Here is a 49,377-nt window from a genome sequence, read left to right on the forward strand (position 1 = left end):
ATCAGGGCACGGATTTAAATAGTGTTTTAAATATCGTTTCTTTAACTGATTTAGTGGCAATTGTGCCAAAATGGCTTGTTGAAAACTCAGCAAATAAACTTCAATTACGAACAGCCGCTTTGCCATGGGCAGAAAATACGCGCCCTTGCTATTTGACGTGGCATGAATCAACGGCTCGGGATAAAGGGCATCAATGGATGAAGTCACAATTTTGCCAACTAATCACTGAATTACCTATGTAGCACTGGCTTAATTATCCGCTGAAATCGCGGCAGTTGCACGGTTTATGATTAACTCATCATGGTAAAACTCTATGATGAGTTATGTTACCTGACTAACATTTGCAAAATATTTACATAATATCTCTTTTCACGACACTCTTTCACCTATACACTCAAATCATTCAGCTAACACTTGTAAGCTGAAATAATTAACTGGTGAAGCGCTTCGTGGGTTTACCGAGCGGCTTCAGTTAACAAATGTACTATAGGAAAAACATTTTGATTACTGAAAATCTATATCCATACCATATGGTCAATCGCTTGCACAGCCGGTTTAATGCCGCTGATTCAGCGACTCGGATAGCTTTCAGTCAATGGCATAATGGGCAACAGAGTGATCTAACATGGAAAGAGGTTGAACAGCACTCTTTTGCCATTGCTCGCCGCCTTTTGGCACTCAATGTTGAAGTACAAGAAAATATTGGGTTATTTGCGCATAACAGTATGAATTGGGCTTTGGTGGATCTTGCGGTCTTACAGTTAAAAGCCGTTACTGTACCTTTATATGCGACCAGCAGTGTTGAACAAGCTGCTTATATTATTAATGATGCAAATATTCGTATTCTATTTGTTGGTGAGCAAGAGCAATACCAAGTTGCATGCCAACTAAAATCACGCTGTCCTCAATTAACCACTATCGTGGTGCTGAATGAGGATGTTGAATTAGTCGATGGAGAACTGGTTTCTGTTCACCTATCAAATTTTATCGCGCAAGCAGAGCCTGAATACCAAGACGAGCTAAATCAACGTATTGCGGCTCACCATCTGAGTGATCTTTTCACCATCATCTATACATCGGGTACGACAGGGGAGCCTAAAGGGGTCATGTTGGATTATTACAATATGGCGGCGCAGCTCTATCTTCATGACCAGCGTTTGAAGTTAAACATCGATGATGTTTCATTAAGTTTTCTACCGTTATCACATGTTTTTGAGCGCGCTTGGAGCTTCTATGTCATGCATACAGGTGCTCGCAATGTTTATCTCACTGATACTAATGCGGTTAGGGATGCATTGACACAAGTTAAACCTACCGTGATGTGTGCGGTGCCTCGTTTTTATGAAAAAGTGTATAGCGCTGTACAAAGTAAGGTTACTAAAGCACCACTTATGCGTCGTTTGTTATTTAAATGGGCAATCGCACAAGGCAATAAAAGGGTTAAAGCGCTGGCACAAGGTAAGCAGCTAAATGCGCTGAATCAGTCATTGTTTAATTTAGCCGACAAGTTAGTGTTAACAAAGCTACGCCAACTGTTAGGTGGACGTATTCGCTTTATGCCTGCCGCCGGTGCTCGTTTAGATGATGATGTTATCGCCTTTTTTCTCGCAGTAGGCGTGAACATCAAATATGGTTATGGGATGACAGAAACTTGTGCGACGGTGTCATGTTGGGAAGAGGGGGAATACCCATTAGGCTCTATCGGCACACCGTTGTCATCGGTTGAGGTACGTATTGGCGATAATAATGAGATTCAGGTAAAAGGGCCTGTGGTCATGAAAGGCTATTATCATCGCCAAAAAGAGACAGAAGATGCATTTACCCCTGACGGCTGGTTAAAAACTGGGGATGCAGGTGAAATCGATGCTCAAGGTAATTTGTATATTACCGACCGCTTAAAAGATTTAATGAAAACCTCAAATGGGAAATATATTGCACCACAAATGATCGAAGGGGTGTTAGGCCAAGACCGGTTTATCGAGCATATTGCCGTTATCGCGGATGCGCGTAAATTCGTTTCGGCGCTGATCGTACCTTGTTATGATTCATTAGAAGAATATGCGCGTTCGATCAATTTAAAATATCGTGATCGATTAGAGCTATTAAAAGATTCGAATATTGTGGCTCTGTTTGAAAATCGCTTAAAAGAGCTACAGAAAAATATCGAAAATTTCCATCAGGTTAAGCGTTTTACGTTACTCCCGGCTAATTTTTCCATGGAAAAAGGGGAGCTCACACCAACCTTAAAGCTGCGTAGAAAAATTATTTCAGAGCGTTATCACTCTGAAATTGAATCAATGTACCGCGAATAATTCCTCAATAGAGCCGGATAACACATAGCATGATATCCGGCTTCTCTTTGTACTCTTTTTCATCGCTTTATAGTGATATTTTCCACCATTCTTCCTTTTCTTGGTTAATTCAACCAATAATCTGAGTAGATAAAGATAATATTCAAAGTTGTCATGTTTGCTTAATAAATGGTGTTTGCGTCACCTTAGACACAACGATATGTTAATAGCAGTCATAACTACGGCAGAAATGACAATACATAGTAGAGGACTGTCATACCTCTGTTAACTTGTAAAAATAGTCTGGGGGCAAACTCATGGAGATGTTGTCGGGAGCAGAAATGGTCGTCAAGTCTTTGATTGACCAAGGTGTAAAGCATGTATTTGGGTATCCAGGTGGTGCTGTTTTAGATATCTATGATGCACTTCATACGGTAGGCGGTATTGATCACATCCTCGTTCGCCATGAACAAGCCGCGGTTCATATGGCGGATGGTTATGCACGCTCAACAGGAGAAGTCGGGGTGATTTTAGTGACCTCGGGTCCTGGTGCGACAAATGCAATTACAGGGATTGCGACGGCATACATGGACTCTGTTCCTTTGGTTGTTTTATCAGGACAAGTAGCAAGCTCCTTGATTGGGAATGATGCATTCCAAGAGTGTGATATGGTGGGAATATCTCGCCCAATTGTAAAACACAGCTTTTTAATTAAAAAAGCCGAAGACATACCTGAAACCATTAAGAAAGCCTTCTATATCGCTGCAAGTGGTCGTCCAGGTCCTGTGGTTATCGACTTACCTAAAGATACGGTTAATCCTGCAAACAAATACCCTTACCGCTATCCTGAAGCGGTTTCTTTACGCTCTTATAACCCAATCCTTCAAGGGCACAAAGGGCAGATTAAAAAAGCGTTAACAAAATTGATTGCGGCGCAGAAACCTGTTTTCTATATCGGTGGAGGGGCAATCAACGCAAATTGTTCGGCTGAAATCATCGCATTAGCAGAAAAACTGCAACTGCCTGTTGTATCAACACTCATGGGGCTAGGGGCATTTCCAGAAACCCATCACCAGTCAGTTGGGATGCTTGGTATGCACGGTACATATGAAGCCAATAAGGTGATGCATAATTCTGATGTTATTTTTGCTGTTGGTGTGCGTTTTGATGATAGGACAACGAATAATCTTGAAAAATATTGTCCGAATGCAACAGTGATCCAAATTGATGTCGACCCAACCTCTATTTCTAAAACCGTTAATACAGATATTCCGATCGTAGGGGATGCTAAGCTGACACTTCAGCAAATGTTGAGTCAGCTCGATCAAGTTTCCACCAAACAAAATAGCCAAGCATTAAAAACATGGTGGAAAGAGATTGAAACTTGGCGAGAGAGAAAATGCCTCCGTTATGAAACCAATAGCCAAAAAGTGAAACCTCAGCAGGCGATTGAAACCATTTACCGCCTGACAAATGGTGAGGCGTATGTCACTTCTGATGTTGGGCAGCATCAAATGTTTGCCGCACTGTATTACCCATTTGATAAGCCTCGCCATTGGATTAATTCAGGGGGCTTAGGCACTATGGGCTTTGGTTTACCTGCCGCTTTGGGGGTTAAATTAGCACATCCACAATCTACGGTTATCTGTGTTACTGGCGATGGCAGTATTCAAATGAATATCCAAGAACTGTCGACCGCAATGCAATATGGTTTACCGGTGGTTGTGTTGAATCTCAATAATGGGTTTTTGGGGATGGTTAAGCAGTGGCAAGATATGATTTATCAAGGCCGCCATTCTCAATCTTATATGCAATCGCTTCCTGATTTCGTCAAACTTGCAGAAGCTTATGGTCATGTAGGTATTTCGATTCATTCCCCCGATGAACTCGAAGAGAAATTAAAACAAGCACTGGTAGAAGTGAATGAAAACCAACGCTTAGTTTTTGTGGATATTAACGTTGATGAAACTGAACATGTTTACCCAATGCAGATACGTGGTGGTGCAATGGATGAAATGTGGCTGAGTAAAACAGAGAGGACCTGATCATGCGTCGTATTTTATCCGTCTTACTAGAAAATGAATCGGGGGCACTTTCCCGTGTTATTGGGCTGTTTTCTCAACGTGGTTATAATATCGAAAGTTTAACGGTTGCACCTACCGATGACCCAACACTGTCACGTATGACCATTCAAACAAAAGGTGATGCAAAGGTGCTTGAGCAGATTGAAAAGCAACTGCATAAGTTAGTCGATGTCTTACGTGTAAGTGAACTGACGGCTTCAGCACATGTTGAACGTGAGATCATGCTAGTTAAACTGCAAGCATCGGGTTATGGCCGCGATGAAATTAAACGTTGCTCCGATATTTTCCGCGGTCAAATCGTTGATGTAACGCCTACGCTGTATACCGTTCAGCTAGCGGGAACAAGCGATAAACTGGACGCATTCATTGAAGCAGTCCGTGGCGTTGCTGAAATTGTTGAAGTTGCACGCTCAGGTATTGTTGGTGTTTCACGTGGCGATAAAATTATGCGGTGAAAAATTTATCGGCTGAAGGTAGAATACCATTGCATAGAGCCCCGATTGATTCGGGGCTTTAACCGTTGGCGGCTATTTTAGCTTGGCTACGGTTATCAGGGATTGTAAAAAATAAATAGTAAAATCAATATGTTGGTTTTATCTGATAACACAAAGAGGTTAACGTGAAACTGGATGAAATAGCCCGTTTAGCGGGGGTATCTCGCACAACGGCTAGTTATGTGATCAACGGCAAGGCCAAGCAGTATCGAGTCAGCGATAAAACTGTAGAAAAAGTGATGGCTGTTGTCAGAGAGCACAATTACCATCCAAATGCTGTAGCAGCAGGGCTACGTGCAGGGAGAACACGTTCGATTGGGCTAGTGATCCCCGATCTCGAAAACACAAGTTATACTCGCATTGCTAATTATCTTGAGCGTCAAGCACGTCAGCGTGGCTACCAACTGTTGATTGCCTGTTCAGAAGATCAGCCCGATAACGAAATTCGTTGCGTTGAGCACCTTCTACAACGCCAAGTTGATGCGATTATTGTTTCAACGGCGCTGCCACCGGAACATCCTTTTTATCAGCGTTGGGCCAACCGTTCTTTGCCGATTATTGCGTTAGATAGGGCGCTAGAACAAGAGCACTTTATTAGCGTTGTCGGGGATGACCAAGAAGATGCATTGATGCTCTCTACGGAGTTGAGGCAATTTTCCGCGGAGTCAGTCTTGTATCTTGGCGCTCTGCCAGAATTATCGGTGAGCTACCTTCGTGAACAAGGTTTTAGAAAAGGCTGGCAAGGTGATGCTCGTGAGGTCAAGTATCTCTATGCAAATAGCTATGAGCGGGCGTCAGCGGCGGAGGTCTTTGCTGACTGGTTAGATAAAGGCAATCAGATGCCTGATGCACTCTTTACAACCTCATTTTCGCTGTTACAGGGGGTGTTAGATGTTGCATTGAAGCGTGATGGTCGTCTACCTGAGCATATGGTAATTGCAACGTTTGGTGACAGTGAGTTGCTGGACTTTTTAGGTTGCCCTGTTTTATCACTTGCACAACGTCACAGAGATATTGCTGAGCGTATTTTAGAACTGGTGTTGGCAAGTTTAGATGAAAAACAAAAACCGGATGCAGGGATTACTCGTATTCGTCGTGATCTGTGCCGACGTGGTAGCCTCGGGCGCAAACAGTAGAATATCATTTAAATAATAAAAACCAGACAAAAAGTCAGGTTGAATATTAAGTGATATCGATCACGTTTATAAGTATTATGTTAGCCCCAAAGTAAATGGGGCTTTTTATTTCATGCTAAAAATAAGTAAATATTTAACTTTAGGACTATTCTTAACGAGGTAAATCTAATTTATCATTGTAAAGAAAATAAAATAAAAAAATTTGATTTAAGAAATAATTTTTAAATCAAAGAAAGCACGTAAAATTTTATTTATTGTAAAATACTGGCTATTAAAACAGTATTTTAATTATATGAAATATATGGTTTTTATTTTTCTGTGAGGCTGTTATCGATAATATTTACCTTTATTAAACATTCACGGTTATTTTGAAAGTAAAGAATCGGTTAACGATATACTGATTAAAAATGAGACATATAAAGGAAATATCATCATTTGAGTGTTTTTTCATCAGTAAAATAGAGTTTACGTAATATTTGCTCTTTTGTTGAAAATAAATGAATTATATCAATCCGTTATTCCTCATTTTATCTCCGAAGTAGATTTTACCCACTCTTATCTTTTCTGAATTGTTCTGTAAATAAAGCAAAAGCTAGGCGCGTCTGGCTTGACAACGTTTTCCTACCATTCGTAAACTTTATAAGTGGAGAATTGTGGGGTAAAGTGGGTAAATAGGAAATAAAGAGGTTTTACTGGGTATGTTTCGTGGGGCAACACTGGTAAATCTCGACAGCAAAGGGCGGCTTACCGTGCCTACCCGATATCGGGGAATGTTGAGCGAGGAATCTAAGGGGCAGATGGTTTGTACTATCGACCTCCACCAGCCATGCCTGCTGCTTTACACTTTACCTGAGTGGGAAATCATCGAAGAAAAGCTCTCTCGCCTATCAACCATGAATCCAGCAGAAAGACGTGTCCAACGACTTTTGTTGGGACATGCCAGTGAATGTCAAATGGATAGCTCAGGGCGTCTTTTGTTAGCCAGCACGCTACGTCAACATGCAGGGCTAACAAAAGAGGTCATGCTAGTAGGCCAAATAAATAAATTTGAACTTTGGGATGAACAGACTTGGTATCAGCAAGTGGAAGAGGATATTGCCGCTGAACGACAAACCCAAGAACCACTGTCAACCCGTTTACAGGATTTGTCACTATAAACATGACACAGCAACAATTTAAACATGTAACAGTACTGCTTGATGAAGCAGTAAATGGCCTAAATATTAAACCAAACGGTATTTATATTGATGGAACTTTTGGGCGTGGTGGGCATTCAAGGCTGATTTTAAGCCAGCTAAACGAGCAAGGGCGTCTGATTGCTATCGATCGTGATCCAGAGGCGATTAAAGCAGCGCAAGAAATTGATGACCCTCGCTTTATGATCAAGCATGGCCCATTTTCTGCAATTGCAGAGTATGTAGAAGAAGAAGGGCTAGTTGGCAAAATTGATGGCGTATTACTGGACTTAGGGGTGTCATCCCCCCAACTGGATGATCCTGAGCGTGGTTTTTCATTTATGCGTGATGGGCCGTTGGATATGCGTATGGATCCAACGAAAGGGCAGTCAGCCCAACAATGGCTAATGAATGCACAAGCTGATGACATCGCATGGGTTTTGAAAACTTTTGGAGAGGAACGTTTTGCAAAACGCATTGCGAAAGCCATCGTTGAGCGTAACCACAATCCAGAAGAAACACCTTTAACGAGAACTCGTGAGTTGGCTGAATTGATCGCTAAAGTCAGCCCTATCAAAGAGCGTCATAAGCACCCTGCAACGCGAAGTTTTCAAGCAATACGTATTTACATTAACAGTGAGTTGGAAGAAATAGAGCAGGCGCTTGAAGGTGCTGTCTCTGTATTAGCACCGGAAGGACGTCTTTCGGTGATCAGTTTCCATTCATTGGAAGATAGGCTAGTGAAGCGGTTTATTCGTCAAAATAGCAAAGGGCCTAGTGTTCCTGCTGGCATCCCTCTTACGGAAGCTCAAATACGGGAACTGGGTGTCGCTAAGCTGCGTGAAGTGGGCAAAATGAAGCCTTCAGACGCTGAAATTGACGAAAACCCAAGGGCACGTAGTTCTGTACTGCGTTTTGCACAGAGGACACTGTAATTATGGTTCCAGAAAGGCATAGTCTTGGGAAAGTGATTGGTCGTGACCTTTTTCGTCATGGGATAATTCCTTTGATTTTGCTAGTGGCCATCATTATTAGCGCTATTTTTGTGGTCACAACTGCCCATGAAACGCGTTTGCTAACGGCAGAAAAAGACAAGCTATATGAAGAGAAAGATGCGCTGGATATTGAATGGCGTAACTTGATCTTGGAAGAAAACGCATTGGGAAGTCATAGCCGAGTTGAACGTTTATCGGTGGAAAAGTTGCAGATGGTTCATGTTGAACCTTCTCAAGAAAATATCATTGTCTCTAAGCAGTAGATAAGGTTACGAATGAAAGCACCTAAGTCAGCTAGGAATAAAAAACAGTCTGAAAATACCAGCTTTGTTAGCTGGCGTTTTGCCTTGTTGTGCGGCGGTATTCTACTGGCTTTAGTCGGGCTTTTAGTGCGTGTAGCTTATCTACAAATCATTTCGCCTGAAAAGTTAGTTAAAGAAGGGGATATGCGCTCCCTACGTGTTCAAGAGGTCTCTACAGCACGTGGCATGATAAGCGATAGGGAAGGGCGGCAACTGGCTGTTAGTGTGCCTGTTAATGCGATTTGGGCTGACCCAAAAGTGGTATTTGAAAAAGGTGGGGTGAACAATGATGAACATTGGAAAGCGCTCGCTGATGCATTGGAGATCCCACTTGAGCAGATCACCGCTAAAATTTCTGCCAATCCAAAAGGGCGCTTTGTGTACCTCGCTCGTCAAGTCAACCCTTCTATTGGCGAATACATCACGAAACTAAAATTACCCGGTATCTATTTACGCAAAGAGTCACGCCGTTACTACCCCTCAGGGCCTGTTGCAGCGCACTTAATTGGTGTGACAAATATTGATGGCGAAGGGATAGAAGGCGTCGAGAAGAGCTTTGAGCGCTGGTTAAAAGGGGAGCCAGGTGAGCGTATTGTTCGTAAAGACCGTAATGGGCGTGTGATTGAAACGGTTTCTTCCGTTGATAGCCAAGCGGCTCATAACTTAGTGCTAAGTATTGATGAACGCATTCAATCTATCGTTTATCGAGAATTAACGAAAGGTGTTCAGGAAAACAAAGCTGAATCAGGTGTTGCCATTTTAGTGGATGTGCACACGGGGGAGATTTTAGCGATGGCGAATAGCCCATCCTATAACCCGAACAATTTGGCAGGAACCCCCATGGATGCTATGCGTAACCGTGCGATCACCGATATTTTTGAACCAGGTTCAACGGTCAAGCCGCTCGTCGTTATGAGTGCATTAAATAACCGTATTGTCAAAGAAAATACCGTATTGAATACCTATCCATATCGAGTTAATGGTCATGAAATCAAAGACGTAGCTCGTTATCCTGAATTATCAATTACAGGTATTTTACAGAAGTCGAGTAACGTGGGTGTTTCAAAACTGGCGTTAGCGATGCCTGCCACAGAGCTGGTGGATGTGTATAGCCGCTTTGGGTTTGGCAAGCCGACTAATCTGGGGTTAGTCGGGGAAAGTAGTGGCATCTTTCCAAGTAAAAAAACACGGTGGTCTGATTTAGAAAGGGCCACCTTTTCTTTCGGGTATGGGCAAATGGTAACACCGTTACAGTTAGCCCGTGCCTATGCAACAATCGGTAGTTTCGGGATTTATCGCCCGCTATCGATTACTAAAGTTGACCCTCCTGTGCCGGGAACACGCGTTTTTCCTGAGCATATAATGCGCACCGTTGTGCACATGATGGAAAGTGTTGCCTTGCCGGGTGGTGGGGGAACAAGAGCCTCAATAAAAGGCTATCGTATCGCGATAAAAACAGGTACTGCGAAAAAAGTAGGGCCGGAAGGGCGCTACATTAATCAATATATTGCTTATACCGCAGGCGTCGCGCCTGCAAGTAACCCACGCTATGCCCTTGTCGTTCTTATCAATGAGCCTAAAGCGGGTAAATATTATGGTGGTGCAGTATCGGCACCCGTGTTTGGTTCAATTATGGGCGGTGTTTTACGCATGATGAACGTTGAACCTGATGCACTACAAACAGACGATAAAAACGACACAGTTCTTAACAGAAAAGAGGTTAAAAGTGGCAGATCGTAATCTTTGTGATCTTCTTTCGCCATTTGGCGTTAGCACAGCAAATGTCTCGTTACGTGAGATGACATTAGACAGTCGTAAGGCGGCTGCCGGTGATCTGTTTATCGCAATTAAAGGCCATCAATCAGATGGTCGACACTATATTTCTCAAGCGATCGCCCAAGGGGTCGCCGCGGTGGTTGCAGAAGCGCATGGTGAAGCCGCTGAAGGTGAAATTCGTTATATCCACGGCGTTCCCGTTGTTTACCTAAATGATCTGAATAGTCGCCTATCAGCATTAGCGGGGGCATTTTATCAACATCCTGCTGAAAAAATGAAATTGGTTGGGGTGACAGGCACTAATGGTAAAACGACGACAACTCAACTGATCGCGCAGTGGGCACAAGGATTAGGTGAAACCAGTGCTGTCATGGGGACCGTAGGGAATGGTTTACTTGGGCAAGTTGCGCCGAGTGAAAACACCACAGGTTCCGCTGTGGATATTCAAGTTGAGTTGACTCAGTTATTGAAGCAGAAGGCTACATTAACCGCGATGGAAGTCTCCTCTCACGGCCTTGTGCAAGGTCGCGTAGCTGCCTTACCTTTCGATGCCGCAGTATTTACAAATTTAAGCCGTGACCATTTAGATTACCATGGTGATATGGAAAGTTATGAAACGGCGAAATGGTTACTGTTTTCGACACATCAAACCAAAGCGCAAATTATTAATGCTGATGATGATGTGGGTCTAAAATGGTTACAGCGTTTACCGCAAGCTTGCGCCGTTTCTATGGAACAACGAATTCCTGAGCAATGGCAAGGGCCATGGTTACAAGCAACAGCGGTTGAATATCATGATCGCGGAGCAACCATTCAATTTACCTCATCATGGGGCAACGGAACGTTAGAAAGCCCATTGATGGGCGCATTTAACGTCAGCAACTTATTGTTAGCTATGGCAACACTGCTGACGATGGATTATTCGTTAGAACAGCTATTAGAGGCATCATCATCTCTTTCACCAGTATGTGGTCGAATGGAAGTGTTTAGTGCGCCAAACAAACCAACCGTGGTTGTTGATTATGCGCACACACCGGATGCACTCGAAAAAGCGTTGGCGGCAGCACGCTTACATTGTAAAGGCCAATTATGGTGTGTCTTTGGTTGCGGGGGAGACCGTGATAAAGGCAAGCGACCTTTGATGGGCGCAGCGGCAGAAGAGTGGGCGGATAAAGTCGTTATTACTGATGATAACCCGCGCAGTGAAGAGCCGTTAGATATTATCAATGACATTATGGCGGGGATCCTCGATTCAAGTCGAGTTCTTGCGATCCCAGGGCGTGCGGAAGCGGTTACCAGCTCAATCATGCAGGCAAATGCGGATGATGTGATTGTGATCGCAGGTAAAGGCCATGAAGATTATCAAATTATCGGTCATCGCCGTTTAGATTATTCAGATCGCCTAACCGTTGCAAGGCTATTGGGGGTGTTAGCATGATCCCCTTAACGTTAGCTCAACTGGCGGCCGTGACGGCTGGGCGTTTATTTAATGCTGAAGGTATTGATGCCGCTACACTGACATTAAGTGAAGTGAGTACAGATAGCCGCCAAATTGGTCAAGACTGCTTATTTATCGCCTTAAAAGGTGAGCGTTTTGATGCCCATGACTTTGCCCCTTCTGTGGTTGAAAATGGCGCCGTTGCATTACTGGTTGAGCGTGAGCTTGATGTTGATTGCCCACAGGTTATTGTGGCGAACACTCGTCTTTCTATGGGGCAACTTGCTGCATGGGTGCGCAAGCAAAGCCAAGCGAAAGTAGTCGGTTTAACAGGCTCCTCGGGGAAAACCTCTGTTAAAGAGATGACCGCATCCATTTTATCTCAGCGTGGCAAAACCCTGTATACAGCGGGTAACTTAAATAATGATATTGGTGTGCCATTAACGCTATTTCGGCTAACTCACGAATATGATTATGCCGTAATTGAAATGGGGGCGAATCATCCAAATGAAATCGCCTATACCACGAATATCGTGAAGCCTGAGAGTGCACTGGTGAATAATTTATTTGCAGCACATCTTGCCGGCTTTGGTTCACCTGAAGGTGTGGCTCGCGCAAAAGGGGAAATTTACCAAGGTCTACCTGACGAAGGTACCGCGATTGTTAACCTTGATAGTTATTCGCCACATTGGCAATTTCAACCGCGGCAAACCGTGTGGTATTACTCGCTGAAGCCACAAGACAAAGCGGATTTCTATCCATCGGATATTGAAGTTAAACAACTTTCAACAAACTTTACGTTGCATACGCCAGTTGGGCAAATTGCAATCACATTGCCTTTACCGGGGATGCATAACATTGCCAATGTCCTTGCGGCAAGTGCGCTTGCCATTTCAGTTGGCGCAACGCTGGAAGATATTCGCAATGGGTTAGCGACGACGAAAGCAGTGCCGGGGCGTTTATATCCGGTACAACTGAGTCCAACAAAAGTGGTATTGGATGACACTTATAACGCGAATGATGGCTCAATGATTGCAGCAATTAATGTTTTAGCTAAAATGCCCGGCTATCGTATTTTGATTGCAGGTGATATGGGCGAGCTTGGCGATTACGCACAAGATTGTCATCAACGCGTTGGCATTGCGGCAAAAGATGCAGGTCTGGATAAAGTACTGAGTGTGGGTACGCTGAGCGAAATGATCAGTCAATTCAGTGAATGTGGTGAGCACTTTGCATTCAAAAAAGATTTATTAACCCGACTGATTCCGCTAGTCCAGCAGAATGAAGTTGTTTCTATTTTAGTTAAAGGTTCACGTAGCTCCGCGATGGAAGATGTCGTGAATGCATTAAAGGAGTGCTTTGCATGTTAGTCTGGCTTGCCGAAATATTGGTGCATCATTTTTCTGTTTTTAACGTCTTTTCTTATCTGACGTTCAGAGCCATTGTCGGTTTGCTAACGGCACTCGCTATCGCGTTATGGATGGGGCCACGTTTAATTACCTATTTACAAAAAATGCAGATTGGTCAAGTCGTTCGCGATGTAGGGCCTGAGTCTCACTTTAGTAAACGTGGCACACCTACAATGGGCGGCATACTGATTCTATTTTCAATCAGTATATCGGTGTTGTTGTGGGCGCGTTTAGATAATCCCTATGTTTGGTGTGTCCTGTTGGTATTGGTGGGGTATGGCCTTGTAGGCTTCGCTGATGACTACTTAAAAGTGGTTAGAAAAAATAGCCGAGGCTTAATTGCTCGCTGGAAATATTTTTGGCAATCCGTCATTGCGCTCATTGTTGCTTTTTCAATGTATGCAGTCGGTAACGAGACGCCAGCGACACAATTAGTCGTACCTTTCTTTAAAGATGTGATGCCTCAACTGGGAATGCTTTATATTCTGCTGGCTTACTTTGTGATTGTTGGAACCAGTAATGCCGTTAACTTAACTGACGGTCTTGATGGTTTAGCAATTATGCCAACAGTATTCGTTGCGGCAGGGTTTGCTTTGGTCGCGTGGGCGACAGGTAACGTTAACTTTGCGAGTTACTTGCATATTCCATTCTTGCCACACGCTGGTGAACTAGTGATCGTCTGTACGGCTATTGTTGGTGCGGGATTAGGTTTCCTATGGTTTAACACTTACCCAGCACAAGTCTTTATGGGGGATGTAGGTTCTTTAGCACTCGGAGGCGCTCTAGGTACTATCGCAGTTCTACTACGCCAAGAGTTTTTGTTAGTCATTATGGGTGGCGTGTTTGTTGTAGAAACATTATCAGTCATCTTACAAGTGGGTTCTTTCAAATTACGTGGTCAACGTATATTCCGTATGGCACCAATTCATCATCATTATGAGTTGAAAGGGTGGCCGGAACCACGCGTAATTGTGCGTTTTTGGATTATTTCCTTAATGCTAGTCCTGATTGGGCTAGCAACATTGAAGGTACGTTAAACATGGCTCGTATTCAGGGTAAACAGTATCAAGGTAAAAAAGTGGTGATTATCGGGTTAGGCCTAACAGGCCTATCCTGTGTGCACTTTTTCTTATCACAAGGTGTCATTCCACGTGTGATAGATACTCGTTCTGCCCCACCTGGCGTAGAGCAATTACCTAACAATGTCGAATATCACCATGGCAGTATAAATAACTCATGGTTACAAGAAGCTGATTTGATTGTCGCAAGTCCGGGTATTGCTCTAGCGACACCTGAGTTGCAACAGGCGGCTAATAAAGGCATTGAGATTGTTGGCGATATTGAGCTGTTTTGTCGTGAGGCTGATGCACCAATCATTGCCATTACTGGCTCTAACGGTAAAAGCACGGTGACTTCTTTAGTCGGGGAAATGGCAAAAGCCGCAGGTATCTCTGTTGGTGTGGGTGGTAATATTGGTATTCCTGCATTATCCCTACTTAACCAAGGTCACCAGCTTTATGTGCTTGAGTTATCAAGCTTCCAATTAGAAACCACATCCAGTTTACAAGCCTTAGCGGCAACCGTACTGAATGTGACAGAAGACCATATGGATCGCTATCCATTAGGGTTAGCGCAGTATCGCGACGCTAAATTACGTATTTATCATAATGCGGCGAATTGCATTGTGAACGCGCAAGACCCACTGACGTTACCACGAGATAGACGTCATGAAGCGTGTATCAGCTTTGGGGTCGATAGTGGTGATTATTATTTTGATACACAGCAGCGTTTATTAGTTGCGAAAGGGCAAGCCATCATTGATGTTGCTGATATGCATTTGACTGGGCAACACAATTACACGAATGCGCTGGCAGCGCTTGCACTGGCAGATATTGCAGGCATAGAGCGTAAGGCTTGCTTGGATGTACTGAAAAATTACGCTGGATTAATGCACCGTTTCCAACTGGTGTTATTGAACAACGGAGTACGTTGGATTAACGACTCTAAAGCGACCAATGTGGGTAGCACGGAAGCCGCACTAAATGGCTTAAAAGTGGATGGAACACTGCATCTGCTATTAGGTGGTGATGGTAAAGCTGCCGATTTTTCACCCTTAAAGCCATATCTTGCCCAAGATAATGTGCGTGTGTACTGCTTTGGTCGTGACGGTAAAGCTCTAGCCCAATTGGAGCCTGAAAAATCTGTGCTGACGGAAACGATGGAGCAGAGCATGCGTTATTTGGCTCCACATTTAAAATCAGGCGATATGGTTTTACTGTCTCCAGCTTGTGCAAGTATCGACCAATTTAAAAACTTTGAGCAGCGAGGGATGATTTTTGCTCAGTTAGCGAAGGAGTTAGGCTGATGACTATACCAGGTGCTGTGCGTATAAAAAACTGGGTGCTTGGTGAAAAGGGTGGCGTTATTGCTGGCTCAACACTCTATGACCGCACCTTGGTATGGCTGGCACTTGGCCTCGCTGCAATCGGTTTTATTATGGTGACATCGGCATCCATGCCGGTGGGGCAAAGACTGACAGAAGATCCTTTTTATTTTGCCAAGCGTGATGCCGTTTATTTAGCCATTGCCTTTGTTTTAGTGTTAGGCGTGATGCGGATCTCAATGGCAGTTTGGGAAAAATACAGCTTTGTATTGTTAATGGTCTCCCTGCTGTTATTAGCGGTAGTACTGGTTGCAGGGAGCTCTGTCAACGGGGCATCGCGCTGGATTGATATCGGTATTGTTAAAATTCAGCCGGCTGAGTTATCTAAATTGGCTCTATTTTGCTATGTATCCAGTTACTTAGTAAGAAAGTCAGAGGAAGTGAGAACACGCTTCCTTGGTTTTGTAAAACCAATGTGTATCTTGATTGTGATGTCATCATTATTGCTACTACAGCCTGACTTGGGAACCGTTATCGTACTAGTCGTCACCACCCTAGGGTTGCTCTTCCTTGCCGGAGCAAGATTGGCCCCCTTTATTATTGGGATTGCGGCGTGTGTTGTCGGGGTATTAGCACTGATTTGGTTTGAGCCTTACCGTTTGCGCCGAGTGACATCATTTTTGAATCCATGGGAAGACCCGTTTGGTAGCGGTTATCAGCTTACCCAATCATTAATGGCATTTGGTCGAGGTGAGTTAGTTGGGCAAGGGTTAGGGAACTCAGTCCAAAAACTGGAATATTTACCAGAAGCGCATACGGACTTTATTTTTTCGGTTTTAGCTGAGGAGCTTGGCTATATTGGCGTTGTGTTGGTGTTATTGATGGTTTTTATGCTGGCATTTCGCGCAATGATGATAGGCCGTCGAGCTTTATTAGCTAACCAATTATTTGCTGGCTATTTAGCGTGTTCGATAGGTATTTGGTTTACCTTCCAAGCATTAGTTAATGTTGGGGCTGCTGCCGGTATGTTACCGACGAAGGGGTTAACATTACCATTGATCAGCTATGGTGGCTCAAGCCTATTAATTATGTCTGCTGCTATTGCCGTGTTATTACGTGTCGATTTTGAAACACGTCTGCAAAAAGCGCAGGCGTTTGTAAGGAGTGTTAAATGAGTCAAGCAAAAAGGTTATTAGTCATGGCTGGTGGTACTGGGGGGCATGTATTCCCAGGTTTAGCTGTGGCCCATTATTTGCAGGCTCAAGGCTGGGAAATCCGTTGGTTAGGCACAGCCGATCGCATGGAAGCAACGTTAGTACCGCAACATGGTATTGAGATTGAATTTATACGGATATCAGGGCTTAGAGGTAAAGGCGCGTTAGCATTGGCTGCTGCGCCTTGGCGGATCTTTAAAGCGATACGCCAAGCAAAAGCCATTATCAAACAATATCAACCTGACGCTGTACTCGGTATGGGCGGATATGTTTCAGGGCCTGGTGGGATTGCGGCTTGGTTATCAGGTGTACCTGTGGTGCTACATGAACAAAATGGGATTGCAGGTTTAACGAATAAATGGTTGTCAAAAATTGCAAAACGAGTACTTCAAGCGTTCCCCGGTGCTTTTGCGGATGCGCCAATTGTTGGCAATCCAGTACGAAAAGATGTCTTAGCGCTGCCACTGCCCGAGGAGCGATTATCGGATCGCGACGGTAAAATACGCGTACTGGTTGTAGGTGGTAGTCAAGGCGCGCGTATTTTGAACCAAGTAATGCCAGAGGTTGCTGAAAAAGTAGGCAAACAGTTAAATATCTGGCATCAAGCGGGAAAAGGCAGTAAGGAAACTACAGAAGCGTTGTATAATGAACGGCTAAAAAATTCAGTTAATTCCGAGTATAAAGTTACGGAATTTATTGATGATATGGCTCAGGCGTATGCATGGGCGGATATTGTGGTTTGCCGTTCTGGAGCGTTAACGGTCAGTGAAATTGCCGCAGCAGGGTTACCTGCGATTTTTGTGCCATTTCAGCATAAAGATCGTCAACAGTATTGGAATGCGCTTCCGCTAGAAAAGGCGGGAGCGGCAAAAATCCTTGAGCAACCACAATTTACTGCGGATAACGTTGCTAGCCTATTGGCGCAGTGGGATAGGCAAGCATTATTATCGATGGCGAAAAAGGCACGTTCTTGTGCTATCACCGACGCGACAGAGCGTGTAGCGGCAGTAATCAGTGAAGTGGCTAAATAGTTATCACCATCGATAACATGGCATAGATATAGAATTAACTAAAAGCGAAGACATACAGTGAATACACAACAGTTGGCGAAATTAAGAACATCAGTGCCAGAAATGAGAAGAGTCAGGCACATCCATTTTGTCGGTATCGGTGGTGCTGGCATGGGTGGTATCGCCGAAGTGTTGGCAAATGAAGGTTACCAAATTAGTGGTTCTGATTTAGCGCCAAATGCCGTTACTCAGCAACTCACGGCTTTAGGTGCAACTATTTATTTTAATCACCGTCCTGAGAATGTTGAAGATGCGAGCGTAGTCGTTGTTTCGACTGCAATTTCAGCGGACAACCCTGAAATCCAAGCGGCGCATGAATTACGTATTCCTGTTATCCGCCGCGCTGAAATGTTGGCGGAATTAATGCGTTATCGTCATGGTATTGCAGTGGCAGGCACACACGGTAAAACCACGACAACAGCGATGATTTCAGGGATCTATGCGCAAGCGGGCTTAGATCCTACATTTGTTAACGGCGGTCTAGTGAAATCCGCGGGGACTCATGCCCGTTTAGGTAGTAGCCGTTATTTAATCGCAGAAGCTGATGAAAGTGACGCCTCTTTCTTACATTTGCAGCCTTTAGTTGCGGTGGTTACTAACATTGAAGCGGACCATATGGATACTTACCAAGGTAACTTTGAAACCTTGAAAGATACGTTCATCAACTTCCTGCATAACTTACCATTTTATGGTCGTGCGGTGATGTGTATTGATGATCCTGTGATCCGTTCATTATTACCGCGAGTCAGTCGTTATGTGACGACGTATGGCTTTAGTGAAGATGCCGATGTACGCATCGTCAAATATGAGCAAAAAGGTAATCAAGGCTTCTTTACTATTGCCCGTGAAAATATGCCGGAACTGACCGTAGTGCTGAATGCACCGGGGCGACATAACGCTCTGAATGCAACAGCGGCTGTCGCCGTGGCGACGGAAGAAGGCATTGATGATCAGCATATCTTGTCTGCACTGGTTGAGTTCCAAGGTACAGGGCGCCGTTTTGATTTTCTCGGAAACTATTCATTACGTCATGTGAATGGTAAAGAAGGCGAAGTGATGTTGGTGGATGATTATGGTCACCATCCAACAGAGGTTGACGCGACAATAAAAGCGGCAAGAGCCGGATGGCCAGACAAACGAATTGTGATGGTGTTTCAGCCACACCGTTATTCACGTACTCGTGACCTATATGATGACTTTGCCCATGTCCTCAGCCAAGTAGATGTATTGCTGATGCTAGAGGTTTATCCTGCGGGAGAGAAGCCTGTGCCGGGGGCGGATAGTCGTTCATTATGTCGGACGATACGCGGTCGTGGTCAGCTTGATCCAATTTATGTGGCAGAGCCTGAACAAGTTGCACAAATTTTAGCTCAAGCACTTGAAGATAATGACTTAATTTTAGTTCAAGGTGCTGGGAATATTGGTAAAATAGCGCGTAATCTTGCTGAAACAAAATTACAGCCACCCATGGTAGAGGAGTGATTCATGGCCGAGAAAGTCGCGGTGTTATTTGGCGGAACATCTGCTGAACGTGAAGTTTCTCTTCAATCAGGCAATGCGGTGCTTGCTGGTTTACGTCAGGCTGGAATTGATGCGCATCCTATTGATACAAAAGATTTTCCAGTGGTCACTCTCAAGGATGCTGGGTTTGATAAAGTGTTTATCGCCCTTCATGGCCGAGGGGGGGAAGACGGTACAATTCAGGGGATGCTGGAGTTTTTAGGTTTGCCGTACACAGGTAGTGGCGTGATGGCCTCCGCCTTGAGTATGGATAAATTAAGAACAAAGCAACTTTGGGAAGGAGCAGGGCTAGCAGTATCGCCTTATGTTTCGTTGAGTAAATTTGAGTTTAGTTCACTTAAAACTGAAAAAATTGAAGAATTAGTCGCATATCTAGGATTACCACTTATTGTCAAACCGAGCCTTGAAGGGTCAAGTGTAGGGATGAGCAAAGTTGATAATCTAGGTGATTTATCAGCGGCGTTGGCACTAGCGTTTCGTTTCGATGAAACCGTATTGATTGAGAAATGGTTAAGTGGTCCAGAATATACGGTCGCAGTGCTTGGTGAACAAACATTACCATCAATTCGTATTCAGCCTCCTGGGGTGTTTTACGATTATGAGGCGAAATATCTTTCTGATGAAACGCAATATTTTTGCCCAAGTGGCTTAGATGCAGGATCAGAAGCGCAGTTATCACAACTTGCGATGCGTGCTTATCAGGCGGTTGGGTGTCGCGGTTGGGGGCGAGTTGATGTGATGCAAGATAGTGACGGTCAATTCTACTTGCTAGAGGTGAATACCTCACCAGGAATGACAAGTCACAGTTTAGTGCCAATGGCAGCGCGCCAAGCAGGTATGGATTTTTCGCAGTTGGTAGTACGTATTTTGGAATTGGCTAACTGATATGTCACAGGCAGCATTGAATGTTCGGCATCATAAGCATAATGATGACAACAACGAGTCAGGGTCAGGCCCAAGTAATGGTGCTTTTCTCGGCGGGTTGATTTTCTTTCTAATGGTTGTGGGAACAATCATTTGGAGTGGCTGGACCGTCATGAACTGGATGAAAGATGCAGATAGGCTGCCAATGTCAAAGTTAGTATTAACCGGAGAGCGCCACTATACCAGCAATGATGATGTGAGGAAGGCGATATTATCTCTAGGGCAACCTGGTACTTTTATGACAGTTGATGTCAATGCCATCCAAAATCAGATAAGTGCGATGCCTTGGATCCGTCAGGTGACGGTTCGCAAACAGTGGCCTGATGAGTTAAAGATACATCTGGTAGAATACGTACCTTACGCACGTTGGAATGACCAAAATATGGTTGATCAGGAGGGGCGAGTATTTAGCCTCCCTGCGAGTGAAAGCAGCAAGGGCAATTATGTGATGCTCTATGGCCCCCAAGGTAGCCAAAAAGAAGTTATAAAAGAGTACGTTGAATTTAAAAGAATATTGTCAGAACACAATTTAAAATTGAAATCAGTATCTATGACGGCACGCCATGCTTGGCAACTTATCTTAGATAATGATGTCCGAGTAGAGCTCGGGAAAAAAGAAGTTTTTCAGCGGTTAAATCGTTTCCTTGAACTTTATCCGCTTTTGCAGCAAGCCACAGATAAACGTGTCGACTATGTTGACCTTCGTTATACCAGTGGTGCTGCGGTGGGGTGGGCTCCGCTCCTAGTGGATGCACCACTGGAGTTACAATAATTAATATTGCTAATAACTCAGACTAGGCAGAAGCAAATGATCAAAACGACGGACAGAAAATTAGTTGTAGGCCTTGAAATTGGAACTTCCAAGGTGTCGGCCCTTGTCGGCGAAATTCTGCCCGATGGTATGGTGAATATTATCGGGGTGGGAAGTTGTCCATCTCGTGGAATGGACAAAGGTGGCGTTAATGACTTGGAATCAGTCGTTAAATGCGTGCAAAGGGCGATTGATCAGGCTGAGTTGATGGCGGATTGCCAAATTTCTTCAGTTTATCTTGCGTTATCAGGTAAGCATGTTAGCTGCCAAAACGAAATCGGCATGGTGCCCGTTTCGGAAGAGGAAGTGACACAAGAAGACGTTGACAGTGTTGTTCATACCGCAAAATCAGTTAGGGTTCGTGATGAGCATCGAATTCTTCATGTCATACCACAAGAATTCGCGATTGATTACCAAGAAGGTATTAAGAACCCTGTTGGTTTGTCAGGTGTACGTATGCAAGCCAAGGTACATTTGATTACTTGTCATAACGACATGGCAAAAAATATTGTAAAAGCGGTTGAGCGTTGTGGATTAAAAGTCGACCAGCTGATTTTTGCAGGTCTTGCAGCGAGCTATTCAGTATTGACCGAAGATGAACGCGAACTTGGCGTTTGTGTTGTCGATATTGGCGGCGGAACCATGGATATGGCGGTATACACCGGTGGGGCACTACGTCATACCAAAGTTATCCCTTATGCAGGTAATGTCGTTACCAGTGATATCGCTTATGCCTTCGGTACTCCACCGAGTGATGCGGAGGCAATCAAAGTTCGTCATGGCTGCGCTGTCGGTTCGATAGTGAGCAAAGATGAAACTGTTGAAGTCCCTAGCGTGGGAGGGCGTCCTCCAAGAAGTCTACAACGTCAGACTTTAGCGGAGGTCATTGAACCACGTTACACAGAGCTGTTAAACCTTGTAAATGAAGAAATTTTAAATTTACAGGAACAGTTACGCCAACAAGGTGTCAAACACCATTTGGCAGCGGGTATCGTGCTAACGGGAGGGGCGGCACAAATCGACGGCCTCGTCGAATGTGCTCAAAAAGTCTTCCATACACAAGTTAGGGTCGGTATTCCGCTCAATATTACAGGCTTAACGGATTATGCTCAGGAGCCATACTATTCAACCGCGGTTGGGCTTCTGCATTACGGTAAAGAGAGCCATCTTGGCGATGATACCGAAACGGAAAAACGTGCTTCAGTTAAAGGGTGGTTTAGTAAAATCACAGGCTGGCTGAGAAAAGAATTTTAATTTTTATTCAGAAGCATATTATTAGCTTCGAAGTAAAGCACAAAACGGAGAGACATTATGTTTGAACCAATGGAGCTAACCAACGATGCGGTGATTAAAGTCATCGGCGTTGGTGGCGGCGGCGGTAACGCCGTTGAACACATGGTGCGTGAACGTATTGAAGGCGTGGAATTCTTCGCCGTCAATACTGATGCACAGGCACTGCGTAAAACTGCAGTCGGACAAACAATCCAGATCGGTACTGGTATCACTAAAGGCCTTGGCGCGGGTGCAAACCCAGAAGTTGGTCGCAATGCCGCTGAAGAAGATCGTGAAGCTTTACGTAATGCACTTGAAGGTGCTGACATGGTCTTTATTGCAGCTGGTATGGGTGGTGGTACAGGTACAGGTGCTGCCCCAGTTGTGGCTGAGGTTGCCAAAGAGCTGGGCATCTTAACAGTTGCTGTTGTGACTAAGCCATTCAACTTTGAAGGCAAAAAGCGCATGGCATTTGCGGAATCAGGTATCACTGAGCTATCTAAGCATGTTGACTCATTGATTACGATTCCAAATGATAAATTATTAAAAGTCTTGGGTCGTGGTATCTCTTTACTTGATGCATTTGGCGCAGCTAACGATGTACTGAAAGGCGCTGTTCAAGGTATTGCGGAACTGATCACACGCCCAGGTCTGATGAACGTGGACTTTGCTGACGTACGTACTGTGATGTCAGAGATGGGCTACGCAATGATGGGGTCCGGTGTGGCTCGTGGTGAAGATCGTGCTGAAGAAGCGGCTGAAATGGCAATTTCAAGTCCACTGTTGGAAGATATCGATCTGTCTGGCGCACGTGGTGTTCTTGTCAACATTACCGCTGGTTTCGACCTGCGTTTGGATGAGTTTGAAACGGTGGGTAATACCATCCGCGCATTCGCATCTGATAATGCAACCGTCGTAATTGGTACATCACTTGACCCTGAGATGAATGATGAATTGCGCGTGACTGTCGTGGCTACCGGTATCGGTATGGACAAACGCCCTGAAATCACTCTGGTGAATAACAAGATGTCACAGCAAGCGTCTATGGAGCAGCGTTATCAGCAAATGCAAAATAGCATGTCTTCTCTGACAGAGGAAAAACCAGTTGCTGCGAAAGCGGTGAATGACCAAAATACGCAAGCGAATAAAGAACCTGATTACTTAGATATTCCGGCATTTTTGCGTAAACAGGCCGATTAATTTTAATTAATATTGGATTCTCCGCTTTTTGTGCTAAACTTTCCCGCTGGTTATCTAGTAAGATAATCAGCAGGACGGATAACATTGCGAGAAAAATACGATGATCAAACAAAGGACACTTAAACGTATAGTTGAAGCGACTGGTGTTGGTTTACATACCGGCAAAAAAGTCACGCTTACTCTGCGTCCAGCGGCGGCAAACACCGGGGTCATCTACCGTCGTACTGACCTAAATCCTCCGGTTGATTTTCCGGCTGATGCTAAGTCTGTCCGCGATACCATGTTATGTACTTGCTTAGTCAACGAAGACAACGTGCGTATTTCGACCGTAGAGCATCTGAATGCTGCTTTGGCAGGATTAGGTATCGATAACATTGTTATTGAAGTCAATGCGCCTGAAATCCCGATCATGGATGGCAGTGCAGCACCGTTCGTTTTCTTATTACTAGATGCTGGTATTGAAGAATTGAACAGTGCGAAAAAATTCTTACGTATAAAAGAGAAAGTACGTGTAGAAGATGGTGATAAATGGGCAGAATTTGCACCATACAATGGTTTTAGCCTAGATTTTACCATTGACTTTAATCACCCAGCGATTGATAGCAGCACTCAACGTTATAAGCTGGATTTTTCAGCAGAAGCGTTTGTGCGCCAAATTAGTCGTGCGCGTACATTTGGTTTTATGCGTGATATTGAATATCTGCAATCCCAAGGCTTATGCTTAGGTGGTAGCTTCGATTGCGCTATCGTTGTTGATGACTATCGTGTACTCAACGAAGATGGCCTACGTTTTGAAGATGAATTCGTTCGTCACAAAACTCTCGACGCTATTGGTGACCTATTCATGTGTGGACATAATATTATTGGTGCATTTACTGCATACAAGTCAGGCCACGCATTGAATAACAAACTTCTACAAGCAGTATTAGCAAAAGAATCTGCTTGGGATCTGGTCACATTTGAAGATGAAGCTGAATTGCCGGTGGCATTCAAAGCACCTTCAACTGTTTACGCCTAATCACACTGATAATAGTCAGTGTTGAGTAAGCAGTGATATTACTACCACATATATAATGATGTGTTAGTCTTTTCTGTTGGTTGTACTGGTACTCTCTCCGGCCAGTGCAGCCAGCCGCTCTAATCTCTCTTTTAATCTCTTCGGGCTATTCTCCGCTAAATGCAAAAGTTGTTTTGCCGTTTCTGTACTGATCTTACGTTTATTCGCAACCTGAGCAGTTTTAGCTGTTTGATTATTCAGTGAGCTATTTTCAGCCTTTTTTCGCATGAGAACGGGATTGATTCTGATGTCTATAGAAGATAAAGATGGTAGAATAGAGTTTCGTAATGCAGAAAGTAGCTGAAGTTTTTCGTAATTCAGTCGCGTCATCCAACTTGCGTTAGCAACTTCGATAACCAAAATGCAATTACGGTAGTTTGCTACGCGGCACATGGGCTTTAATTCGCTTGGCAGCAGTGCTTTAACGGCTTTGTTTAGTTTATTAATCGCGATAGCATTACGTTGAATGGTGAGCAAGGGGCTGCGCGTTTTGGCGAGCGACTCCTCAAGAACATCGAACAAAGCTTGTGGGTGGCTATCTCTCATTGTTAGCTCCGTCTAAATAGGTAGGTTTAGTATCTAAGTATACTCTAAATTACCAAGGCTGTAGCAAGGTGCTGTTGGGTGTTTGAGAAAATCGCGCCAACAAGGGCCACAATCATAGAGATTGGTGAGTTATAGCAAGCGGGTATGGTTGGCATGCTGTTAAGCAATCATGAATAAGAATGGTATATTAGAAATATAATATAAGACTTTGATGGGCATTTTAAATCTTTGGCGACAATTTGGTATAAAATACTTTTGGCCGCACCTTTTACTAGGGGTTGTGGCTACGAGCATTGGCATGCCTGGGATTTTAAATGCGTTATCTGATGCTCAGCAAACGCAGTTCAACTCCTCTTCAATTAATCGCCAAAACCAAGCGGTTAATGCGTTTGATAATTTATTTGCTCAGCAAAGCCCTCAGCGCTCCTCATCATCATCTTCTTATTCCGTGAATTACTGGCAGCAGCATGCGGTCAGGAATGTGATTAGGCAATTAACATTCGCTTTTTCAATCTCTGAAGATGATGATGCAAATCAACAAGATGAAAAAAAAGGGCCACTGTTAGCACCTCAAGTCATGCTTGATACGTTGTATGCCATGTTGGCACAACGTTCACTTCAATGGAGTGATAGTTTCGATCAAACTGATCACTATGCTTACCCTCATTTCGTTGCATACCAACCCGCTATTTGGGTTGCTCAGGTACATGGTATCCGTGCGGGCCCTGCTTTCAGTTAATTGTTAGTTTTATTTAAGCATCTGTTCGAGATGCGCTGTATTTATTCAAAATACAGGGTTTTACTATTTAGTAATTAACTGAATTACCTGAGAATATATCAATATGTTAACAAAATTATTAACCAAGGTTTTTGGTAGTCGTAATGATCGTACTCTACGTCGCTTGCGTAAAGAGGTTGAAAAAATCAATCGTCTTGAGCCTGAATTTGAAAAATTGAGCGATGATGAGCTTAAGGCAAAAACGCAGGAATTTCGTGATCGCCTAAGCAAGAATGAAAGTCTCGAAAGCTTGATCCCAGAAGCGTTTGCGACAGTGCGGGAAGCCAGTAAACGTGTTTTCGGTATGCGCCATTTCGACGTACAGTTGATTGGTGGTATGGTTCTGAATGAACGTTGTATCGCTGAGATGCGTACAGGTGAAGGTAAAACACTTACCGCGACATTGCCAGCTTACTTGAATGCCTTAACGGGTAAAGGGGTTCACGTTGTTACAGTAAACGACTACTTAGCTAAGCGTGACGCCGAAAATAACCGTCCTTTATTTGAATTTTTAGGTTTAACCGTTGGTATCAACCTTCCGGGTATGCCTGCTGCGCTGAAACGTGAGGCTTATGCGGCTGACATCACTTACGGAACTAACAACGAATTCGGTTTCGACTATCTACGTGATAACATGGCATTTAGCCCAGAGGAGCGCGTACAGCGTAAACTTCATTATGCGTTAGTGGATGAGGTTGACTCCATTCTTATCGACGAAGCTCGTACCCCACTGATTATTTCAGGCCCTGCTGAAGACAGTTCAGAGCTGTATAAAAAAGTTGATAAATTAATTCCTAAGCTAGTGCGTCAAGAAAAAGAAGATTCAGACACTTTCCAAGGCGAAGGTCACTTCTCTGTTGATGAAAAATCACGTCAAGTTACGCTGACTGAACGCGGCTTGGTGCTGATTGAGCAGCTGCTGACAGAAGCAGGCTTAATGGAAGAGGGGGAATCACTCTATTCGCCATCTAACATTATGTTGATGCACCATGTTATGGCCGGCCTACGTGCGCATGCGCTGTTTACTTTGGATGTCGACTATATCGTTAAAGATGGTCAAGTTATCATTGTTGACGAACATACAGGTCGTACAATGGAAGGGCGTCGTTGGTCAGATGGTCTGCATCAAGCTGTTGAAGCCAAAGAAGGTGTTGAGATCCAAAACGAAAACCAAACATTGGCATCGATTACATTCCAAAACTATTTCCGTTTGTACGAAAAACTTGCTGGTATGACAGGTACAGCGGATACCGAAGCATTTGAATTTAGTTCTATCTATAAACTCGATACGATTGTTATTCCAACTAACCGTCCAATGATCCGTAAAGATTTACCTGATCTGGTTTATATGACAGAAACAGATAAATTTGCGGCTATTATCGAAGATATTCGTGAAAGAACACAAAATGGTCAGCCTGTTCTGGTCGGTACAATCTCAATTGAAAAGTCAGAGTTAATTTCTAACGCGCTTAAAAAAGCAAAAATTGAGCATAACGTATTGAATGCTAAATTCCACGCCTTAGAAGCAGATATTGTTGCAAACGCGGGTCAAGCGGGAGCAGTAACTATCGCAACTAACATGGCAGGTCGTGGTACCGATATTATGTTAGGTGGTAGCTGGCAGACAGAAGTTGCTGCTTTAGAATCGCCAACTCAAGAGCAAATCGATGAAATTAAAGCACGTTGGAAAGAGCGCCATGATGCCGTTCTTGCCGCGGGTGGTTTGCATATCATTGGTACAGAGCGCCATGAATCCCGCCGTATTGATAACCAGTTACGTGGTCGTGCGGGTCGTCAAGGGGATGCCGGTTCTTCTCGCTTCTACTTATCAATGGAAGATGCGCTTATGCGTATTTTTGCGTCTGATCGTGTCACAGGCATGATGCGTAAATTAGGTATGAAACCTGGTGAGGCGATTGAGCATCCATGGGTAACCAAAGCGATTGCTAATGCCCAGCGTAAAGTAGAAAACCGTAACTTTGATATTCGTAAGCAACTTCTTGAGTACGATGATGTTGCGAGTGATCAACGTCGTGCTATTTATAGTCAGCGTAACGAATTGCTCGATGGTGGTGACATTAAAGAAACCGTGGATAGCATTCGTGAAGATGTCTTTACGGCAACAATCGATACTTATATTCCACCGCAATCACTAGAAGAAATGTGGGATATTGAAGGCCTACAAAAACGACTGGTGAGTGACTTTGATTTAGATTTACCCATTAAAGAGTGGCTGGATAAAGAACCAGAGTTACATGAAGAAACACTTCGTGAGCGTATAATGGAAAAAGCCATCGAAGTCTATCAGAAGAAAGAAGAGATTGTTGGCGCAGAAATGATGCGTAACTTTGAAAAAGGTGTCATGCTACAAACATTAGATACGTTGTGGAAAGAACACTTAGCTTCGATGGACTATTTACGCCAAGGTATCCATTTACGTGGTTACGCACAAAAAGATCCGAAACAAGAATATAAACGTGAATCTTTCAACATGTTCGCGAATATGCTTGAATCGTTAAAATATGAAGTAATCAGTACACTTTCTAAAGTGCAAGTTCGTTTGCCTGAAGAAGTTGAAGCTTTAGAGCAACAGCGTAAAGAAGAAGCTGAGCGTTTAGCAAGAAGACAACAGTTAAGCCATGAAGCTGGCGCTGAATCATTGATGTCTGAAGCGGAAGCGCAAATAGCAACACAAGGTCATAAAATTGGTCGTAATGACCCATGTCCTTGTGGTTCAGGTAAAAAATACAAACAGTGTCATGGTCGGTTAAAATAATTAATTATTACATCAAACAAGGCGGGGTAACCCGCCTTTTTAACGAAGAAATTATGGAAAAAAAACACCTTTATATCGCTGCTGGAATTATTCGTAATAACGCGCAAAAAATATTTATTACAGAGCGTCCAAGTGGAACGCATATGGCCGGTTTTTGGGAATTTCCCGGGGGAAAACTGGAAAACGGCGAACAACCGCAAGATGCACTTATCCGTGAACTAGAAGAAGAAGTTGGCATTATCGTCACTGAATGTGAGCTTTTTCATTGTGTCGAACACGAATTTGATGAACGTTATGTCACTTTATACTTCTTTATGGTTTCAGATTGGGAAAATGAACCTTATGGGAAAGAGGGACAAAAAGGGCGTTGGGTCGATCAAAAAGACTTGGTCGCAAGTGAATTTCCTCCAGCTAACCGAGTGATTATTGATATGTTAAACGCAGAAGATATTCACTGAGATTAAGTTAGGGGTTGTTGACGATAAACCGGGGCCGTATCCCAAGGTAAACAGCCATATTAATGTTTTCTTGTTCGTGTAGAAAAATATTATTACTAGCTTATAGCAGCAGGATATTTATCAAAAATGCTTTATATCTCAATCTATCTCAGAGGAATGATTGGGATATAAAGCCCATCACTCATGTTGCTACTGGTCGGGTTGTTCGCTCCAGTTATCGCTGTCAGAAATATCCCCTTGGCTGGTAATACGCTTTTCTTCAGCAGCCCATTCACCTAGGTCAATGAGCTGACAGCGTTTACTGCAAAAGGGCCGATAAGGGCTTTCTTCACCCCAAACCACAACTTTTTGGCAAGTTGGACAATTAACTTCAATTTTCTCAGTCATTTATTACTACCCCTTATTAGCAGCAGGATAATTCAAAGGCCATCGTTGTGGGTACAATACCATTTTCACTGTCAATGTGAAGAAAACGGATAGCAAATCGCGTTTTATGACCTGAAATCTGAGGGAAAATTAATTTATCGCTGGATAACTTCACTCTTAATAACTCTTTGTCTTCAACACTATCTTGATAAAAACCATTATGGCACTCTTTTCGCTCAAAAGCGCCTGCGTGGCGGATTAAGCTCAAGATAGTATCTAATGCATCTTTGAGTGGCATGAGACTCTTTAGCCACTCGCTAATAGCCTGATCTTTTTGTTCTTGTGGCATATGAAGCCATAACTGTAATGTGGGCAGATCGAAACTACAGCATCCACCAGGGATACTTAAGCGCTGGCGCACCATACTAATAATTTTGTCATTTCGTAATTGTTGACCAAATCTAGGCGCCGCGGTGATATTGGTAATCTTAGCCGCAAGATCATCAAGAAGTGTTGAGATCAACTGGTTGTCTGCATTTGGAGCCTCGGCCCATGCAGCTAAACGCTTACGCTGTTTTTCTAGCTCTTTGATCAGATCAGAGCGTACTTCACCTCTATCAAGGATTTCAATTAATTCTGAAACTGAGCGGAAAAAGGCAATACCAGAGGTATAGGATGTAATGTGACTAAGCTCATAAACCTGTTGTAATAGTGTTTCGAGCCTTAACCATGAGCGAATTTTTTCATTCAATGGATACTCGTAAGTGACGAAGTTTACAGTGTTTGATTCACTCATATTTATTTCCTATTTTTGCTGTTGTGCTAACGTCATATACTTTTCGTGCAATGTGGCTACCTTTTCAGCTATGTTTAATTCACCATCATGGTTTGTAATAACATCATCAGCTTGTAGTAAACGGTTTTCTCTGCTGGTTTGGGCTTTCAAAATATTCACTACATGCTCTTCACTCACATTGTCTCTTTGTACCGTGCGTAAAATTTGTTCTTCAGGGGTGACATCAATAACCAGCACCCGATTGGCAAGATGAGCGAGTTTATTTTCAAATAACAGAGGTACAACCCATAACACATAAGGGCTATCGGCCTGCTGTAATTGTTGTTGTGTTTCTTGATGAATTAAGGGATGAAGTAGGGCATTTAGCCATTGTTTCTCGGCGACATCAGAAAAAATAATTTCCCTAAGACGTTGTCGATTGAGAGAGCCATCAGGTTGAATAATGTCTGCGCCATAACGAGAGGCGATAGCTTCAAGAGCTGGTGAGCTAGGCTCGACGACTTTTCTGGCAATAATATCAGCATCAACTAGCGGTATTCCTAGCTTGGCAAAGTGATTCGCAACGGTTGTTTTACCGCTACCGATCCCCCCTGTTAATGCAACAATATAGCTCATAATCTTCTTCATTCTATTGAAAAATAGTAGGTTACACGGATTTTTTTGATTTGTCTTCACTCACAAGATAATACGCACGGTAGGTTTACTGATCTTAACATCCGCAAGTAGTTTTATAGCATAAATAGGCAAAATGCTATCCTATAATTAAGCCATTAAATCCCTGTTATAACATTTCCTAAATTGAAGATAGGGAGGTACATTGCCACCATAATAGTTCCAACGAGGAATGCCATTAGCAATAGTAAGATAGGTTCGAGATTCTTTAATGACTTTTCAGTTAAGCTAGTATGTTGCGTTGAAAAATGTGTAAATAAATACTGTAAGAAGTGAGGAAGCTGACCAGACTCTTCTGCAACAGCGATTAGCTGATGCACAATACTTGGAAAGAAAGCGCTGTTTTTAACGGCAGCAGATAATGACTCCCCTTTTAAAACAGCATGATATACAGAAAGGCTTTCTTTTTTATACAACGGATTATGCAGTGTATCCGCTGTACATTTTAAACATTCTGTTAGCGGCAAACCCGCTTGGAGTGTTGAGGATAAGGTTAAGAAAAAGATATTCAAGTTACTATTTTTAATTAATTTTTTGATAGGTGGAACATAAAATAGCAACGTAATAATGAATCTTACGGTATTCGCTTTAAATTTCCAAATCAGTAATGAAATAATTAGCGTTATAAGTAAAAAATAAGGAAAATAATCAGTGACCAAATTAGATAAATAGATCATGATTTTTGTGATTAAAGGAAGCTCGTGTTGAAAACTTTGATAAATAGTTTCAAATTGTGGTAACACATAAACTAACATAATGAAGATTAATGCGATAGAAAATAATGTTAATACAATAGGGTATCTAAGTGACTTAGTGATTTTTTTCTTTGTCTCTTCATTGTGTTTTAGCATACCTGCAATGATTTTAAAGTTATTTTCATAATTTCCGGTTTTTTCTGCGACGCTTATTAAACTGATTATGGTGGGGGTGAAGATGTCAGGGTGTTTTCTTAAGCTATCAGAAAACCGATTGCCTTTCTTTAAGTCAGTGATCGTCGATGTGATAATCTTTTGCCAAAATGGTGAGTGTGTGTTTTTTTGCAAAATATATAGACTTTGGAGTAAATTAATACCGGATGATACGAGGGAATTTAGTTGATAGAAAAAATGCGTTCGGTAGTTAATATTGGCCGCGTTGAGAATGAATATGGCTTTTAAACGAATATGAAGTGGAGTTTGTTCCGCTTCTAAGAGTTCAATAAAGGCTGATTTTTTATTTTTAGAAATAATAAAATCTTGGACAATATTATTATCATGAGATAAAGCGGTATAAGAATAGATAAACATTAAATAATCTCCCCTGTCCCTGTAATAGCATAGAGCTCTTGTAATGTGGTTTCACCTGCTTCAATTAAGTTCAATCCATCCTGAAAAAGTGTTTGAAAATGAGTGATACATTGTTTTCCATGCTGAAAAATCTCAGTCAGTGCATCTTGCCCTAGATACTCATATATGGCGGTTCTCCCCATAAACCCTGCAAAACAGAGATCACATCCCGTGGATGACCACTCTTTAATCGTTTTATTGTCGCTAATTTGTGTATTTTTAGGGGGTGTGACTTTACAGTTTGGGCATAATCGGCGTACCAGCCTTTGTGCAATCACCATTTTTAAGCAAGAACTCAATTGGGATTGACTCACACCTAATTGCGCCATCCTTTCAATGGCGCTAAATGTGCAATTGGTATGTAGAGTTGATAAGACTAAATGGCCTGTTTGTGCGGCTCTGGTTGCTATTTGTGCCGTTTCTTCATCTCGAATTTCTCCTACCATGATAATATCAGGATCTTGCCGGAGTAAGGCTCTTAGTATGTGAGCGAAACTCAAGCCATATTTATCGTTTACTTGAACTTGGTTAATTCCAGATAGTGGGATCTCAATAGGGTCTTCAATGGTAGATATGTTACGTGAAGATTGGTTGAGATACTCTAATGCACTATAGAGCGTGACGGTTTTCCCACTGCCAGTCGGGCCTGTGACAAGAATTAAGCCCTGTGGTTGCAATAGCTCTTTTTTTAAACTTAATAGCAAATTATTGTGCATCCCTATTTGTTCTATAGAATACTTTAGCTGGGTGCTAAGTATCCGTAGAACCAATTTTTCACCATATAATGTTGGTATCGTTGACAGGCGAATACTGTAATTATGCCCTTCGAAATGCCAACTCATTTGCCCATCTTGTGGTAATCGCTTCTCTGCAATATTCAATTTGGCAACTATTTTTATTCGAGCAATAATTTCATTATTGATTTCGAGAGGTGGCGAAGGAATAAAATAGAGCTTGCCATCTACACGTAAACGGATTTTTATCCCTTGTTTTGATGGTTCGATATGAATATCAGATGCGCGTTTTCTTACCGCTGTTTTGAGCATATTCTCTACAAAATCGACGGCGGGTGAACGTGTATCTAGCTGCTCGGCGCCATTAGGTTGATAGTTTGTTTCTGGCTCTTGGATCTCCTCATATTTTTTATTGAAGTAATGATCAATCTTTTCTTTTGGCCAAATGTCATAGCATACCGGCACGCTAGCAATAAAACGTAAAGTAGCAAGTATATTGTCATCTGGCTTTTTAGGTACACCTATAGATAATCTTTTATGATTGTAATCAACAATAATAATATAGTGTTTATCACAAATACTTTTTAATTCTTTAAATATAAAATCTCTTTCCCTGGTGCTATTCATAAACTTACCTTATATTAAAAGATGAAGGTATTTTCACATAATGCTTTTAATTTACTGTCACTATCATGTTCGCAGGCTACTTGCCATTGGAATGGTGAACTATCAGTAGGGATAATTGGGGTTAAAGTCACAGAGAGATTGGCAAGACTCTTATCGGCTATAAAGTTAATAATGCCTGACTTTACATCTATTGTTTTGATATATTTTCCTTTTATATTATTAGGAATATTTTCACTTCCTGCATTACAGCCAGTTAATGAGCCTTTATTAAACGCGCAAATTTCAATATTATTCTTATATGGTAAAACTGTTTGTAATACATCGGTTATTGCCGCTTTTTGCATATAACCTTGATATCCCGGTATTGCAATAGCACTTAATATAGAAATTATTGCAATGACAACCATTATTTCAATTAAAGAAAATCCTTGTTGATTCATATAGCCTCCTTGTTGAGTGAGGAGGTATCTTAAATTGTTCCATTTGATTATTTAATCTCTTCAAACCCTGCATACGAGCACCTACGAAAAATTAAAATAAAAAATGTATCGTATTACATTTTCTTGGGAGAAGACTCGCAAAGGTAAATATGGTGGACAATAAAATATCGCGTTAATGAGAAAGTATGATAAAACTAATGAGTAGAAGCGGGGGAAGTTGGGGCTATTTTAGAGTGAATGCTATAAACCTCGCGAAGTGTGGATTGGGATATAAGACGAAAAACCTAAAGGGCTTTAAAGAGTAATCTATCGTTGAACATGACTGACAATCCACATCCGGCATAAGGGAATTATAGGGGGTAATAGCTGAGCTTGTCGTATCAGCCGACAAAGAGCAGTCTTATCCGTCATATCGGCATTTGCGGGCCGAAAAGTGGAAAGCTTCGCGGTTTATGGCGAGGGAGGGGCAGTCATTGTAGAGACTTAAAAGAGTCCATCTAAAGTAGGTTTAAACAGAGATAAGGCACTCAGTTAAGTCGGTTGCACTATAAATTATATTATCTTTTATGTTTTAACAGGGCCTTGAATTGTTGCCAATCAAAATAAGGGCCGGGATCTGTTTTACGGCCGGGGGCAATGTCGCTGTGACCGGTGATGTTATCTTGTAATTCAGGGTATAGCTCAATAAGAGCATGTGTCAGTTTTACTAGCGAATTGTATTGTAAAGGCGTGAAAGGCTCAAAATCCGTGCCTTCAAGCTCGATTCCAATTGAAAAATCATTACATTTTTCTCTACCCTTATAAAGGGATTGCCCGGCGTGCCAAGCTCTTAAATGAAAAGGAACATATTGAATAATCTCGCCATCACGGCGAATTAAACAGTGGGCTGAAACACGAAGGTGTTTGATTTCATCAAAAAAGGCATGCTCTGTTGGGTCGAGTGTTCCAGTAAAAAGTTGGTTGATATAAGGCCCACCAAATTGGCCGGGGGGTAAGCTAATATTATGGATAACTAACAGGGAAGGGATAATGTTCTCAGGGCGCTCATCATGGTGTGGTGAAGGGATATGAGTCACATTTTGTAGCCAGCCATTATGTATTTTTATCTCTGGTAGCATAGTATTCCCGTTTTATTACTCGCTTATATTCGTTATCTTGAGTTGAGAAGATTAGCATATACACAAAATTATTCGAGATGTATGTTTGTAGCGGTGGTTCTATTTTCATACCCAAGCACATTGAGTTGTATGTACTGTAATAGCTTAGATGATTGGGCGATAGCAAGATGAATAACGTGCGCCATAAGGCTTGATACATGATGGGTATAGATAGCAATGGGCACAAGAAATTTATTGGAGTGGATTGATGGCGACGAGGCGTTATAACGAAGAACAAAGACGTGAATTATTGCTTGAAAGGTTAAATAGCGATATTCCATTTATAGTAAGCCACGCGTTAAAAGAAGATCTTGGGCAAACAGTTGATTTTAAGCAAGATATTACGGGGCAGCTTTTACAACCTACTTCACAAGCTAAAGCGCGTATTATTACACGGGAAGAAGGCGTTTTTTGTGGACAAAAATGGTTAGAAGAAGTTTTTAGCCAGCTTGGTGGGCAAGTTAGCATTGTATGGCATGTGAATGATGGAGATAAGGTTGCGCCAAATCAGCTGCTTTGTGAAATGTCAGGGCCTTCACAAGTATTACTCACTGGAGAAAGAACGGCATTGAACTTTATCCAGACATTGTCTTCTGTTTCTACTGTAACTGCTCAGTATGTGGCGAAAATTGAAGGCACAAGAACCAAATTATTAGATACACGTAAAACGATCCCCGGTTTAAGAAGTGCTCTTAAATATGCAGTACTAATGGGTGGAGGTTTTAATCATCGTCTTGGTTTATCAGATGCTTATTTAATTAAAGAAAACCATATCATTTCGGCAGGCTCTGTTGCTCAAGCAGTGGCGTTAGCGAGGCAAGCTCATCCGGAAGTTCCTATTGAGGTTGAAGTTGAAGATTTAACTGAATTACTTCAAGCATTAAAGGCGAATGCAGACATTATTATGCTTGATAATTTCACTGTCACGATGATGAAAGAGGCTGTTGTACTGACAGCGGGTAAAGCCGCTCTCGAGGTGTCTGGTGATGTTACATTAGATACTATTAGAGAATTTGCGGAAACTGGGGTTGATTTCATTTCTGTTGGTGCATTGACGAAACATATTAGAGCGATGGATCTTTCAATGCGTTTTATTGAAGAAAAATAAGCAATATAGCCAGGACTCCCATCGCTAACCTAGTGCCCGATGATGGCCGCATTTAGCAACAACAGAATAAATATTAACCATCATAACTCCCCCTTTCTCATAACAAGAAAGGGGGAAGAGATTTTCTGTTTATTTAGTCACAACAGTGGGCATTTTGCCTTGATTCATGTATGGCAGCAGTAATAGCAAATATGAAAATTGAGAGCCGTTAGCTTAACAAATCCACCTTATTACGCTGTGCATAAAACTAAAACGTGGGAGTGATAGACCAACGCTTTTTACTCAGAAGGTGGATTTTGAGTATGGCCTTGATATTAGCTTGTTGATTACTAGCTAACGAAAATAAATATTGGAGCGATAGGCCGCGAAAGCGAGCATCGCCGTCTCATGCTAGTAGGCCTCCTAGGTTGAGGCAGGCTTATTTTTTCGTATAGGTAGTATCATCTAGGGCGCTTTGCTGTTTTTTGAACTATTCTAGGTGTATTCATTCCAACTAATTAGCCAGACATTTTTATCTATAAAACGCAGTGCAGTTAGAGTCTAATCAAGATGTAACCTCATCATTAATCGATAGATGAGCCGATTACAGATTTTTATATCGTGTAGCCTTGCTATCTTGGTGAATATAGACAACGCTTACATTGCGTAAAATAACAAATGACGTGAATATTTAACTAGATTGTTAAGGTTGCTCCTTGCGGATCTGCGTTTGAAACGGTTATTGTGAGCTAATTTGGTTATTATTCGTTATTATTGAATATTAAAACACTAATGGTTTGGCTATATCGATTCAGTTAGCGTGTTTATAGCATAGAAATTCGCTTTAAATGTTAAATTACCGTGCTGGCAATCGGAGGATTAGTTATCAAAACATGCTAAAATTTAAAAAAATCTGTTAAAATTTGCAGGATTTTATGATTTAGCTCAAGGTCTTTATGGACAGTTAGTGAATACTTTGTTACTTTATTAATCCGTAAAGAAATTGGTATTACCAATTAACACTGAGCAATACCTAATCAATAATTAATCACTAACGATCATGGCAGGTTATGGCTTACGGTAAAATTCGCCAACCAAAATTATCAGATGTTATTGAGCAGCGCCTCGAGCATCTTATTTTCGAAGGGACATTGCGCCCCGGCGAAAAGCTGCCTCCTGAACGTGAGCTGGCAAAACAGTTCGACGTTTCTCGGCCATCAGTGCGTGAAGCTATCCAAACTCTTGAAGCTAAAGGTCTATTATCTCGCCGCCAAGGTGGGGGAACTTTTGTTCAAAAACAGATGTGGCAAAGTTTTAGCGACCCACTAACTGAACTTCTTACGGGGAATCCCGAATCTCAATTTGATCTTCTTGAAACACGCCATGCCCTTGAAGGGATAGCTGCTTATTATGCGGCGTTGCGTGGTACGGATGAGGATTTGGAGCGAATTCGACAAAGCTATGAGCTAATTATTAAAGCTCAACAAAGTGGCGATATTAATGCGGAATCAAATGCGGTTTTGCAATATCAACTGATTGTCACAGAAGCGGCGCATAATGTGGTGATACTGCATTTGCTACGTTGTATGGTGCCAATGTTGGAACAGAATATTCGTCAAAACTTTGAGTTTTTGTATACCCGCAAAGAAATGTATAAAGCAGTTAGTGAACATCGAGCTCAAATATTCTCCGCTATAATGGCAAGAGAGCCTGAGAAGGCAAGGGAGGCTTCCCATCGCCATTTAGCCTTTATTGAAGAGCTACTTTTGGATATTAGTCGTGAACAAACAAGGCGGGAGCGTTCTCTACGTAGGTTGCAGCAACATCCTGAATTAAATTAGTAATGCAGATTACTGACTGCTGCGTCTGCATTACTGTGACTACTCTCTGTGAGAGTTCTAGCGGCAACAACAGCAGGGCCTATCTTCTCGCTATTTTGTAGAAAGTAGCGCGAAGATAGGCTCCACATAAACATTAAAAAATAGATAACAGATAAGGAATACACCATGTCAGATATGTTGAAAAATGACGTGGATCCGATTGAAACTCGCGACTGGCTACAGGCGATTGAATCGGTCATCCGTGAAGAAGGTGTTGATCGTGCTCAGTTCATTATCGAACAGGTATTGAATGAAGCGCGTAAAGGCGGTGTTAACATTGCTGCTGGTGCATCTGGTAGTTCTGATTATATCAACACTATTGCTGTTGAAGACGAGCCTGCATACCCTGGTAACATGGATTTGGAGCGCCGTATTCGCTCCGCAATTCGTTGGAACGCAGTCATGACTGTACTGCGTGCTTCTAAAAAAGACTTGGAGCTGGGTGGCCATATGGCATCATACCAGTCTTCTGCAACTTTATATGAAGTCTGTTTTAACCATTTCTTCCGCGCTCATAACAACAATGATGGCGGTGACTTGGTCTTTTTCCAAGGTCATATCTCCCCAGGGATCTACGCACGCGCATTCTTGGAAGGTCGTTTAACTGAAGAGCAGATGAATAACTTCCGCCAAGAAATTGGTGGTAAAGGTCTGTCTTCTTATCCACACCCTAAATTAATGCCTGATTTCTGGCAATTCCCAACTGTTTCAATGGGTCTTGGCCCGCTAAATGCTATTTATCAAGCGAAATTCTTGAAATATCTTGAAAACCGTGGCCTGAAAGACACTTCAGCTCAAAGAGTGTACGCTTTCTTAGGCGATGGTGAGATGGATGAGCCAGAATCTAAAGGTGCTATCACTATCGCGACACGCGATAAGCTAGATAACCTTGTATTCGTGATCAACTGTAACTTACAGCGTCTAGATGGCCCTGTTACAGGTAACGGTAAAATTGTCAACGAGCTGGAAGGTATCTTTAATGGTGCAGGCTGGCAAGTCATCAAAGTTATGTGGGGCGATCGTTGGGACGAGTTGTTGCGTAAAGACACTAGCGGCAAACTGGTTCAATTAATGAACGAAACCCTTGATGGTGATTATCAAACATTCAAATCACGTGATGGCGCGTACGTTCGTGAGCACTTCTTCAATCGTTACCCAGAGACTGCTGCATTAGTTAAAGACATGACTGATGACGAAATTTGGGCGCTGAACCGTGGTGGTCATGATCCGAAGAAAGTGTATGCCGCATTTAAAAAAGCAGCAGAAACTAAAGGCAAGCCAACTGTTATTTTAGCTCAGACCATCAAAGGTTATGGTATGGGTGAAACAGCTGAAGGTAAGAACATTGCGCACCAAGTGAAGAAAATGAACATGGACGGTGTTCGTCACTTCCGTGATCAATTCAATGTGCCTGTGGCTGATGATCAACTGGAAAAACTGCCATTTATTACTTTTGATAAAGATTCAGAAGAATACAAATATCTGCATGAGCGTCGTCAAGCTCTAGGTGGTTATCTACCAGCACGTCGTACGCACTTTGATGAGAAATTAGAAATCCCTACGTTATCTGATTTCAGCCAATTGCTAGAAGAGCAATCAAAAGAAATTTCAACCACTATCGCATTTGTTCGTGCGTTAAACGTGATGTTGAAAAACAACTCTATCAAAGACCGTTTAGTGCCAATCATTGCTGACGAAGCTCGTACTTTCGGTATGGAAGGTTTGTTCCGTCAAATTGGTATTTATAGCCCTAAAGGTCAGCAGTATACGCCTCAGGATCGTGAGCAAGTGGCTTACTATAAAGAAGACTCTAAAGGTCAGATCCTACAAGAAGGTATTAACGAGCTAGGTGCAGGTTCATCATGGTTAGCAGCTGCAACATCATACAGCACAAACAACCTGCCGATGATCCCATTCTACATTTACTACTCAATGTTTGGTTTCCAACGTATCGGCGACCTAATGTGGGCAGCGGGTGACCAGCAAGCTCGTGGTTTCTTGATTGGTGGTACTTCAGGCCGTACAACTTTAAATGGTGAAGGCTTACAACACGAAGATGGTCATAGCCATATTCAATCACTGACTATCCCTAACTGTATCTCTTATGACCCTGCTTATGCTTATGAAGTTGCCGTCATTATGCAGGATGGTTTAGAGCGTATGTATGGTGAAAAACAAGAGAACGTGTACTACTACATCACGACTCTGAATGAAAACTATCATATGCCTGCAATGCCTGAAGGTGCTGAAGAGGGGATCCGTAAAGGTATTTATAAACTGGATTCAATCGAAGGCAGCAAAGGTAAAGTTCAGTTGTTAGGTTCTGGTTCTATGATGCGTCATGTTCGCGAAGCAGCTAACATTCTGTCAGCGGAATATGGCATCGGTTCTGATGTGTATAGCGTTACTTCATTCACTGAATTGGCTCGTGATGGTCAAGATTGTGAACGTTGGAACATGCTGCATCCTTCTGAAGCACCACGTGTACCTTATGTTGCTCAGGTAATGAATGATGCGCCAGCCGTTGCATCAACTGACTATATGAAACTGTTTGCAGAACAAATTCGTACTTACGTACCAGCAAGCGATTACCGTGTATTAGGTACTGATGGTTTCGGTCGTTCTGACAGCCGTGAAAACCTACGTCACCACTTTGAAGTGGATACATCTTATGTAATCGTTGCGGCGTTAGGTGAATTGGCTAAACGTGGTGAAGTTGATGTTAAAGTCGTTGAAGAAGCGATTAAAAAATACAACATCAACCCAGAAAAAGTTAACCCACGTCTGGCATAAGAGGTAATAATCAATGTCTATTGAAATCCAAGTGCCTGATATCGGTGCTGATGAAGTTGAAGTCACCGAAGTTATGGTTAAAGTTGGTGATAAAGTAGAAGCAGAGCAATCGCTGATCACTGTTGAAGGCGATAAAGCATCTATGGAAGTCCCATCACCACAAGCAGGTGTGGTTAAAGAAATTAAAATTGCAGTAGGTGATAAAGTCACCACTGGCAAATTGATCATGGTCTTTGAATCAGCAGAAGGCGCGGCTCCGGCTGCGTCAGCAGAAGCACCAGCGGCACCAGCCGCTGCCCCAACAGCAGCAGCTCTGAAAGAAGTGTCTGTCCCTGATATTGGCGGCGATGAAGTCGAAGTGACTGAGATCATGGTAAAAGTAGGTGATACAGTTGCAGAAGAGCAATCGCTGATCACTGTTGAAGGTGACAAAGCTTCCATGGAAGTTCCTGCACCCTTTGCTGGTACTGTAAAAGAGATCAAGATTGCGACTGGTGATAAAGTGAAAACAGGTTCACTGATCATGGTCTTTGAAGTTGCAGGATCAGCACCAGCAGCGGAAGCAGCACCCGCATCGGCACCTGCGTCAGCGCCAGCAGCCTCGGCAATTAAAGATGTTAATGTACCTGACATCGGTGGTGATGAAGTTGAAGTCACTGAGGTTATGGTGAAAGTTGGTGATACTGTTTCAGCTGAGCAATCAATCATTACGGTTGAAGGCGATAAAGCATCAATGGAAGTTCCTGCACCCTTTGCCGGTACCGTGAAAGAGATCAAAATCGCCACTGGTGATAAAGTGAAAACAGGTTCACTGATCATGACGTTTGAAGTTGCAGGTGCAGCACCAGCAGCATCGGCACCAACTGCGTCACCAGCGCCAGCCGCTTCCGCTCCGGCAGCCGCACAGGCGCCAGCACCAGCACCAGCAAAAGCAGCTGATAGCAAAAATGAATTTGTTGAAAACGACGCTTATGTACATGCAACGCCAGTCATCCGCCGTTTAGCGCGTGAGTTTGGTGTTAACCTTGCTAAAGTAAAAGGCACGGGTCGTAAAGGTCGTATTCTGCGCGAAGACGTACAATCTTACGTTAAAGACGCCATCAAGCGTGCCGAAGCACCAGCCGCTGCGGGTGGTGGTTTACCGGGCATGTTGCCATGGCCAAAAGTGGATTACAGCAAGTTCGGTGAAGTTGAAGAAGTTGAACTGGGTCGTATCCAAAAAATCTCTGGTGCTAACCTAAGCCGTAACTGGGTGATGATCCCTCATGTTACGTTGATGGAAGAAGTCGACACCACAGATGTCGAAGACTTCCGTAAGCAGCAGAACAAAGAAGCTGAGAAGAAACAACTCGGTGTTAAAATCACGCCACTGGTGTTTGTGATGAAGGCTGTTGCTCGTGCGCTAGAAGAAATGCCTCGTTTCAATAGCTCTATTTCTGAAGATGGCCAACGCCTATTCATGAAGAAATATGTCAATATCGGTATCGCGGTTGATACGCCAAATGGCCTAGTTGTTCCTGTTATCAAAGACGTGAACAAAAAAGGCATTATGGAACTGTCTCGCGAACTGATGGAAGTTTCTAAGAAAGCGCGTGCAGGCAAATTAACAGCTTCTGATATGCAAGGTGGATGCTTCACTATTTCTAGCCTTGGTGGCATCGGAACAACTGGTTTTGCACCAATTGTTAATGCACCAGAAGTTGCAATTATGGGTCTATCTCGCTCTTCCATCAAACCAGTTTGGAATGGTAGTGAGTTTGTACCTCGACTGATGTTGCCTATGTCTCTTTCATTCGACCACCGTGTGATCGACGGCGCTGATGGTGCCCGTTTCATCACCCTAGTAGGTCAATTGATGAGCGACATTCGTCGACTGGTGATGTAATAAATTAGGCCGGCTTATTAGCCGGTCTGTTTTATTTAGGCTGGGGCAGAATTTTTTACTGTTCATCCGAAACGTTGCGAGTTACGTCACGTAATGAGCCTTTTCAGGATGTTAACAATTCTGTAAACTGCTCGCGGTGTGTATTTTCCGGTGGAATAATGCGTTTTTCGGCTGCCCCGCTGGACAAAACAAAAAGAGGTCATGATGAGTACTGAAATTAAAGCCCAAGTAGTGGTACTTGGTGCAGGCCCTGCAGGGTATTCTGCGGCTTTCCGTTGCGCTGACTTAGGTTTAGATACTGTTTTAGTAGAACGTTATTCAACTCTGGGTGGAGTTTGTTTGAACGTTGGTTGTATTCCTTCTAAAGCACTATTGCACGTTGCTAAAGTGATTGAAGAAGCTAAAGCGTTGGCTGAACATGGTATTGTTTTTGGTGAGCCAAAAACCGATATTTCTAAAGTTCGCCTGTGGAAAGAGAAAGTGATTAACCAGCTGACTGGTGGTCTAGCTGGTATGGCAAAAGGCCGTAAAGTAAACGTTGTGAACGGTCTTGGTAAATTTACTGGTGCTAACACACTGGTTGTTGAAGGCGAAAACGGTAGCACAACTATCAACTTTGATAATGCGATTATTGCTGCGGGTTCACGTCCTATTCAGTTACCATTCATTCCTCATGAAGATCCACGTATTTGGGATTCGACAGATGCGTTAGAGCTAAAAGAAGTTCCAGAGCGTCTGCTTGTTATGGGTGGTGGTATCATCGGTCTGGAAATGGGTACTGTGTACCATGCTCTGGGTTCTCAGATTGATGTTGTTGAGATGTTTGACCAAGTCATCCCTGCGGCTGACAAAGATGTGGTTAAAGTCTTCACTAAACAAATCAGCAAGAAATTTAACTTACTGTTAGAAACCAAAGTGACTGCCGTTGAAGCAAAAGAAGATGGTATTTATGTCACAATGGAAGGTAAAAAAGCACCTGCTGAACCACAACGTTATGACGCAGTTCTGGTCGCGATTGGTCGTGTTCCAAATGGTAAAAACCTTGATGCTGGTAAAGCGGGTGTTGAGGTTGATGACCGTGGCTTTATCCATGTTGATAAGCAAATGCGTACTAATGTACCTCACATTTTTGCAATTGGTGACATCGTTGGTCAGCCAATGTTGGCGCACAAAGGTGTTCACGAAGGTCACGTAGCGGCTGAAGTTATCTCTGGCCTGAAACACTACTTTGATCCAAAAGTTATTCCATCAATCGCTTACACTGAGCCAGAAGTGGCTTGGGTTGGTTTAACTGAGAAAGAAGCGAAAGAGAAAAATATCAGCTATGAAGTTGCAACATTCCCATGGGCAGCATCAGGCCGTGCGATTGCATCTGACTGCGCAGAAGGTATGACTAAGCTGATTTTCGACAAGCAATCTAACCGTATTATCGGTGGTGCTGTTGTCGGTGTTAATGGTGGTGAACTTCTGGGTGAAATTGGCCTTGCAATTGAAATGGGCTGTGACGCAGAAGATATCGCATTGACTATCCACGCTCACCCAACGCTGTATGAATCAATTGGTATGGCAGCGGAAGTCTTTGAAGGTAGCATCACTGACTTACCAAACGCAAAAGCGAAAAAGAAAAAATAATTTCTTAAGTCGCCTTAATAAACGGCCTCTCTAGTTGGCTGTTTATGACCAAAGAGCATAAAGCCAATGTGGAAACACATTGGCTTTTTACTTTTTCAAATATAAGCAGAGAGTCATATATATTTATCCTCTTATTTAAGTTGTGTTTATATTCTTAAGGAAAAAATTATCAACAATAATGTTTAGATGACTAATGGAATATTAAATTCTCATTTTTTATTCTGTTTTTATTTATATCTAATAAAGGGATGTGCATTTGATAACACGTAAATACGTAAGTCATGGCAAATTGGATTATTGTTTATACGTTCCGTAACTTACCTTCAATTGTGAACGAACCTGACATATCATTATCGATTATGGGTACTCACATAAATAAGCTAATTCAATGAAACTAATACCGACAGCTATTTTAATCCATGTTCCTGACGTTGCTATCGGCTTAGCTTGGTATCAACAAGCCTTTCCACAGGCGGTTGCCGAATATCTACCAGAGTTTGATTTTACCGTATTACACGTAGGGAATTTCACTATCGAGGTTGTCCAAGCTGACGCAAAGGTCTGTGAAGGTAAACGAGGCACAGTATTATATTGGCAGGTGGAATCTTTCGATTTAGCGGTTGAGCATTTATCTAAATTAGGCGCAAAACGGTATCGAGGGCCGATGTTAATAGAAGGTAACAAACGAATGTGTCAGCTTGAAGATCCGTTTGGTAATTTAATTGGATTAAAAGGGTAATAAAATCAATTAAAACCTTTAAAAAAATTAAAGCCAATCGTAATGATTTGCCTTATCAATTAGTAACGTAAATAAAATTACGATAAAAATATAATTTGTGATATGAGAGGTAAAAACACATCAAAAAGGGTGCGTTAAATGCGTAAATGCATTATAAAAAGTGAGGTTTTATCTGCTTTTTATAACTCTTTATAGTATCTTAAGCTAAAAAATAACCCGAAATTAATGGTTAAGGCTTAAAGTAAGCAGAGGGATGTTGCTTTCTTGTGAATGAATTAACATTTCGTTTAAACTCTGCTATGCTGAACGCCCGAAGCTGGGCATAATTTTACTGCCATTGAGATTATGCGAGCAAGTTCCTCTGACCTGGCACCGGATGATGATTTTTTCAAGATGGTGCAGACAGCCGGGTATATAAATTACAATGAAGCGAGGAGAACGTCGTGCTAGAAGATTACCGTAAGCACGTAGCCGAGCGTGCCGCTCAAGGGATTGTCCCTAAGCCATTAGATGCTGCGCAAGTTGCTGCATTAGTAGAATTACTGAAAAATCCACCTAAAGGTGAAGAAGATTTCCTATTAGACCTGCTGACCGACCGTGTGCCCCCCGGTGTTGATGAAGCAGCGTATGTCAAAGCGGGCTTTTTAGCCGCTATCGCGAAAGGTGAAACTACCTCTCCTCTTATCAGCCCAGAAAAAGCCATTGAACTGCTCGGTACAATGCAGGGCGGGTACAATATTCATGCGCTAATTGAAGCTTTGGATAATGCTAAGCTAGCACCAATCGCGGCTAAAGCACTTTCCCATACTTTGCTCATGTTTGATAACTTCTATGATGTAGAAGAAAAAGCAAAAGCAGGGAATGAGTACGCGAAACAAGTTATTGAATCATGGGCAAATGCTGAATGGTTCATCGAGCGTCCTGAGCTGGCTGAAAAACTGACTGTGACTGTATTTAAAGTTACAGGTGAAACTAACACAGATGACCTGTCTCCAGCTCCGGATGCATGGTCTCGCCCTGATATTCCGCTTCATGCCCTAGCTATGCTGAAGAATGCTCGCGATGGTATTGAGCCGGATGAGCCAGGTAATGTCGGGCCAATTAAACAGATTGAAGCCCTGAATAAGAAAGGTTTCCCGTTGGCCTATGTTGGCGACGTTGTGGGCACAGGCTCTTCTCGTAAATCAGCAACTAACTCTGTGTTATGGTTTATGGGGGATGATATTCCGTTTGTTCCTAACAAACGTGGTGGTGGTGTTGTACTTGGTGGTAAAATCGCCCCTATTTTCTTCAATACCATGGAAGATGCCGGCGCGTTACCTATTGAAGTGGACGTATCTAAGCTGAATATGGGCGATGTTATTGATATCTACCCATATAAAGGTGAAGTGCGTAACCATGAAACGGGTGAGTTACTGGCAACATTTGAACTGAAAACGGATGTATTGATTGATGAAGTCCGTGCTGGCGGTCGTATTCCATTGATTATTGGCCGTGGTTTGACGGCTAAAGCGCGCGAATCACTTGGCTTAGAGCCAACTAACGTATTCCGTCATGCGAAATCTGTTGCACAAAGCAATCGTGGTTTCTCTTTGGCTCAAAAAATGGTTGGTCGTGCTTGTGGCCGCCCGGGTATTCGCCCAGGTGAATACTGTGAGCCTAAGATGACTTCTGTTGGCTCGCAAGATACCACAGGCCCAATGACACGCGATGAGCTAAAAGACTTAGCTTGCCTAGGGTTCTCCGCAGATTTAGTTATGCAATCATTCTGCCATACTGCGGCATATCCAAAACCCGTTGATGTGACTACGCACCATACATTACCTGATTTTATTATGAATCGTGGTGGTGTTTCCTTGCGCCCAGGCGATGGCATCATTCACTCATGGTTGAACCGTATGTTATTGCCAGATACTGTCGGTACGGGGGGTGACTCGCATACCCGTTTCCCAATCGGTATCTCTTTCCCAGCAGGTTCTGGTTTGGTGGCATTTGCAGCAGCAACAGGTGTAATGCCGCTTGATATGCCTGAATCTGTTTTAGTGCGCTTTAAAGGAGAAATGCAACCGGGCATCACGCTTCGTGATCTTGTTCATGCTATCCCTTTATATGCAATCAAAGAAGGCTTACTGACTGTTGAGAAAAAAGGTAAGAAGAATATTTTCTCTGGTCGTATCCTTGAAATTGAAGGGTTGCCTGAGCTAAAAGTTGAGCAAGCATTTGAATTAGCAGATGCTTCCGCAGAGCGCTCAGCAGCAGGCTGTACGATTAAACTGGATAAAGCACCAATTATTGAATATCTCCAGTCAAACATTGTTCTGCTGAAATGGATGATCTCAGAAGGGTATGGTGATCGCCGTACCATCGAGCGTCGTATCAAAGGAATGGAAAACTGGTTAGCTGACCCGCAGCTTCTTGAAGCAGACGCTGATGCAGAATATGCCGCAGTGATCGAAATCGACCTAAATGAGATCAAAGAGCCTATCTTATGTGCTCCTAACGACCCTGATGATGCACGTTTGCTGTCTGATGTTCAAAATGAAAAAATCGATGAAGTCTTTATCGGTTCTTGTATGACAAACATTGGTCACTTCCGTGCGGCAGGTAAGCTGTTAGATCAGCATAAAGGGCAGCTACCAACACGCCTATGGGTTGCTCCACCAACTAAGATGGATGCAGCACAATTGACTGAAGAAGGTTATTACAGTGTGTTTGGTAAGAGCGGAGCACGTATTGAAGTGCCGGGATGCTCTTTGTGTATGGGTAACCAAGCACGTGTTGCAGATGGTGCAACCGTTGTTTCAACCTCAACACGTAATTTCCCGAACCGTCTTGGTACAGGGGCAAATGTATACTTGGCTTCGGCTGAACTTGCTGCTGTCGCATCTTTGCTCGGTCGTCTCCCTACGCCTGCTGAGTATTTGCAGTTTATGGATAAGGTCGATGAAACTGCTGAGGATACTTACCGTTATCTGAACTTTGATCAGTTAGAGCAATATACTGAAAAAGCAGATAGTGTTATCTTCCAAACAACAGTTTAATTTAGCGATTTAGCAACAAATCAAAAGCCCTGAATTTAATCAGGGCTTTTTTTATGGTCGCTAATTAGGGTGTTAGTAACTTGATTAGCCGATTTGATAGGCGATAGTAACAGTGAGGAAAAATGTCGCTAATCGCTCGATAGGAAGCGCAATAGATCCTTTATCGTTTGGTGGATGATGAAGGGGAATCTATATAGTTAATGCATAAAAAGTGGTTTTAAGTGATACAGAGGAGTAATTCGGTTAGATCGTAAGCGTCGAATACGCAATATTGTGACAGAGTATGCGGATATTTTGTTGTAGATCTATATCGATATCACTCTAAACTGTTATCTTTTTGGCTAATTAATATTCATTAATTTCAATCTTGGTATGATTACTTTTTAAAACGACTAGCTAAAAAAGACTATTTTATCATTATTTGAAATTCTTAATTTGAATATTAAAAAAAGAAAAAAGATTATCTTTTTATTGATTATATTAATTTGATGATGCTTATTTGATATTGAAACAATATTACTCGTTGCATTGAAGGCTATATTTATCATGTTTTTATTTTAAAAAGTCATAATAATCAAAGAGGTGTGGTATTTTTTTAACTTGGTTGTTTTATTTATGCAAATAATTACTCGCGTTGCGAGTTAAAATTGAAAGATTATATTATAAAGTATTAAACTACATTAAATTAGATATTTTGTTCTTTTCTTTAGTTCTTATTGTGATTTGTTTGGAGTTATTTTCTTATCAATCTTGATTGGTATGAGTGACTATTACTATATTCTATTGTTTTTAATGGTGAAATAAATTGTTACATCTATGACTCCTTTGGTGAGTGTGTAATTTACTCGAGTTAGGTGTAATGTTAATTATAAAAAAGTTATCTATAATACTTACATCTGAAAAACAGTATTTCGTTGAGATGTTTTAAAGATGCATAAAAATAGAATGTGTTATCATAATTAGAGGTAATTAATATCGGCAGTAAAAATATTTTTATAACTCTTATTAAGATAAGTAATAATAATAATTAAAATATTTTTTTATATATTTACTAATATAAGTATTGGTAATGGATTCTATTTTTCTTTATTTT

Annotated in this window: 38 protein-coding genes and 1 pseudogene (1 of these 39 running past the window's edge); 31 read left to right on the forward strand and 8 right to left on the reverse strand. The window is 42.4% G+C overall.

The window, feature by feature from the left end; all coding sequences use genetic code 11:
* From leuO to lpxC, 21 genes and pseudogenes are all read left to right on the forward strand, one after another.
* Positions 1–242 (forward strand): annotated as a pseudogene (leuO, locus tag PSF11_RS09105) (transcriptional regulator LeuO); it begins 712 nt to the left of the window's first position.
* A 288-nt stretch (positions 243–530) separates the two neighbouring features.
* A complete protein-coding gene (locus PSF11_RS09110) occupies positions 531–2,312 on the forward strand; it encodes an AMP-dependent synthetase/ligase (RefSeq protein ID WP_181795785.1) in 1,782 nt (593 codons plus the stop codon).
* A gap of 296 nt (positions 2,313–2,608) precedes the next feature.
* Positions 2,609–4,336, forward strand: a complete 1,728-nt coding sequence (gene ilvI / locus PSF11_RS09115; protein ID WP_072502444.1) for an acetolactate synthase 3 large subunit — start codon at positions 2,609–2,611, stop codon at positions 4,334–4,336.
* Positions 4,337–4,338: 2 nt separating this feature from the next.
* The gene (ilvN, locus tag PSF11_RS09120; protein WP_004921945.1) at positions 4,339–4,830 is read left to right on the forward strand and encodes an acetolactate synthase small subunit; all 492 of its coding nucleotides are present in this window, start codon (positions 4,339–4,341) and stop codon (positions 4,828–4,830) included.
* Between the two features lie 164 nt (positions 4,831–4,994).
* Positions 4,995–6,005, forward strand: coding sequence for a catabolite repressor/activator (gene cra, locus PSF11_RS09125; RefSeq protein WP_004921942.1), 1,011 nt, complete (start codon positions 4,995–4,997; stop codon positions 6,003–6,005).
* Between the two features lie 698 nt (positions 6,006–6,703).
* Complete coding sequence (mraZ, locus tag PSF11_RS09130) at positions 6,704–7,162, forward strand: division/cell wall cluster transcriptional repressor MraZ (protein WP_004921936.1); 459 nt, start codon at positions 6,704–6,706, stop codon at positions 7,160–7,162.
* 2 nt (positions 7,163–7,164) lie between these two features.
* Positions 7,165–8,115, forward strand: coding sequence for a 16S rRNA (cytosine(1402)-N(4))-methyltransferase RsmH (gene rsmH, locus PSF11_RS09135; protein WP_004921934.1), 951 nt, complete (start codon positions 7,165–7,167; stop codon positions 8,113–8,115).
* Positions 8,116–8,117: 2 nt separating this feature from the next.
* On the forward strand, positions 8,118–8,438 hold the full coding sequence (ftsL, locus tag PSF11_RS09140; RefSeq protein WP_072502443.1) for a cell division protein FtsL: 321 nt from the start codon (positions 8,118–8,120) through the stop codon (positions 8,436–8,438).
* Positions 8,439–8,450: 12 nt separating this feature from the next.
* The gene (ftsI, locus tag PSF11_RS09145) at positions 8,451–10,217 is read left to right on the forward strand and encodes a peptidoglycan glycosyltransferase FtsI (RefSeq protein WP_004921927.1); all 1,767 of its coding nucleotides are present in this window, start codon (positions 8,451–8,453) and stop codon (positions 10,215–10,217) included.
* The gene (murE, locus tag PSF11_RS09150; RefSeq protein WP_072502442.1) at positions 10,204–11,691 is read left to right on the forward strand and encodes a UDP-N-acetylmuramoyl-L-alanyl-D-glutamate--2,6-diaminopimelate ligase; all 1,488 of its coding nucleotides are present in this window, start codon (positions 10,204–10,206) and stop codon (positions 11,689–11,691) included. The genes ftsI and murE overlap by 14 nt, the downstream gene beginning before the upstream one ends.
* Complete coding sequence (murF, locus tag PSF11_RS09155) at positions 11,688–13,061, forward strand: UDP-N-acetylmuramoyl-tripeptide--D-alanyl-D-alanine ligase (RefSeq protein ID WP_004921921.1); 1,374 nt, start codon at positions 11,688–11,690, stop codon at positions 13,059–13,061. Before murE ends, murF begins: the two co-directional genes overlap by 4 nt.
* Positions 13,055–14,137 (forward strand): phospho-N-acetylmuramoyl-pentapeptide-transferase, encoded by a 1,083-nt coding sequence (mraY, locus tag PSF11_RS09160; RefSeq protein ID WP_004921918.1) that lies wholly within the window; start codon positions 13,055–13,057, stop codon positions 14,135–14,137. The genes murF and mraY overlap by 7 nt, the downstream gene beginning before the upstream one ends.
* A gap of 2 nt (positions 14,138–14,139) precedes the next feature.
* Positions 14,140–15,465: a UDP-N-acetylmuramoyl-L-alanine--D-glutamate ligase gene (gene murD / locus PSF11_RS09165; protein WP_072502441.1), complete on the forward strand. Its 1,326-nt coding sequence runs from the start codon at positions 14,140–14,142 to the stop codon at positions 15,463–15,465.
* Positions 15,465–16,658, forward strand: coding sequence for a cell division protein FtsW (ftsW, locus tag PSF11_RS09170; protein ID WP_004921913.1), 1,194 nt, complete (start codon positions 15,465–15,467; stop codon positions 16,656–16,658). Before murD ends, ftsW begins: the two co-directional genes overlap by 1 nt.
* Positions 16,655–17,728, forward strand: a complete 1,074-nt coding sequence (murG, locus tag PSF11_RS09175; RefSeq protein ID WP_004921911.1) for an undecaprenyldiphospho-muramoylpentapeptide beta-N-acetylglucosaminyltransferase — start codon at positions 16,655–16,657, stop codon at positions 17,726–17,728. The genes ftsW and murG overlap by 4 nt, the downstream gene beginning before the upstream one ends.
* Before the next feature lie 57 nt (positions 17,729–17,785).
* On the forward strand, positions 17,786–19,249 hold the full coding sequence (gene murC, locus PSF11_RS09180) for a UDP-N-acetylmuramate--L-alanine ligase (RefSeq protein WP_036941184.1): 1,464 nt from the start codon (positions 17,786–17,788) through the stop codon (positions 19,247–19,249).
* Between the two features lie 3 nt (positions 19,250–19,252).
* A complete protein-coding gene (locus PSF11_RS09185) occupies positions 19,253–20,173 on the forward strand; it encodes a D-alanine--D-alanine ligase (protein ID WP_004921904.1) in 921 nt (306 codons plus the stop codon).
* A gap of 1 nt (position 20,174) precedes the next feature.
* Entirely contained in the window at positions 20,175–20,984 is an 810-nt protein-coding gene (gene ftsQ, locus PSF11_RS09190) for a cell division protein FtsQ (protein ID WP_053110640.1), read from the forward strand.
* Between the two features lie 36 nt (positions 20,985–21,020).
* On the forward strand, positions 21,021–22,277 hold the full coding sequence (gene ftsA, locus PSF11_RS09195; RefSeq protein ID WP_004921898.1) for a cell division protein FtsA: 1,257 nt from the start codon (positions 21,021–21,023) through the stop codon (positions 22,275–22,277).
* Between the two features lie 57 nt (positions 22,278–22,334).
* Positions 22,335–23,495, forward strand: coding sequence for a cell division protein FtsZ (ftsZ, locus tag PSF11_RS09200; protein ID WP_014656415.1), 1,161 nt, complete (start codon positions 22,335–22,337; stop codon positions 23,493–23,495).
* Positions 23,496–23,595: 100 nt separating this feature from the next.
* Positions 23,596–24,513: a UDP-3-O-acyl-N-acetylglucosamine deacetylase gene (gene lpxC, locus PSF11_RS09205; RefSeq protein WP_004921892.1), complete on the forward strand. Its 918-nt coding sequence runs from the start codon at positions 23,596–23,598 to the stop codon at positions 24,511–24,513.
* Positions 24,514–24,576: 63 nt separating this feature from the next.
* Here the strand turns inward: lpxC and PSF11_RS09210 are convergent, their stop codons facing one another.
* On the reverse strand, positions 24,577–25,098 hold the full coding sequence (locus PSF11_RS09210) for a DUF721 domain-containing protein (protein ID WP_004921887.1): 522 nt from the start codon (positions 25,096–25,098) through the stop codon (positions 24,577–24,579).
* Positions 25,099–25,309: 211 nt separating this feature from the next.
* Between PSF11_RS09210 and secM the strand changes: the two genes are divergently transcribed.
* The 3 genes from secM (at position 25,310) to mutT (ending at position 29,110) form a co-directional block, all read left to right on the forward strand.
* Entirely contained in the window at positions 25,310–25,837 is a 528-nt protein-coding gene (gene secM / locus PSF11_RS09215; protein ID WP_014656414.1) for a secA translation cis-regulator SecM, read from the forward strand.
* 103 nt (positions 25,838–25,940) lie between these two features.
* A complete protein-coding gene (gene secA, locus PSF11_RS09220) occupies positions 25,941–28,652 on the forward strand; it encodes a preprotein translocase subunit SecA (protein ID WP_004921881.1) in 2,712 nt (903 codons plus the stop codon).
* Between the two features lie 53 nt (positions 28,653–28,705).
* Positions 28,706–29,110, forward strand: coding sequence for an 8-oxo-dGTP diphosphatase MutT (gene mutT, locus PSF11_RS09225; RefSeq protein WP_040133346.1), 405 nt, complete (start codon positions 28,706–28,708; stop codon positions 29,108–29,110).
* A 189-nt stretch (positions 29,111–29,299) separates the two neighbouring features.
* On the opposite strand, the gene yacG is transcribed toward mutT, so the two are convergent.
* The 7 genes from yacG to ampD all read right to left on the reverse strand — a co-directional run bounded on the left by yacG (position 29,300) and on the right by ampD (position 35,176).
* Positions 29,300–29,497 (reverse strand): DNA gyrase inhibitor YacG, encoded by a 198-nt coding sequence (yacG, locus tag PSF11_RS09230; protein WP_004921873.1) that lies wholly within the window; start codon positions 29,495–29,497, stop codon positions 29,300–29,302.
* Positions 29,498–29,513: 16 nt separating this feature from the next.
* Positions 29,514–30,272 (reverse strand): cell division protein ZapD, encoded by a 759-nt coding sequence (zapD, locus tag PSF11_RS09235; protein ID WP_014656412.1) that lies wholly within the window; start codon positions 30,270–30,272, stop codon positions 29,514–29,516.
* A 9-nt stretch (positions 30,273–30,281) separates the two neighbouring features.
* Positions 30,282–30,887, reverse strand: a complete 606-nt coding sequence (gene coaE, locus PSF11_RS09240) for a dephospho-CoA kinase (protein WP_060560870.1) — start codon at positions 30,885–30,887, stop codon at positions 30,282–30,284.
* Positions 30,888–31,042: 155 nt separating this feature from the next.
* The gene (locus PSF11_RS09245) at positions 31,043–32,230 is read right to left on the reverse strand and encodes a type II secretion system F family protein (RefSeq protein WP_060560871.1); all 1,188 of its coding nucleotides are present in this window, start codon (positions 32,228–32,230) and stop codon (positions 31,043–31,045) included.
* Complete coding sequence (locus PSF11_RS09250) at positions 32,230–33,630, reverse strand: ATPase, T2SS/T4P/T4SS family (protein WP_060560872.1); 1,401 nt, start codon at positions 33,628–33,630, stop codon at positions 32,230–32,232. Before PSF11_RS09250 ends, PSF11_RS09245 begins: the two co-directional genes overlap by 1 nt.
* Before the next feature lie 14 nt (positions 33,631–33,644).
* Positions 33,645–34,070, reverse strand: a complete 426-nt coding sequence (ppdD, locus tag PSF11_RS09255) for a prepilin peptidase-dependent pilin (RefSeq protein WP_004921858.1) — start codon at positions 34,068–34,070, stop codon at positions 33,645–33,647.
* Between the two features lie 557 nt (positions 34,071–34,627).
* Entirely contained in the window at positions 34,628–35,176 is a 549-nt protein-coding gene (gene ampD / locus PSF11_RS09260) for a 1,6-anhydro-N-acetylmuramyl-L-alanine amidase AmpD (RefSeq protein ID WP_053110645.1), read from the reverse strand.
* A 259-nt stretch (positions 35,177–35,435) separates the two neighbouring features.
* Between ampD and nadC the strand changes: the two genes are divergently transcribed.
* The 7 genes from nadC (at position 35,436) to acnB (ending at position 48,284) form a co-directional block, all read left to right on the forward strand.
* Positions 35,436–36,335, forward strand: a complete 900-nt coding sequence (nadC, locus tag PSF11_RS09265) for a carboxylating nicotinate-nucleotide diphosphorylase (protein ID WP_060560873.1) — start codon at positions 35,436–35,438, stop codon at positions 36,333–36,335.
* A gap of 1,049 nt (positions 36,336–37,384) precedes the next feature.
* Positions 37,385–38,155 carry a pyruvate dehydrogenase complex transcriptional repressor PdhR gene (pdhR, locus tag PSF11_RS09270; RefSeq protein WP_014656406.1) on the forward strand — a complete coding sequence of 257 codons (771 nt, stop codon included), beginning with the start codon at positions 37,385–37,387 and terminating at the stop codon, positions 38,153–38,155.
* A gap of 165 nt (positions 38,156–38,320) precedes the next feature.
* Complete coding sequence (gene aceE / locus PSF11_RS09275) at positions 38,321–40,987, forward strand: pyruvate dehydrogenase (acetyl-transferring), homodimeric type (RefSeq protein WP_004921831.1); 2,667 nt, start codon at positions 38,321–38,323, stop codon at positions 40,985–40,987.
* 13 nt (positions 40,988–41,000) lie between these two features.
* Entirely contained in the window at positions 41,001–42,872 is a 1,872-nt protein-coding gene (gene aceF, locus PSF11_RS09280) for a pyruvate dehydrogenase complex dihydrolipoyllysine-residue acetyltransferase (RefSeq protein ID WP_061063815.1), read from the forward strand.
* A gap of 204 nt (positions 42,873–43,076) precedes the next feature.
* Complete coding sequence (gene lpdA / locus PSF11_RS09285; RefSeq protein ID WP_014656403.1) at positions 43,077–44,504, forward strand: dihydrolipoyl dehydrogenase; 1,428 nt, start codon at positions 43,077–43,079, stop codon at positions 44,502–44,504.
* 388 nt (positions 44,505–44,892) lie between these two features.
* Positions 44,893–45,243, forward strand: coding sequence for a VOC family protein (locus PSF11_RS09290; RefSeq protein ID WP_004921822.1), 351 nt, complete (start codon positions 44,893–44,895; stop codon positions 45,241–45,243).
* A gap of 443 nt (positions 45,244–45,686) precedes the next feature.
* Entirely contained in the window at positions 45,687–48,284 is a 2,598-nt protein-coding gene (gene acnB, locus PSF11_RS09295; RefSeq protein WP_072502440.1) for a bifunctional aconitate hydratase 2/2-methylisocitrate dehydratase, read from the forward strand.
* Positions 48,285–49,377 lie beyond the last annotated feature (1,093 nt).

Origin of the sequence: Providencia sp. PROV119 (genome assembly GCF_028482435.1) — a bacterium.
In the GTDB taxonomy this organism is placed as follows: domain Bacteria; phylum Pseudomonadota; class Gammaproteobacteria; order Enterobacterales; family Enterobacteriaceae; genus Providencia; species Providencia stuartii.

Coding starts and splice junctions, on each gene's coding strand:
- mutT (WP_040133346.1), top strand. CDS start 28,706: ATGGAAAAAAAACACCTTTATATCGCTGCTGGAATTATTCGTAATAAC.
- zapD (WP_014656412.1), bottom strand. CDS start 30,272: ATGAGTGAATCAAACACTGTAAACTTCGTCACTTACGAGTATCCATTG.
- mraY (WP_004921918.1), top strand. CDS start 13,055: ATGTTAGTCTGGCTTGCCGAAATATTGGTGCATCATTTTTCTGTTTTT.
- PSF11_RS09110 (WP_181795785.1), top strand. CDS start 531: ATGGTCAATCGCTTGCACAGCCGGTTTAATGCCGCTGATTCAGCGACT.
- yacG (WP_004921873.1), bottom strand. CDS start 29,497: ATGACTGAGAAAATTGAAGTTAATTGTCCAACTTGCCAAAAAGTTGTG.
- murG (WP_004921911.1), top strand. CDS start 16,655: ATGAGTCAAGCAAAAAGGTTATTAGTCATGGCTGGTGGTACTGGGGGG.
- PSF11_RS09245 (WP_060560871.1), bottom strand. CDS start 32,230: ATGTTTATCTATTCTTATACCGCTTTATCTCATGATAATAATATTGTC.
- murF (WP_004921921.1), top strand. CDS start 11,688: ATGATCCCCTTAACGTTAGCTCAACTGGCGGCCGTGACGGCTGGGCGT.
- ftsL (WP_072502443.1), top strand. CDS start 8,118: ATGGTTCCAGAAAGGCATAGTCTTGGGAAAGTGATTGGTCGTGACCTT.
- nadC (WP_060560873.1), top strand. CDS start 35,436: ATGGCGACGAGGCGTTATAACGAAGAACAAAGACGTGAATTATTGCTT.
- lpdA (WP_014656403.1), top strand. CDS start 43,077: ATGAGTACTGAAATTAAAGCCCAAGTAGTGGTACTTGGTGCAGGCCCT.
- secA (WP_004921881.1), top strand. CDS start 25,941: ATGTTAACAAAATTATTAACCAAGGTTTTTGGTAGTCGTAATGATCGT.
- ftsQ (WP_053110640.1), top strand. CDS start 20,175: ATGTCACAGGCAGCATTGAATGTTCGGCATCATAAGCATAATGATGAC.
- ilvI (WP_072502444.1), top strand. CDS start 2,609: ATGGAGATGTTGTCGGGAGCAGAAATGGTCGTCAAGTCTTTGATTGAC.
- ftsA (WP_004921898.1), top strand. CDS start 21,021: ATGATCAAAACGACGGACAGAAAATTAGTTGTAGGCCTTGAAATTGGA.
- ftsZ (WP_014656415.1), top strand. CDS start 22,335: ATGTTTGAACCAATGGAGCTAACCAACGATGCGGTGATTAAAGTCATC.
- coaE (WP_060560870.1), bottom strand. CDS start 30,887: ATGAGCTATATTGTTGCATTAACAGGGGGGATCGGTAGCGGTAAAACA.
- ftsI (WP_004921927.1), top strand. CDS start 8,451: ATGAAAGCACCTAAGTCAGCTAGGAATAAAAAACAGTCTGAAAATACC.
- PSF11_RS09210 (WP_004921887.1), bottom strand. CDS start 25,098: ATGAGAGATAGCCACCCACAAGCTTTGTTCGATGTTCTTGAGGAGTCG.
- PSF11_RS09185 (WP_004921904.1), top strand. CDS start 19,253: ATGGCCGAGAAAGTCGCGGTGTTATTTGGCGGAACATCTGCTGAACGT.
- PSF11_RS09290 (WP_004921822.1), top strand. CDS start 44,893: ATGAAACTAATACCGACAGCTATTTTAATCCATGTTCCTGACGTTGCT.
- aceE (WP_004921831.1), top strand. CDS start 38,321: ATGTCAGATATGTTGAAAAATGACGTGGATCCGATTGAAACTCGCGAC.
- ppdD (WP_004921858.1), bottom strand. CDS start 34,070: ATGAATCAACAAGGATTTTCTTTAATTGAAATAATGGTTGTCATTGCA.
- secM (WP_014656414.1), top strand. CDS start 25,310: ATGGGCATTTTAAATCTTTGGCGACAATTTGGTATAAAATACTTTTGG.
- aceF (WP_061063815.1), top strand. CDS start 41,001: ATGTCTATTGAAATCCAAGTGCCTGATATCGGTGCTGATGAAGTTGAA.
- ilvN (WP_004921945.1), top strand. CDS start 4,339: ATGCGTCGTATTTTATCCGTCTTACTAGAAAATGAATCGGGGGCACTT.
- murD (WP_072502441.1), top strand. CDS start 14,140: ATGGCTCGTATTCAGGGTAAACAGTATCAAGGTAAAAAAGTGGTGATT.
- rsmH (WP_004921934.1), top strand. CDS start 7,165: ATGACACAGCAACAATTTAAACATGTAACAGTACTGCTTGATGAAGCA.
- lpxC (WP_004921892.1), top strand. CDS start 23,596: ATGATCAAACAAAGGACACTTAAACGTATAGTTGAAGCGACTGGTGTT.
- ftsW (WP_004921913.1), top strand. CDS start 15,465: ATGACTATACCAGGTGCTGTGCGTATAAAAAACTGGGTGCTTGGTGAA.
- mraZ (WP_004921936.1), top strand. CDS start 6,704: ATGTTTCGTGGGGCAACACTGGTAAATCTCGACAGCAAAGGGCGGCTT.
- pdhR (WP_014656406.1), top strand. CDS start 37,385: ATGGCTTACGGTAAAATTCGCCAACCAAAATTATCAGATGTTATTGAG.
- PSF11_RS09250 (WP_060560872.1), bottom strand. CDS start 33,630: ATGAATAGCACCAGGGAAAGAGATTTTATATTTAAAGAATTAAAAAGT.